The sequence below is a fragment of the Moorella sp. E308F genome (assembly GCF_006538365.1).
Taxonomy (GTDB): Bacteria; Bacillota; DSM-521; order Neomoorellales; family Neomoorellaceae; genus Neomoorella.
On the sequence record NZ_BJKN01000002.1, the window covers coordinates 993,130 to 1,049,601 of the forward strand.

Here is a 56,472-nt window from a genome sequence, read left to right on the forward strand (position 1 = left end):
ACCGGTACATAGATACGGTCGGGGAGATCGACATAGTTCTCCCACGCTTGCACATATTTGCCTTCTTTAGCAGCAGCTTCCGTTAAAGCCACCACTACGTCGCGGGCGTCTTTATTCATGACCACTCCGCGGGCCCAAACGGTAATCTGCTTTAGGTTGGGTTCGGCAAAGAGTTCTTGGGTGGACAATTGACGTTCCTCCTTTCTTGCGTTTAAATGTCAGCAAAAGGGGGGTCTCCCATGACCGGGAGCCTTCCTGGCAGCCGGTGGCCGGGCCTTCCAAAAGCTGCAGTGGGAGTCGGTCCGGCCGCTGCCTTTAAAAGTTTCTGTTTTGTCTTCCAGCCTCACCTCCCCATCCTGGTCACTGCTCCGGGAATAACATTATTCCAGACGGGGCGGACACTGCGGTTATCCACCCCGGTCCGCGCCTGGTGTTTTTCCTCCTGGATTTCAGCCAGGGCCTGCTCCAGGTGGCGAGTTTTAATAATACCCCGCCCCGGTTCGCCAACCGAATCACCCTTCACTATTTCGGCTACAGCCAGTAAAGCTGCCCGTTTGCACACGGCTTCAATTTCTGAGCCCACCAGCCCTTCAGCTGCCTGGGCCAGGTTGTCTAAATTTAAGCCCCGCTCCACCGGCCGGGAGCGTAAATAAATCTCAAATATTTCTCGCCGGGCCGCCTGGTCCGGATAAGGAAACTCCAGGATCTGGTCAAAGCGTCCGGGCCGGAGGACTGCCGGGTCGAGGATGTCAATCCGGTTAGTTGCCCCCAGGACAATAACTTCCCGCAGGTCCTCCAGGCCGTCAAGTTCCATTAAAAATTGGGATACCAGGCGGCTGCCAATGTTGCTCCCTTCGCCGCTTTTACGGGCGGGCAGCAGGGCATCGATTTCATCAAAAAATAGGAGGCAGGGAGAGGCCTGGCGCGCCTTGCGAAAAATCTCATGCAGTGTTTTTTCTGCCTCCCCCCACCAGTGGGAAAAGAGGAGGGAACTGTTTACAGGGATAAAGTTTATCCCGCTTTCTCGGGCCAGGGCCCTGGCTACCAGTGTCTTACCGGTGCCCGGCGGCCCGGAAAGCAAGATGCCTTTTGGTGCCGGCAAGTCAAATTGCTGGAAAAGCTCGGGATACAGCAGGGGCCACTGGACCATGGCCTGGAGGCGCTCTTTAATCTCGGCAAGGCCACCTACATCCCGCCACCCGGCCGAAGGAATCTCCATGGCGAACTCCCGTGTTGCTGAGGGTTCTACCTCTGCCAGGGCATCCAGGAAGTCACGCATAGTTACCTGGAGCTCCAGGTTATCCAGGGAATTTTTACCGAGCTGGAACCGGGCCAGGCCGCGGCGCAAGGCGTACATACCCGCTTCCCGGCAGAGGGCGGCCAGGTCAGCACCCACAAAGCCGTGGGTTATGGCTGCCAGTCGATCTAAGGAGACATCTCCTGCCAGAGACATACCCCGCGTGTGAATCTGCAAAATCTCCCGCCGGCCCCGCTGGTCGGGTACGTTAATGGCTATCTCCCGGTCAAAACGGCCCGGGCGCCGCAGGGCTGGGTCCACCAGGTCGGGTATATTTGTGGCTGCGATCACGATGACATTGCCGCGGGATTCCAGCCCGTCCATTAAAGCTAGCAACTGGGCGACCACGCGCTTTTCGACATCGCCGTGGACGTCGGCCCGGCGGGGCGCGATGGCATCAATCTCATCCAGGAAAATGATGCTCGGCGCCTTTTTCCTGGCCTCGTCAAAAACCTGGCGCAGGCGGGCTTCGCTTTCACCGTAGTATTTATGCATTATCTCCGGGCCGTTGACATGAATGAAGTGGGCATCAGTTTCGGAAGCCACGGCCCGGGCAATGAGGGTTTTGCCCGTACCGGGAGCGCCGTACATGAGAATACCCTTCGGCGCTTCCACACCCAGCCGGTGAAACAATTGCGGGTATTTCAGAGGTAGTTCGATAATTTCCCGGACCCGCTGGACTTCTTTAGCCAGGCCACCAATATCTTCATATGTCACCCGCTGGCCCCGGCCTTCCGTGTCCTCGCCGCCTTTAAAGCGTACCGCCGTATCCCGGGTAATAACTACCGCACCCCGGGGTGCCACCCCTTCGACAGTAAAGGCCTCATCGCCACCGGTAAACTGGGGGATGGTTACCTGGTCCCCGGGCATTACGGCGCGGCCAATTAAATGTTTTTTCAAATGAATAATCTCATGTTCACCGGCCAGGGTCCAGCCCGGGAGCACCGGTGCCAGGATGACAGTCCGGGCCGGCTGCCACTCCTGTCCTGTAAGGATAATGCCTTCACCAATACCTACCCCGGCATTTTGTCTTAAAATGCCGTCCATTTGGATGTTCCCAGGCGGGCACCCCTCTTGAAAGGCGGGCATTATCCTGGCCACCGTTGTCCGCTTGCCGGTTATGGCTACCACATCATTGGGCTTTAGGCCCAGTTCTTCCATCACGTCGGAAAGTACTCTGGCAATACCTTTTCGAGCGTCTTCAACCATACCTTCGCAGACACGGAGCTTAACCCCAGCTTCGGCCATAAATGCGTCCCCTCGCCGTTTATGTTAATTGGTATACGGTATACCTTTTTTATAGTATTTATAAAATCGACTGCACCTTTATGGTCCTAAATTTTATAGCTTGTCGAATTTATGCTTTTTCGTTAGTTATTTAAGACCACCAACAGAATGGGTATTAAATTTACTGGTATACCTTGTGTTTACGTTTATAATTATTCGACGCTTCGTCAGAGATTCCTGCTGGTTAATCAAAACTTTTTCGTTAATATCTGGTATTTTTTTGATCCCTTAAGGCCAGCTGAAGGAAGTAGGCTTGACGGGAATTTTCTATATGCTGCCGGGCAATTCTTTCCGCCCTTTCGCCGTCACCTTTCTTAAGGGCTTCCAGCAGCTCCCGGTGCTCCCTAGTTGCAGCCCTCGTCCGGCCTGGGACACTGTAACCGACCCTGGTAAAGCCTACTATATAGTCTACCAGGTTATCAATCATCTGGTGCAGGCGAGGACTCTGAGCAGCCGTACAGATGATTTTATTAAACTCCAGGTGCAGTTCCTGCAACCTTTCATGATCGTCTTCGTCACAGGCCTTTTCCATGGCATTAACAAGCTCGTTTAATCTTTTTAGCTGAACCGGATTAATATGTTCAGCAGCCAGTCGGGCGGCCAATCCTTCCAGGACGGCCCGGATGCTGTAGACTTCCCAAGCTTCCCGGGTGGACATACGGGCGACCACCACTCCACGCCGGGGCAGGTGCTCGACCAGGCCTTCCAGCTCCAGCTTACGGATGGCCTCCCGTACCGGCGTGCGGCTGACGCCCAGCTGTTTGGCTATTTTCCTTTCCACCAGGCGGGTGCCTGGTTCCAGGCGGCCGGTGAGGATGGCTTCCCGTAAAGCATTGTAGGCTTCCTGGCGCACAGGCTGGTAGTTCTGCAGGTCGATTGGTTCAAGGATGCTTTCCATCATATCCCCTCCTTGCGTAAATTTGGTGTAAGAGGTGAGAAGTGTGGGTGGGCTTTTTCCACCCTGCGCCGTTAGTGGGAACTTACCGTCACGAGGCGCTCCCGCCTCTGTTGTTAAAATAAAAATCCTTCTGCTCTATATGGTATATGGGATACCTTAACATAAAATTAGCACATATCATGTTAAATGACAAGGGGGGGAATAAAAATAAAACGCGCTCTTCCCGGTTTTTAACGGGGAGATTGCGCGTTAACCCCCTCTAACCCTTTTCTACCGGCAGGCCGGCCATTTTCATTTTTTCCCTGAACTCTTCTTCGTACTCTTCATAGGTGTGAACCTTGACCGGGTAATTCCAGGGGTTGATATGCCTCCTGGCGCGGCTATCGTTGGGCAGGTTGCGGGTAGGGCTGAGGAAAATTCCACCCATGTGTACCAGCTTGCTGAAGGGGAAATAGGCACCCAGGATGCACACGAGAAATAAGTGGATGTAGAAAAGAACGCCAATTCCTTCCGGGACCCTGGGTCTGAAGGTCACCAGCCCGATAGTCAATTCCTTAACTGCCGTAATGTCTACCCTGAAAAAATAGCGCATGAGAATGCCTGTGCTAGCTATTCCCAGGATCAAAAAGAGGGGGAGGTAGTCGGCAGGGAGGGAGATATAGCGCACTTGGGGAATAACCACCCGCCTGAGAAAGAGATAAGTCACAGCAACTAAAATAACTATATCAGTTATATAAAGCCCCTGCAGGCCGAAGCGGAAAAAGCCGTCGATGGCTTCCAGCCAGGAAACAAAGGCCGGCACCGGCTCGGTAAAAAAGCGCAGGTGGCGGAGGAAAATAATCAGGAAGGACCAGTGAAACAGCAGCCCCCCCAACCAGAGCCACTTTTCCCAATGATAGGCCAGCCGGGGACCCCGGTGTAATTCCATCCTGGTATTTCGCAACAGAGAGCGGAAGAACAATACTTCCAGGGCAATTCTGCCTATCACACCGGCAGTGCTGGAAGGGTTGTCAAATGTGCTCGCCTTAATCCAGGGCAGGGATTTCTGTTGCCCGGCAGTGGTGGGTATCCGGAAAGGTACCGGCACCCGCGCCCACTTTATGACCCGGTAGGCCATGCCTGCTAAAAATATGGCGATGGCGGCATAGGGTATGATAACCCCAAACAGGTAGTGCCACCCTGCCAATCCCGCACCGAGATAAACTACCAGCATGAGAACGATGACACCAAAAAAGGAAAATGCCATTCCCATTGCTTTACCCCTCATTTCCGCTAGACTGTCTCTTCTTTGACGCTAATTGCTATTTTATACAGAAAGGTAAGTACCAGGAAGCCGGTTGCCCAGACGCCCAGAGCAATTAAGATTTCCGGCAGAGTGGGCACGTACTCGGTAACCCTTTCAAAGGGATTGGGGACAAAGCCGCCAATGACCAGACCTATTCCCTTTTCAATCCACATGGAAACAAAAACCGCCGCGCAGGCTAACTGGAGGTAACTATCCCTGGTACGCGTTCCTGGGTTAATCAAAAGCACCAGGGCGAAAACCACCAGGATGGCAAAGGCCCACATCCAGGAAACGAGCCTGCTATGACCATCCAGGCCGGCAAAGAGGTACTTGAGGGTATATATACCATGGGCCGGTACCTGGCTGTAAAAGGCGGTGAAAAATTCCAACCCGATAAAAAAGGTACTGACGATGGTGGCGTAGGTGACTATTGCCGCCAGCTTTTGGATAGCTTCCCTGCCGGGATCAAATTTACTGACCCGTTTAATGATATAGCACAGCAGGATCAGCAGGGCCGGACCGGAAGCAAATGCCGACGCCAGGAAGCGGGCCGCCATAATGGCCGTCAGCCAGTAGTGCCTGCCCGGCAGGCCGGCGTAGAGGAAGGCCGTAACCGTATGAATGCTAACAGCCCAGGGGATGGAGATATAAACCAATACCTTTGTCCAGGCCGGGGGCGGAACGGCTTTATATTCTGCCTCCAGGGCATGCCAGCCGGCAATGATGTTTAAAAGGAGGTACCCGTTCAGCGCGATCATATCCCAGAAAAACATCGAGTTGGGGGTGGGATAGAAGATCATATTAAGAATTCGCATGGGCTTACCGACATCGACTAGTACGAACAGCAGGCACATGATCAGGGCGGCAACAGCCAGGAACTCTCCCAGGATGGTAATCCTGCCGAAGGCTTTGACATTATGCAGGTAATAAGGCAGGACGACCATGACTGCCGAGGCCGCCACCCCCACCAGGAAGGTAAACTGGCTGATGTACAGCCCCCAGGAAACATCCCTGCTCATACCGGTAATGGTCAGCCCTTTATCCAACTGCCAGAGGTAGCAGGTAAAACCGGTCCCGATAAGGACGAGTAAAAGGGTTATCCAGCCCCAGTATCTTTTGCTCCCAGTTAAAGCCTTTACCAGCATATCTACCCTTCCTCCGCCTCATTTTCTCCCGTATATCAGCGACGGCCGGGGACCGTCGTCCAATGCCATCTTGAGAAATTCCCATCCAGGAAGCCGTTCTAGACGAGGTAATAAACGCTGGGGTGGGTCGCAAGTTCGGGTTTACGCTGAATGGTATAACGGCTGGCCAGTATCTTTCTCGCCTCAGAGTTGGGGTCGTCCAGGTCTCCAAAGATCAGTGCCCCCACCGGGCATGCTTCGACGCACGCCGGCGGTAAGCCGGTGTCAATCCTCTCGACGCAGAAATTGCATTTTTCCACGACACCCTTCTCCCGGGTGGGATATGCCGTGTTTATTTCTTTAATAAAAGGCCGCGGGTCGCTGAAGTTAAAGCTCCTGGCGCCGTAAGGGCAGGCAGCCATGCAGTAGCGGCAGCCTATGCAACGGTGATAATCCATCATAACGATACCGTCCCGGCGTTTAAAGGTTGCCTTTGTGGGGCAGACCCTCACACAGGGCGGGTTTTCACAGTGGTTGCAGAGCACAATAAAGGGTTTGCCTTTGATACTGGCGGTAAGGTACTCATGCTCCTGCTCCGGAAAAGCGTTTTCAAAGGGCTCCGTCCAGATCCACTTGATTTCCTCTTCTTTATTGGCAATATCAGGTATGTTGTGGGCCCTCTGGCAGGCCAGGAAACACTTCCGGCATCCTTCCTGATATTGCGGCCAGCACTTCTGCATATCGATGACCAGGCCCCACTTCTTGCCGGCCGGGGCTTCTGGAGGCGCTATATCATCCGTGTTGTTGCCAGCGAAGCTTTTAACTGCCGGCCAGATGGTGAGCCCCAAGAGACATGCACCACCGGCTTTTAAGAAATTTCTCCTGCTCGTTTCCATCACTTACTCTCCTTTGGCTCGATATGACAGGTCCAGCAGTCGGGTTGCACATCCAGGTAAGTATGGCACTGGTCGCAAAACTGGGCCTTATTGGCATGGCATTGCAGGCAGGTCTTCTCCAGGCTCATCTCGTACTCCTTGCCGTTGTCAGCCACGTAAATCCTTTTGCCGTCCCGCACAACCTGGGTGCGCCAGTCGTCCAGCAACTTCATGTGATTGGCCCGCATGTATTCCGTCCCTTCCACACACTGCTTCTCCGGTAACTCCTGGATGACCGTTGTGTCCAGGCTGGGGGCCGGTGCCGGGGCCTCTTTGCCTGCATTGGCCCAGAAGGGGAAGGTCATCAAAACTATAAACACAATCAGACCGGTAAAAATGTAACGGGAATCATTCACCGCCGTTCTCCTCCTTCCCCTTTACAGGTAAAGGTTCCCCGCGCAAGGTTGTTTCCCTTGCAGTTTCCCCTGTCATTACCAGGGCGTTGCCGACCAGCTCGTGGACGCCGGCAACTGCCACGCCGGGTACCCAGTAGTTCATGAGGGCCGGGAAGACGGCCCGATCAACGGCACAGATGCAGGCCAGCATATTGACGCCGTATTTATCCCGCACATACTTTACTGCGTTGGCCCGGGGGAAACCGCCGCGCATCCTCATTTCCATGTATTCATCGGAATTGAGTCCCGACCCGCTGCCGCAGCAGAAGGTCTGCTCCCGGATGGTATTCTCCGGCATCTCAAAGAAATTCCGGCAGACATTTTTAAGGATATAGCGCGGTTCTTCAAAGAGCCCCATGGCCCGGGCCGGGTTACAGGAGTCATGAAAGGTTACTTTCAGGTGGTCATTGCGGCTGGGATCCAGCTTAATTTTGTTGTGCCTGATAAGGTCAGCCGTAAATTCCACGATATGGACCATCTTGGTTGACCTGGCATTTTCAAACTTAGTTCCGGTTATGGGGGAAACCGGTTCCTCCAGGAAATCGGCCGGACCGTTCATGGTATCCATGTACTGGTTGATGACCCGCCACATGTGGCCGCATTCGCCGCCCAGGATCCATTTCACCCCCAGCCGTTTTGCCTCGGCATACATCTTGGCATTGAGCCTTTTCATCATTTCATGGGAAGTAAACATGCCGAAGTTGCCACCCTCAGATGCGTAGGTGCTGAAGGTGTAGTCAAGGCCGATTTCATGGAAAAGCATCAGGTAACCCATGAGGGTATAGGTACCAGGATCGGCGAAAACGTCGCCCGAAGGTGCAATGAAGAGGATTTCGGCACCTTTGCGGTTGAAAGTCGGTTCCACCCTGATACCGGTGATATTTTCAATTTCGTCGACACAGAACTCAACCATATCTTTAAAAGCGTGGGGTTCAATGCCGACGTGATTTCCCGTCCGGTAGCAGTTGGCTACCGGGGCGGCGATCCAGTCGATATTACATCCCACCAGGTTGAGGAGCTCCCTGGCGATCATGGTGATTTCCGCCGTATCGATGCCGAAAGGGCAAAAAACTGAACAACGGCGGCATTCAGTGCACTGGAAAAAGTAGTAGTACCATTCCTTCAGGACGTCCAGGGTCAGTTCCCTGGCTCCGAAGAGTTTCCCCAGGAGCTTGCCTGCCGTCGTAAAATCCTTGCGATACACCGAGCGGAGCAGTTCGGCCCTCAAGACCGGCATATTCTTGGGGTCCCCGGTGCCGATGAAGAAGTGGCATTTGTCGGCACAGGCGCCGCAGCGCACACAGGCATCCATAAAAATTTGTAAGGAACGGAACCGCCCCAGCCGTTCCCTCAGGCCTTCCAGGATAATTTCCCGCCAGTTTTCCGGGAGTTTCCAATCCTCGTCCTCCGGGGACCATTCCCGGGGGTTGGGGAGGCCGACGGCTTCCAGATTTTTGGGTTTGGCGCCATAAAGGTAGGTGCCGCGCCTGAATTTTACCGGGGTATCCATCCACCCCGTTCGCGGCGGTTTATAATTTATCGCCAGTAGTTCATCAGGTTTCGGTAGCGAGGCCATTTTACCACCTTCTCAATCACGGAAGATTTATATTCAGATTAGCCCTCTGCAGTAACCTGGTGGTTCTGTTTTTAATCTCCTCGACCTTGATTTCCCAGAGCTGCTCCCGGCACTGCATATATATATCGAAGGCAAGGAGTGCCAGCTCTTCAAGACGGGCTTCTAATCCTTCCAAAGAAAGGCCCTTTTCCTGGATTTCACCGGCCAGTTCCTCCTTGAGGACATGCTTTAACTGGAAAATAAAGGCGACGGCCTGAGAAGGAGAAAAGTCCTGGACCGCCCTGATCCTGATAATACTATCAAGATAGTCCCTGACCTTGCCGGCGTCCATCTTTGCAAGGATTTCCTCGTAAAGGCCCTCTAGTCCATGATAGATTGTCGTCCCCACCGGATTGGCGAAAGGATCCTGTTCTTCCCGCAAAAACCGGGCCGTTTCCGCGGGGTAAGAGTTCAGGATTCTTTGATACCACTTTTGTAAAATGGCGCTTTTCCTTTGGGTTAAAATTTCGTGGGTATCTGGCAAAATATTATTTCTGCCGTCTTTCACAAACTCCCCTCAATCCCTTCGTTCACCGGTGCACTACTTTTGGTATTTATAAATTTAGTTCGCTATTTCTCTTAAAATTCCTGCTGCTGGTAGAAATATTTTTTGTACTTATAAAAATGTCTGCTGATGCCGGCCTGTTCCCGTTGACCACTGTACGGTCGCTGGTGTATACTCATTCTAAAACCGGGGTGATGGTTTTGTCCGGTAACAACCGGGAACGCCCGCATTTTGCCTTTTTATCATCCATGAAACTGGGACTTTTGCTTTTATTGCTTCTGGGAGTCCTGGCTTCCCTGGGGAGCTTCCTTCCCCAGGGCCAGCCCGCGGGGTTCTACCGCGCTTATTACGGAGAAGTACCGGGAAGGTTGATTGTCCTCCTGTCCCTGGACCATTTATACCGCAGCTGGTGGTTTATGACCCTCGGGGCACTTCTAGCCGTCAATATCTTGGCCTGCTCTCTGCGGCGGATCAAGAAAGCTCCGGACCTGCGTAGCTGGGGGTCAGTCATGCTGCACTTAAGTATCCTGGTTATCCTGACCGGGGCGGTCATATCCGGCGTTATGGCCCAGCACGCCTATGTCGAAATCGGCACCGGCGACAGCCTCGACCTGACCGCCAGAGGTTTCCCGGGCTACGCCTTAAGAGTTAGGGAATTTAAAATTGAATATTACGAAAACCTCCAGCCCAGGCAATACATTAGCAGCGTCTCCCTTAAAACAGCTGACGGCCAGGAAATTGAGCGGGACATCCAGGTAAACCGTCCTTTAAAATTTAAGGGTTTGAAAATTTACCAGACCAGTTACGGCTGGCTGGCCCGGGGACAGGCCGTTATTAACGGTAAAGCACTACCTTTTGACCTGCCCAGTGGCCGGGGTCTCGACATCGACCCGGGCAAAAATGTAAGGCTGGTCTTTTTCTTTATTCCTGATTTTGATGAACAGGGGGGCAGGTTACATTCACGTTCACCCCTGCCAAATAACCCCAGGCTGGTGGCTATGCTTTTCCAGGATCAACAAGTAAAGGCGAAAGAAGTGCTGGCCGAGAAGGAGACAAAGGCAGTAGGTGGTTATCCCGTTACCTTTTCCGGCTACCGTTATTACACGGGACTTGAGATCAAAAAAGACCCCGGCGTTGGTGTACTTTACGCCGGCTTTTTCATCTTGCTGGTGGGTTTGATTATCAGGTACCTGGTACCGGAAAAGCATGAGAGGTGGCGCTAAGCTATGGAAGCTAATTTCAATCTTCTAACCTATATTTTTTTGCTGGCGGCCGTAATATTAAGCCTGATCACCTTGTGGCGTTCTAATAGATTTACCTCTCCCCTGGCCCAGGCGGCCCTCATCATGTCCTTTGCTTCCCTGACCCTGGCCCTGGTGCTGCGCAGTATTGCCGCCGGGAGGCTCCCCTTTGCTACTTTATATGAATTTGTCCTCCTATTTGCCTGGGGCATACTCCTGTTTTATCTTATCTCTCGCTGGATGATAAAATCAGACCTGCTAACGGTTCTAGTAGCGCTTCTGGAAGTAATTATCCTTTCCTATAGCAACACCTTATCTTCCGGCCCCAGGCCTCTGATGCCAGCCCTGCAGAGTGTCTGGCTGCAGTTTCATGTTCTTACGGCCATCATTGCTTACGGCGCCTTCGGCCTTTCCTTTTGCCTGGGTCTTATTTACCTGCTTAAAGAAAAGGGATACGATGGCATCGGTGAAAGTATCCTGCCTTCCCTGGCGAAGCTCGATAACCTCCTCCACTGGTCGGTAGCAGTAGGATTCCCCTTTATGACCATGGTTCTCATCACAGGGGCCGTCTGGGCCGAAGAGGTCTGGGGCAGGTGGTGGGGCTGGGACCCCAAGGAAACCTGGGCCTTGATTACCTGGCTGATTTATGCCGCTTATCTCCACGCCCGGAAAACATACGGCTGGCGGGGGAAAAGGGCCGCCATTATGGCCATCGTGGGCTTTCTGGCAGTACTCTTCACCTTGTTTGGCGTCTCACTGCTCCTTCCCGGCGCCCACAGCTATGTCTAGCTTCAGGCCAGGCCTTCAAACCTGCGGGCGGCGGCCAGAACCTTCTGGATATAGGCCTGCGTTTCCCGGTAAGGGGGAACGCCGCCGTAGCGTTTAACGGCGCCGGGGCCGGCGTTGTAGGCTGCCAGGGCAAGGGTAAGATCTCCCTGAAAACGGTCCAGCAGCTGCCTTAAGTACCTGGCGCCGCCGTCCAGGTTGGCTTCCGGATTGAATGGATCTGTCACCCCCAGGGCCCTGGCTGTCGCCGGCATGAGCTGCATGAGCCCCATGGCTCCGGCCGGTGATACCGCCTGGGGATTAAAGCCGGACTCCACCGCCACTACCCCCTGGAGCAAGGCTGCCGGCAGGTTGTACCTGGCCGCCACCCGGCTGATGAGGTCCTTAAAGCCAGACGCTGGCGAGCTGCGCTCCCCATGACGAGAGTTATGGGGGGGTACCCCTACTGCCGGTGATTGTCCCTCTTCCAGTTGCGCCAGGAGCATCAGATAAAAAAGTATGTTGAAGCTATCCTTAAGGCTCCCGGTATTACCTGCCGCAGTGGCCTGCATTTTCGCCCAGGCGCCAATCAGCGGCGCTATGGTACTGATATCCATACCTGTCTCCTTTCTACCCGGCACCTGCACACATTATATCATAATCGCCGGCAAGCAGGGATAGTTTATCCTGAAGATGCCGGTTGTTGACGTTAATCTCCGGCATTGTTACAATAAACAAAACGAACCTAAAAAAGACTCATTTTTGGAGGACAAAGAATGCCTATCTACGAATTTCGTTGCCTGGCGTGCGGGAAACTCTTTGAAAAGCATTTTGCCAGCATGCACGAAAAGGTCGAACTTCAGTGTCCAGAATGCCAATCCCAGTCCCTGGAGAGGGTAATCAGCCGCGTTAACTTTATCACCCGTTCGGGAAAGGGTGAGCAAAAACCAAAGCTCACGGCCAAATCCTGCAGCCCTGGCAGCAACTGTATGACCCTGGATATCCCGGGACCTGAAGATTAAGAGCAGGGAAAACGATGGGATGGTAACGTAAATGAAGCGCGAGCTTGCCTTCAAACCGACCTGCCCCTTTTGCGGGTTGCCCGTTGCCAGACCAAAAGAGCAGGTTACCCGCCGGCCGAACGAAATGCCAGTAGGGTCCTGTTCCTGCGGTGCGGTCTATGCCTGCGATGTAACCGGCCACAATCTGGGAGCGGCTTTCATAGAAGCCCTGGTCTTCAGCTGTAACATGGACTGGGATCTGGCCTGGGGCCTGCTTCCGGAAGAAGATTACCTGGAAAAAGTGGTTGAGAACTACGACTATGAAACGCATTTAATCGTTCCCGACGGGTTTTATGAGGGCAGAAGAATCTCCGGTGCCCTCTATTTCATTAAACTGCACCCGGATATCCTCGAGTTTACCCTTCAAGGTGTGCAAAAAAAATTGGCGCGGGCCGCCGCCATTTCCTCTAAAGCATCTATGGCACCCCCGGGCGAAAAGAGGTTCACTAAAAAAGACATCGAAGCCCTGGTAAAGGAATACCAGGTGGAGGCCCTGTTAAAAATAGCCACGTCTGACAGCCGCCTCATCAGGGATCTGCAGCGGCTTCTCTATAGCGGCGATGAGTTGCTGCGCTTGCGGGCCGCCGAAATTTTAGGTAAAGCAGCTGCCATTATTGCACAGAAGGATCCGCAAACCATTGCCAGGCTGCTGCAACGATTATTAACCTCTGTCACAGATCCCGGTGCTTCATGCTGGGGGGCCATCGACGCCGCCGGCGCCATTATCGCCAGCATCCCGGAAACCTTTGCCGGGTACATTCCAGCTCTGTACCAGTTGCTCACTGACACAACCCTTCGGCCCCGGGCCCTGCGGGCCATCAGCAATATTGCCCGGGTAAAACCCGATCTCATCCGCCCGGCCAGCTTGCGCTTTCTCCAGTTTCTCCAGGACCCGGATGCTGAAACCCGGGGCTATACGGCCTGGCTCCTCGGCAACTTAGGCGCGACAGCGGCCAGGGATATGCTGGAGGGCCTCCTTAAGGACGGGCAACCAGTAACCTTTTACGAGAACGGTACCTTGCAAAAAAAGACCGTGGGTCTACTGGCGTCTGAAGCCCTGGCCAGAATGTGATCCGCTTTCACCTTTACGATAGGGTTGCAGTTTTTTGAGAAATTCCGTGTGAACCTCAAACCCGAGTTCAAGGGCCCGGTCAACGTGTTCAATGGCCCTGGCAAAATCCCCGTTTAAATAATAGGCATAGGCAAGATTATTATGCCCCAGGGCAAAATCCGGAGCAATTTCCAGCAACTTGTGGCCGGTGGCGATGGCCTTGTCTATGTCACCCTGCTGGAGATAACAATTGGCCAGGTTATTCCATGCCTGGACGATCCTGGGGTTCAACTCTATGGCCTTTTCCAGGGCAGCAATGGCCTCCTCAGTCCTGCCCATCTGGGAATAAGCAAACCCCAGGTTGGCATAACCACGGGCATACCGCGGCTCGATGGCGATAGCCTTTTCGTTGGCTTCGACTACTTTTTCCAGCTCACCCTTTTGCCAGTAGATGTAGCCCAGGTTTACATAAGCCTCAAACATGCGGCCGCTGCTGGCAATAGCTTCTTCAAAGGCTGCAATTGCCTCATCCCATTTCCCTTGCTGCATATAGGAAACGCCCAGGTTGTAGAGAGCTGTGGCGCAGCCGGGGTTTTCCGCCAGTATTCGCTTTTGCCCGGCTATAAAGGCTTCAAAGTCTTGTGCTTCCGGCATACCTTTCGCCCTTTCTGTATATGGTTAATATTAAAGAGAGGCTGCTGTTTGATCGCTGGCAGCCTCTCCTCTTTGAGGGTCTCCGTTAAAACGTGATGTTTAAGGTTCCTTCTTACTGTTCTTCAGTTATGCCCCTTCCCTTTAAACCATACATGGTGGTGCTACCGGTCGAGAAGTAGATCAATTTTTCTTCGTTAACCAGTTCTGTAGCGGCCTTTTTAATGTCCCTCATTTTAGCGTCCGGGATCTTGGCCTGGACGGCCTTTTCCAGATCCTTGAAATAAAACTTGCTCTTTTTACTGGTCTCGGCATATTCGAGAATGGCCTTTTTGATCTCTTCCATCATTGCTCATAACCCCCTTATCATCAGGTAGGCCTACTCGTTAATACCTCCTGCCGCCTTGGATACTTCCCAGGCCGCCCGGGTATATTTAAACTGAGTGCTGGTCCGGTAAGTATCATAGGCCAGGCGATAATCATCAATCAGATGTTCGGTAAAGGGTAGATCACACTTTTCAAAGAACTTCTCCCAGCCGATCCTTTCCGCCCAGTCGCCAATGCGCTCATACTTTCTGGCTTCAGCGGCATAAACTTCAATGATCTTCTTGACGGTGGCCACCACTTCTGGGAAGCGGGGGAAATTGTTGGGCAGCCAGGGGACGATTACTTTGGAGAACTTGGGTTCGCTGATACGGTTGGATATCTTGCCGCCGGCCAGGACGGCCACGCCATCGCCCAGCTTATCGGCAATGGGCAAAGCGGGGCACATGGTATAGCAGTTGCCGCAGAACATGCAGCGTTCTTCTTTAATCTTAATCGTTTTCCTCCCGTCTTCCGTTTTTCCAGGCGACAGGGCTCCCACGGGACAGGCGGCTATGGCCAGGGGGATTTCGCAGATCGAGTCGATATTATCGTCCACAATGGGCGGTTTGCGATGGATGCCCAGCAGGGCGATATCCGAGCAGTGCACAGCCCCGCACATGTTCAAGCAGCAGGCCACAGATATCCTGACGTGGGCCGGTAAAGTCATCCCGGTAAAGTAGTCCATGAGTTCGTCCATGATAGCCTTGACCATGGAGGAAGCGTCGGTAGCCGGGGTATGGCAGTGAATATAACCCTGGGTATGGACAATATTTGTTACCCCTGCACCCGTACCGCCGATGGGGTATTTGTAACTCCCCGTGATATATTTTCGGCTTAAAAGGTCCTTTTTCAATGCCTCTACCTTTTCATAGCTGGTGACCATGAATTCGATGTTATTGCGGGTGGTGAAACGAACATAGCCGTCACAATATTTATCGGCAATATCGCAGATCTCACGAATATTTTCGGCCGTCATAAAACGGGAGCCACCGCATCTTACGGTAAAAACCTTGTCTCCGGTTTCGGAAACATGGACCATAATGCCCGGCTCTAAGATGTCATGGTAAAGCCATTTACCATAATTCTTTTGAATGACCGGCGGGAAAAACTCCCAGAAGTGCCGGGGGCCAATATCGGTAATCCTGTTTTCCGTCGGTTTCTCCGGATTGTATTTACCAAAACGCTCTTGAGATAACGCCATGTTGCCAACCTCCTTCTATCGTTTATGCCGCAGCCGGTAATCTTTGATATCGCGCTTCCATCCGCCGGGCACGTCTTCTTCCTTCCAGAATATATACGGGTTGGTACGCGGCATTTTAACCATCTGCGGAGCAGCCGGGACGCCGATAACCTCCAGGAACCTGGGCAGCCCTTTACGCTGGATCAGTTCACCCAGACGCTCGCGGTTCTTGCCTTCTTCAATCCACCAGTCCCAGACCTTCTCGAGCAGCTCTTTAATGTTGTCATAGGGTGGCTCGGCTTTCATAAAAGGAACGGTCAATACCGCCAACTGGGCGCCCTCCAGGATCGGCGCCTTGGCCCCAAAGAGGACGCTGACGCCCGTGTCGACGCCGGGCCTTAAAGCCCTGGGCATGACATTGATGCAGTGCATGCAGCGGTTGCATTCCTGGTTATTGATTACCAGCTTGCCGTCCTCCATGGCCATACAGCCGGTCGGACAGAGGTCAATAACTTCCTTCTGGATATCGAACTTTCCCCAGTCGCGACCGCTGTGGGCGCCGCCGTTGGGCTGAATTTCACCCCTGATATAAGCCTGGACTGCTTCCTGGTCGATGCGGATGTTGTCCCGCCAGGTACCAATCAAGGCCATGTCAGAACGGGCGATGGAAGCCACACAGCCGTTGGGACAGCCATCAATCTTGATCTTGAATTTATATGGGAAAGCCGGACGGTGCAGCTCATCCTGGTAATGGGTGGTCAGCTCATAGCACAAATTCTGGGTATCGATGCAGGCGAATTCGCAGCGGGCTTTGCCGATACAGCAGGAAGGCGTGCGCAGATTCGAGCCCGAGCCGCCGAGATCCTGGTCCAGTTCATGAGTCAGGTCGTAAAAGAGGGGTTCTAACTGTTCGGTGGTGGTACCCAGCAGGATGATGTCACCGGTGGACCCGTGCATATTAAAAATACCGCTGCCGCGGAATTCCCAGAGATCGCAAAGGGCTCGTAAAAAGTCAGTTTTATAAAATTTGCTGGCCGGTTGATTGACGCGTAAGGTATGGAAATGGGCGACGGAAGGATATTTTTCGGGAACATCGGAGTAGCGCCCGATAACGCCGCCACCATAACCAAAAACGCCTACAATGCCGCCGTGTTTCCAGTGGGTTTCCCCGTCTACAAAAGATAATTCCAATTGACCAAGCAAGTCGTCCACTACGTCCTGGTCAATCATCATACGATCTTTAGGGAGTTTCTTGCGGCGCAGGGCTTCCCGTTTAGCGTCGGTGACAAAGCTGGGCCACGGCCCCTTCTCCAGCTCTTCTAACATAGGAATGTCATGTTTGATTTTGAAATCCTTAAGCTCTTCTTCCGAGTAGTTATGCAGTTCTTCGTCCGTATAGATGCGTAACTCTTCATATTTCAGTTCTTTTTGTGGCTGCTTTGGTTTAAAATCCATTAGCAATACCCCCTTTATTGGTTTGTTTTAATCCGTGCCCGCTGCGGGAGCCAGGTTTTAAGTAGGGACAATACTAATTGGCAGGGATCTAACTTCGCCTCCTTCCTGGCAATGCATTTGATAGAACTCGAGGGGGCAAAGTGTTAATTATATCGTTAGCGTTCCCCGGCCGAGACTGCAAAGAATAGTTAACACAATCCCAAGTCTATTTTTAAAATGCCTTTTTGGGCGTTTTTACACCAGGAAAGGATACTCCTCCCGTCGCACCTTTGCCCCTTTCTTCGCAAGAATGCTAAACTCCTATCTGGCCGAAGGAACCATTTTTGCTATTTATAAATTTAGTTCGCTATTTCTCTTAAAATTCCTGCTGCCGGCCGAAATTTTTTCTTCATTCCTAACTAGAAGCAAAAAAGGCAGGCTAAAAGCCTGCCGCCAGGTATTAACCTGCTACAGCTGGTAAGTATAGAGGTTAGTTCGGTTTTAGTCATGACCACTTTCCTATTTATCACCCGGGCTGAGGAGGGTTACTGGTCCCGGCGATTAGGTTATTACCCATGACGATACAGGTCATGGCAAGACTGTTATCTGGCCCGGCCCGGCTTCCACTTCCCCGATAATCCCGGCCGCCGTGACGCCGCGCTCCATTAAAGCCGCCATCAGGTCCCCCGCCTTATCTGCAGCTACGGCAATTAACAACCCGCCTGATGTCTGGGGATCGTAGAGAATGTCCTGAAGTGCTTCCGGTACGCCGGGAGCTATCCTTACATCCTTTTCAACATAATGGCGGTTATTATAGGCACCGCCCGGCACCAGTCCCATCGCGGCAAATTCCCTGGCCTGCGGTAAGACCGGGATGGCATGAGCATGGAAAACCAGGTTAACACGGCTCCCCCGGGCCATTTCCATGCCATGTCCCAGGAGGCCAAAACCGGTAATATCGGTGCAGGCGTGGACCCCGACAGCCACCATGGCCGCCGCAGCTTCCCGGTTCAGGGTGGCCATCCAGCGGCTGACCTCTTGCGCCACTTCCGGTGTTGCCATTTCCGCTTTAATGGCGGTAGTAATAATTCCTGTACCCAGGGGCTTGGTGAGAATTAGTTTATCCCCCGGCCGGGCACCACAGTTGGTAACTATCCTGTCGGGGTGGACAACGCCGGTTACAGCCAGCCCGTACTTGGGTTCCTCATCGTCGATGCTGTGGCCGCCTACCAGGACGGCCCCGGCCTCCAACACCTTGTCGGCCCCGCCCCGCAGGATCTCCGCCAGGACGGCAATATCCACCTTCTTGCTGGGGAAGGCTACGATATTCATGGCCGTAAGGGGTGTACCGCCCATGGCATAGACGTCGCTCAGAGCATTGGCCGCAGCTATCTGGCCGTAGAGATAAGGGTCGTCGACAATGGGTGTAAAAAAGTCAATGGTCTGGATAATGGCAAGGTCGCCCGTTAAGCGGTAAACGCCGGCGTCGTCAACGCTATTCATTCCCACCAGGAGGTTGGGATCATCCATCACTGGCAGGTACTGCAGTACTTGATTCAGGGTCCCCGGACCCATTTTGGCCGCTCACCCGGAACTGCAGGAAAGCTGGGTCAACTTGGGATTTTCTATCCTGGGGCTCAACCCGCAAGCTTTATCAGCTTGTCCCATTATTTCGCCCTCCTTTCTTCTCTTATTTTATCAGCTTTCAGACGTGCCATGTATGACAAAAAGGCATAATAAAAAGGCCCTTATGGGCGCAGTAAGGTGAACGTAGTCAAGGTCAGGGGGAAAGCAAATACACCTATGCTCTAGAACCTTTTTTCCGAATCAGGTAGCTGTAATAATCGTCTCTTATTTCTTTCCTGACAATAGTATGCCCGGCCTGCTGGCACCAGGCTGGTAAATCGAATTCCGAGGCCAGATCATCTACCCATACTTCCAGCATGTCCCCGGGTTTAAGTTTTTGCATTTGTTTGGCCGTGGCCATCAACGGGCCGGTACAGTTCATACCCCGGCAATCAAGTACTTTCCGGGCCACTAAGACTCTTCCTCCCGTGAGTTGCCCTGCAGGAGCCTGATGAGGTTGAGCACAAGATTGCGCTCTTCTTCTGTACTACGGCTCAAAAAGCGACGTATTTCTTGATACTGGTCTTCGGCAGCCGTACTTAAAGGACGCCGGTTTTCGTTCAATGAATGTAGGAAATCAAGGAGACCCCGGATCTCCACTTCGCCCCAGTCGGCCAGGGCGCGGACAACTTCCTGGAGAACCGGGCGTCGCAGGGCCTCCCGGACGTCGGCCGGCAGGCGATAACCTAGGTATAAATCTTCCTCTTCTTCTTCCATGAGGAAATAGCAGGTTGATACTCCCAGGGCTTCGGCCAGGCTGCTTAAAGTTGCCAGGGAGGGCTGAATGCGGTCCGTCTCGATCTGGCCGATAAGGCTGTGGGAAATGCCTATCTGCTGGGCCAGTTCCTTCTGGGTCAGGCCCATCTTTTCCCGCAGGCGCTTTAATTTATTACCCAGGGTATCCTCCTGGCTGGAACGCAAAAGGGAACTGGGTGAAACCTCCAGGACGGCAGCCAGTTTCTCTAAAGTTTTTAAAGAGGCTGTCGAACGCGAGCGCTCGATCTCGCTGATATGGGCCAGGGAGACGCCGGACCGGCGGCTTAATTCGCTCAAGGTTATCCCTTTCTGCTCTCGCAGGCGCCTTAGCCTGGCCCCCACGGTATTTTTATCCTTATTCCCATTTTCCTCTGTAAAGTAACTAATATCAACATCGAAAATACCGGCTACTTCTGTCAGGGTGGCCATGGAGAGACGCCTGGTCCCCTTTTCTACCTCGGCCATACAGTCCGGGGCAATATCCAGCCGGTCGGCCAACTCTTCCAAGGATATGCCCCGCTCTTCCCTTAACTTCTTTAACCTTTCCCCTATCGTCATCCAAATGCTCCTCCTTATTTCCCTCGCAATGCTACCGTTTATTTTTCTTTTTACCTGCTACCTGCTGCCAGGCCTACCAGATTGGCGGCCCACTCGGGGTGGGTGGGAGCATAGAGATGGTTGTATCCGGCCAGGACCCTGTTATAAAGGATGCCGTCCACCCGGCCGTCAATACCAAAGCCGCGCTGGACCCGGTAAAGGAAACCCACGGCCTGGCGGTCCAAATTTATTACCCGGGAATGATGGAACTCATGACCTTTAATGATGCTGCCCCGGCTAAAGAAGGGATTTTCCCCTTCCACCAGCATTGTTGTGTAGCCATGTCCCTGAGGCCGGGAGGACATGGTAACATCAAAGGGTAATGCGCCGCTCATTTCATACCAGCGCCCCTGGTAATTAAGACGCCTGGCCAGGTACATCAGCCCGCCACACTCGGCATACACGGGCATTCCTTCGGCTATGGCCCTTTTTACTGCCTGGCGCAGAGATACGTTGGCCTCCAGCCGGGCGGCAAAAATTTCGGGAAACCCGCCCCCTATATACAGCCCTTCAATGCTCGGGAGCTTTTCATCCTCCAGGCTATTTACAGGCACCACTTCCGCGCCGGCCTGCTCCAGGGCCTCCAGGTTTTCCGGATAATAAAAGGTAAAGGCGCGGTCGCGAAAAATACCCAGGCGTACCCGCCGTAAAGGCGGCTGCTGCCGCTCCGGGCCGGGAGGTAGGTCCGGAACCTGGCTGGCAATGGCCAGTAGGGCGTCCAGGTCAACGTTTGCAGCTATGGCCGCCCCTGTAGCCGCCAAAGCGGCATGGATGCTCTCGTTTTCTGCGGCCGGTATCAGCCCCAGGTGGCGGTCAGGAATAACAAAATCCCTTTTTTTAGATAGGGCTCCCAACACGGGTAAGCCGGTATAGTGTTCAATGGAGCGCCGCAACATGTCTTCATGACGGGGGCGGGCTACCTGGTTTAAAATAACACCCGCTATTTTTACCCGGGGATCAAAATTTTGAAAACCTTGTACCATGGCTGCCGCACTCCTGGTCATGCGGGCGGCATCGATAACTAAAACAACCGGGCATCTAAGGGTACGGGCAATGGCCGCCGTGCTGTTGCTCCCTTCCAGGTCCAGGCCGTCAAAGAGCCCCATAGCCCCTTCTATTAACCCCAGGTCGGCCTCCCGGCAGCTGACGCTGAAATGTTGCTCCAGCTTTTCCGGCGGGAGAAAATATAAATCCAGGTTGCGGCAGGGACGGCCAGCGGCCAGGGTCAGCCAGCTCGGGTCGATGAAATCCGGCCCTTTTTTAAAGGGCTGCACCACCAGACCCCTTTGCCGCAAAGCAACAATTAACCCCAGGGTAATGGTTGTTTTTCCTGAGCGCCCGTGAGGCGCTGCTATTACCAGGCGCACGCCTCCCTTACCTCCCCCTAATAGCGAAAATGCAGGTCGCGGCGGAAATTTGTTTGGGGGAACCGTTTGTCTCCCAGTTCCTCGACTGCATCGGCGCCAATGGTTTCCAAAAATTTACTCCAACCTATACGTTCTATAAACCCGGCCAGCCTTTCGCCCGGTTTTCCTGCCCGGCGCCAGTAGTTGATGATGTCCTCAATACGATCAATAATGGCACTATATTCCAGGGGCCGGGCCGGTATCCGGGAAAAAACGACAGCCGCCATTTCGGGCCCCCTGTAGCCATTGCCGCCATGACCTCCTACAGCAATGGCCACGTAGCTTCTTTTCTTCAAAATAATGCCTTCTGGGGCCACCTGGACACAGGAAGTGCAACGCACGCAACGATCAGCATCAATGGTTACCAGAGTTCCCTTCTCAGCTTGCCAGGCCCGGATGGCTCCCGTAGGACACCAGGATATTAGGAGGCCAATGTCGATATTGGCGGCCAGGAAGCGTGCCTCATCAACTTCGGGTACGGATTCATACAGGCCTAAAATACCAATATCGGCTTCCACACCGCCGCCGCACTGGTTGGGACAACCACCAATAGAAATCTTTAAAGGAGCAGGCAGTTCTTGTTGGAAAAAGTCCCGGTAAAAGTGATCAGTTATAGCCTTGGCTATACTGGGGGCATCAACGGCGGCATTCTGGCAATGGACAAAGGAGGTACAGCATTTTACCTGGTGCAGGGACTTGCCCGTACCTCCTGCTGGGAAGCCGGCGGCTCGCAATTCGGCCAGGAATTTTTCCAGTTTTTCGGGCCTGACACCTACAAACTCAAATCCCTGGCGGCTCGTCCGGCGGCCGGTTAAAGCATACTCCCGGATCCAGCGCGCCAGCTGCCGCAAGGTGGTAGCGCTTAAGAGACCATTGGGGGGCAACAGGATGCGTACCGTTAACAGGGCGCTGCCATCTGCCGCCAGGTGACGGATAACGCCTGGTTGTAACATTTCATGCCACACCCAGCTGCCCTGGCGGGCCAGCAACCCGGCGGGTATTTCCCGGCGGTAGTCGGGCATGATGCCGGCCGGCAGATCAGGTGCGTTCACCCCGTCAGCCTCCTTTAGTTCGTAGTTTAAAATCCATTTCTTCTGGGACTTAAAAGGATCTGGGGCTCAGCCTTCAGTCCCAGTTCCTTGATAACCCAGAGGGGACCCACACGGGAGATAAAATCACCTACCCGTTCTTTCTTCCGGGCATTATCGGCCCAGAGTTCCAGGAAGGCACCAAAGAGATCGCCAATGGTTGTATAATCGTCATCCTTGATAGGGATAAAGGGCACTAGGACATAACCCACCATAGGACCTTGGGGACCCCGGTGACCATACTTACCCCCTGCCACCCAGGCCACACCTCGTTCCCGGCCGGGACGGATGGCCGGGCAGAGGTTGATGCAAACCATACAATGCCAGCATTTGTCCGGGTCTATCGCCAGGGTGGAGCCCGTCCATCTCAAGGCTCCCGCCGGGCAGGCCGAAAGTAGCCCGGTCAAGTCACCACCGGCCTCCTGCCAGGTAGCCAGGACTTCGCTGTTTATTTGCGGCAAATCACGGTACACGCCAATAAAGGAGTGGTCCTTTTGCATCATGGCCCGGATGCAGTCATTGGGGCAACCTGCCACTCCACTTTTCACCTTTTGAGGGTAACCAGGGTATTGCTGTTCATCAATAAAACGCTGTCCCAGGTAGGTTGCCAGGGCCGGAGCATCAACCAGGGCCATATCGCACCTGGCCGGGCCGCAGCAGGCTGTTAAGCAGCGCAGATCATTGCCAGTAGAACCGACATCCAGGCCGGCAGCGTTCAATTCCCCGACCATGGGAACCATTTGTTCTCTTGTGGTATAAATTTCAATGGTACCGCCGCTGGTAAAGTGGATAAGGCCTTTACCGTAGGTTTCCGCACAAGCAGCTAATTTTTCCAAAGTCTCCGCCGATAGCCACCCTCCTGCCGGCTGCAGGATGCGAAGATAGGCCGATTCCTCAATTATATCCGGCCGGCTACTGTTACGTACCCCTACACCGGAAGGTAATTCCGGTATGTTAATGTACCCGCCATGGCCGAAAGCAGATTCCCCTGTGGCAAGACCGTGTTCATACATGGCCAGTGGATAGTGACTAGTGCTTAATTCCCGGACATGGCTGGGGGAACACCCGTTTAAAAGCTGGCGGCAAAAGGGAAACTCCTGGCTGACCTCGGGCAAAATTTAACACTCCTTTGGCATGGGCAGGCCGGTAATCTGGCTGATTTCGCCAATGGGATTACCCGGGAAAAGTTTATAAATCTGCTTTTTATCCAGGCCGCTCAGTTTAATCAGGTTACGCAAGGTACAGATGGTTCGATGCTGATCATAATACTCATAGCTAATAGCGATCAATTTCCAATGGTCTTCATTTAAAATAATACCCCTCTCCCTGGCCCGGGCAGCAATTTCTCTTTTTTTATCGTCTGGCGGCAGCACCTTCTACCATCCTCCCCGGATTGATATAAAGGCCAGCACTGGCGCGCTGGCCTTCTCTGATTATGCTTGCTTTACACGCAACCGGTCGGCTTGGGCAAACCGGCAATCTTACAGGCCCCTTTGGCCGGGCCGCTGGGGAAGAGATCGTAGATCTCTTTCAGGCTGAAACCTGTTTCTTTGCAAAGCTTGCGGATCATGGGGGCAATGCCAAACTGCTGGTAATACTGGCGCAGGTAGTTAACTACCTTCCAGTGGTTCTCAGTCAGCTCGGTTACCCCTTCGGTTTCGGCCAGGGCTTTGGCTACGGCCTCATTCCACTTGCTGGGATCGGCAATGAAACCGTCCTCATCAACTTCAATTTCGATGCCACCAACATTAATTGCTGGCATGGCCAACACCTCCTGCTAGATTTTATTATACCTGTACCTTTGTATTTAGGCTACAGGCTAATAACCCCATGTTTGTAAGAAAAACGGCAGGTTTTAACGCACCAGGGCGTTGGCGACCAGTTCGCTAACGCCGGCGAAACGTACCGGCAGCTGATAGTAATTGATGATCTCGCGAAACTGGCCCTTGCAGTTGGAACAGGCCAGGGCGATGATACTGGCCCCTGAAGCCTTTAGCTGCTCGGCCTTGAGCTTGCCGTAGGTTTCCATACGGAATTTGCGGAAATCACCCTTTTCCATGATAGCAAAACCGCTGCCGCCACCGCAGCAAATACTCATTTCCCTGTTGGGCGTCAGTTCACGAAAATCCTTGCAGCACGCTTTAAGGATCCGCCGCGGCTCTTCATACATCCCCCCCAGGCGGCCCAGCTTGCAAGAATCATGGTAGGTAACTGGTTCCGGGTTTTTCTCCGGATCAACCTTAATCCGCCCTTCCCGGATCCATTCATCTTCCAGCTCCAGGATGCTCTTGACCTCAAAGGGCCTTTCCTCTGGAGGAATGAGCCTTAACATTAAATACTTCAGCGCTTCAAAGGCATGGCCGCACTCGCCCACCACCAGGGTCTTTATACCCAGTTTCTTTGCTGTTTCTACATGGGCTTTAACAATTGTAGTAAACTCCGCATCGCTATAGAATACTCCATAATTAACCGCATCGTTAACACCTTTCGCCGGTGAATTTAAGGTCCAGTCAACGCCGGCGGCATCCATAACCTCAGCCGCACCCATAACCGTCTCGGCAAAGGCCAGATAGTCACCGGCATTATGCATGAGCAGATATTCGGCGCCCTCTTTATCAACGGGTATTTTAACTTTATAACCCTTTGTATCCTCAATTTCTTCCTCAAGAAATTCAATCATATCCAAAAAGGCGTTGGCCGGTGTACCGGTGGCATTACCGAACTTTATCTGTTTCTGGGTCCCGTTTTTCTTGAGCTCGTCAGGAGCAATATCAATAGCGTCAAAGATCTTTCTGGCCTCCCGGACAATCACGCCGTTATCAATGGCTACCGGGCAGACGTAGGCACAGCGCCGGCAAATGGTGCAGCGGTAAACGTTTTCGGCCATGGCATTGAGCTTTTCTTCCGTCAAGTCCTCCGCTCCTACTAATCCGGGAAAAAGCCTGCCAGGCAGGGTAAAGTAACGCTTGTAGACCTTGCGCAACATATCGGAACGGTAAACCGGATGGTAGATATCTTTCTTCCCACTGGCCAGATAAACCGGGCAGACCTCGGCGCAGGTGCCACACTTCATGCAGGTATCCAGGGATAAAGTATAGGGCAACCAAAAGGTCCAGTTATCCCTTTGTTGGAGGGATTTCTTCATGGCCTGCAGGAATTTTTCTACCCGCGGCTCGTCAGGTCGCAGAGTTTCATCGGAAAGTACCCGGTAGTCGTCAAAAACTTTACGCATTATTCCACTTCACCCCACTTAACCTTATGATAGGTAAAATACTTGACGGCAAAGTGAGCCATACGGGTAAAGGGGAGGTAGATCATAAAAAGCCACAACAATAATAGAAAGACAAGATAGCTTCCCGGCAAGGGTAAGTGGGGTTTGAAGGTTAATAAGCTGATAAAATAATTCCTGAAAGCAAAATCACCTAGTGCACCACTGGCCAGAGCAGCAAGGGCTAGCAGGAAGATAAAAAGCAGGTTCAAGTATTCCACCGGCGTTGATATCTGACGCAGTCCGGGAACAAATAACCGGAATAAAAACAACAGGCAGGAACCGGTCAGGGTCAATATACCGCCTGCCACACCAAGATAAATGGCGACTGGCGCCCCCACCAGCAGGAAAAACAGCCAGAAAACTACTGCGTAAATACCCCAGTGCATCACCAGGGAAGGAAACCACAATTTAAGGTTATGGTGGAAAAGGCTGCGAAGGGTGAAAACCTCTGCCAAAAGCTCGCTTAGTTGACCCCCGAGGGTATGCGGGTAAGGAAAAAGTTCCCAGTGCAGGTTTACCGGAGCTTTAAGCCAGCAGGTTACTTTATAACCCAGGCCAAAAACCAGGGTGGCGACAGCTATATACGGTAAAAAACCTCCGATGAATGATTGCCAGAAATCCATAAACTGCCCTCCTTAAAAATCTTGCTACCCTGCATGTCTACGTTCACGCAAGTACGACTATGATATTTATAAAACTACGTTAGTTATTATGCTATTTATTTCGCTATTGAGGGCAGTTTTCCTGCTGCCGGCAAAAAAATTTTTGGTATTTATAAAAAGAGCTCAAGGCCCCGGCATTCCCGGACCTTGAGCTTAAATTTTTTTCCAATTACCAGATAGATCTAATCTACCCTTAGACAATGGTATGGCTTATCCACAAAAGAACTAGTAACAAGACAATCCCTAAACCAAGGCTGTAAGAGATTAGCCTTTTTTCAATCGGCATTAAATCGAACCATTCTTCTTCCTGTTGCATCAAGCGTTCCTGTTCGGCCATTTCTGTTACCTCCTTTTCAGGGCTATGCTTATGCTACGGTCGGGGGAGTTATACCGTGGAAGAAAAGCCAGGAAATCACGAGACCAATCCAGATAATAAAGCCAAACAGGCAAACAACATACACTACAGCCAGCTTGCCCATACCTTCTTCCCGCAGTTTCCTGAAATTAGACATTAAGCCGATGGTGAAGAACGTCAGGGCGAAGAAAATACCGCGGAAAGCGTCCGCCTGGCCGACCCCAGCCTTTAACAGTTTTAACGTATCGCCGCTAGCGCTGGCGCCGATAAGCAGGACGATGATAAAGAGCCCCGCGTAACCCAGGACGAATTTCGGGAACCGCAGCCAGATTTCGCCTGCGTTCACCTTTTCGCCTTCACGCCGGTCAATCTTGACAGACCATACAATTGCCAGGATAAAGGCCCAAATGGCAATAAAAATATCGATGAAGACCTTTACCGTAGTGGTGGTCATCAGCATCCAGCCTTCCTGCCACTTGGTCCCCAGCACGCTAATAGCTTTGCTCCTGATAAGTGCATCCACCATGGCACCGCTTGCCGCCGCTGCGCCGTCCGTCTTAACGGCCAGGCCCATCCAGGCGCCGGCTACCATGGGTTCCTTGTAGAGCCAGGCCTGGGCGGCAAAGGGCAGGATGATGAGCTCAACGACTGCAAAAATAATGACCAGGGAAGAAACAATAATGGGGACTACCGGGCGGGCCTTAATGGCGCCACCGGTGGCAATAGCAGCGGAAACACCGCAGATGGAAATACCTGATGCCAAGGGGGCGGCCCATTCGGGGGTAAACTTAAAGTATTTCCTGGCGATAAAGTAAACCAAGGGCCAATAAATCAGGTAGGCTTCGATGATGGCGCAGAGCCCCCGGAAAACCACCTGGGCTGCCAGCCCGGTTGATTGCAGGGCAGCAAGCCCAATTTTGGCGCCAAGAATAACGATCGCCGTTTTAATATACCATTCAGGTTTGGTAGCTTCTTGAAGAAATCTTGTAAATCCCGGGAAGAAGTTGCCAATGATTAACCCAACAATTAGTGCCACAATAAAACCTGCTTCACCGGTCAATCTTAATGCCCAGCCAATTTTATACTTCTCGAATTGGTCCGGTGTTGCGGCAATGTAAGCATAATGGCCAATTATCCAACAAACATACGTAATCCAAAAGATAATGGTGAACCCTGCAATGAAGCGCCTAACATTGCCCCCCATTGCTGAAATGCCGATGCTCAGGACAATAGTTAAAAATAGATAAGTAAGAATCAATGAGGCAAAACCGGAAAGACCTTTAGCTGCCACAGGCGTGAGGGCTTTGGAGAAATCTAGCCAGACATTTGTTTTGACGACCCAACCAAGCACATCGGAGCCAGTTAATTTTAGTAGTCCCAGTAAAAAGATAAACAACCCAAGCCATACTGCCCACCAGTCTTCGCTTTTTAAAAGTGGGGAGCGCGCCCCTTTAGCCTCTTGAGACATCTTATTCCCCCCTAAAAAATTGTTTTCTTTAATCTGTTTGCAATAATCCACCCCTTGCTTTCCTTAGCTCCTTATGTATCACCTCCTAGCGCTCATTCTCACCTTCACTTATTCTTGCTTTCACCCCCCTCCACGCGTTAACAAGACCATCTTTAAAAGAGAAAACAATACCTCTTGTGTTATAAATTATATTTATCTATTGCAAAGTAATATACTAAAACTTAACACCTACAATAGTCTTATTATGTAGATCATCCTTGTTCTAACATTCTCTTTATCATTAGCTATTATTAAATTATATTTCGCCAGCATTGAGCATTTTCCTGCTGGCAGAAAAGATTTTTTAAGTTAAAAATAAAAAAAGAGCACCCACTGAATTCGGGTGCCAGTAATAACGAACAGCCGCCGCTATTCTCCCCAGGAGATATTACCGTCGTTTTTGATATAATAAGCCAGGCGCTGGAGGTCCAGGTTATAGTCAGCGTTGTAGACCAGTACATCTTCCGGGACGCTCAAAGTAATGGGCGCGTAACTGAGAATGCCCTTAATACCGCATTTAACCAGTTCATGGGCCACTTTCTGGGCTTCTTCTGCCGGTACGGCCAGCATGGCGATTTTTATCCCATACTCTTTAATAACCCCCGGCATATCCTCCATGGGGCTCACTTGCCGTCCCCCGACCTTCTTGCCGATTTTCTCCGGGTCCCGGTCAAAGACGCCTACCAGGTTAAAATGCCGGCCATATTTCCGGTTGTGCTCAGCCAGGGCCATACCCAGTTTACCAGCCCCGACCAGGATAAAGGGCCACTCCTTGTCCAGACCGAGGATGCGAGCGATTGCTTCTTTCAGGTAGGTTACGTTATAACCCACGCCGCGTTTACCCAGCTCGCCAAACCAGGCCAGGTCTTTACGGATTACCGAAGGGTCGACTCCCACCCTGACTCCCAGTACCTGGGAAGAAATTTCTTCTATCCCGTGCTCTTCAATTAAATTGAGGCAACGGTAATAAAGGGGTAAACGGTCAATAGTTGACCGAGGTATTTTAATCCGAAAAGGCATTGTCTCCTCCCTCGCTTTTCTTCATCTGGGGTTGATTATAGCATTAATTACCTGGCCTGGTAGCGGGCTACTGCCTGGTTGTGTTCGGCCAGGGTACGACTAAAATAATGGGAACCGTCCGGTTTAGCGACAAAGTATAGATAATCTGTTTTAGCCGGTTTTAAGGCCGCAAGGAGCGAGGCCCGGCCCGGATTGGCAATGGGTCCTGGCGGCAGGCCATTAACCCGGTAGGTATTATAAGGGGAATCGATCTCCAGGTCCCGGTAAGTAAGTACGGGCTTGGGTTCAGGTAATAAATATTGTACCGTGGGATCTGCCTCCAGGCGCATACCCCGTTTGAGGCGGTTAACATATACACCAGCAATGATAGGCCGTTCAGCATCAACCCTGGCTTCCTTTTCTACGATGGAAGCCAAAGTAACGATCTGCCTGGTATTTAAGTCCAGGGCCGGGTCTTTCTCCTGGCTAATTTCCTGGTAAACCTCGTTAAAGCGTTTGAGCATCATCAGCACTATCTCCTCTGGCGGCGTCCCCATGGCTACCCGGTAGGTGTCAGGAAACAAAAAACCCTGGACGTGTTCCGGGCCAGAAGGCAAGCCATGCAAAAAATCAAAGGGATAATCCCGAGCTGCAGCCTGCAGGAAATCCTCCTTCCGGGCCAAACCTTTCTGCTGTAGCAAGGAGGCTATTTGCCGTACAGTATATCCTTCGGGAATGGTAAATTCAATCTCCTGGACCTTGCCCGCAGCCAGCAGCCGGATGATTTCCGGCAGGGAAAGGCCGGGGGATATTAAATAGTAACCTGGTTTTAGGTGCGTGTCCAGGCCGGTAGCCATGGTTACCAACCGGAAGGCCAGTGGGCTCTTGATTATCCCCAGGCTGGTAAGAGTGCTGGCGATGGTGGCCGAACTTGATCCTGGCGCAATGTATACCTCTATGGCCGGGGCGCCGGGCTGCACCGGGGCCAGCAGGGTCATGAAAAAATACCCGCTCCCGCCCAGGAACAAAATAATTAGCACCAGGGAAAAAATTAACCGGCGGCGCCAGGTCTGCCAGAAAGCTAGATTATAGCTTGTTTCCAGCTCTTCCCCCATAATAGCCCTTTTTTCTCTCCCTAATTATTTTTTTCATTATATCAAGATCCGGTGAAATGCACAACAGTTTCCTCTGGTTGCCCGCGGCGGACGACCCGTGGTAGCGGAGGGTATAAATCCTGGGAGACAACCTCTTGCCGCCCTTCTTTTCCCTGCTGGTGGAGAATCCTGATAACCCTGGTCCGGAAACCCGATTTTCCTTCCTGTTTAACTTCCACCTTTTCGGGGGGCCAGTTGGGGACTATTTCCACTTCTTCCGGTGGGGGGATTTTTTCAATTACCTGGCTCACCACCTCAGCGGCAGGGGCTTCCTCGGCGGCATAAAAGGTCATTGTCAGCTTATCATTATCCACCCGGGCCTTCAACCAGTACCAGAAGGGAGTATCATTGCGGATTTTAAGATCAATCAGGCCATAGGCGACGGTGGCATCCCGCCCCGGCGGCACATAACCTATGGCCAGACCATGGGGCTGGCGCTCGACGACGGTTAACCCGGCAGCCAGGGCGGCATTATAAAGGGTTGACGACACCTGGCAGACACCACCGCCAATGCCGGGTACAAAGTTACGATCTTCAATAACCAGGGCTTCCCGGTAGCCACGTTCTATGGTCCGCGGCCCCACTGCCTGGTTAAAGGAGAACTCGCCCCCCGGCGGTATCCAGGTACCATCCAGCGTGCTGGACGCCAGCCGGATGTTGTGGGTACGGCCGGTATCGGATGGATTAAAAACGGTAGTAAAAGACCCGGTTGCTTTTTCAATTTTCCGGGCTGCCAGTGCATCTGTAGTCAGTTGTGGTTCAACACGGTTCAAGGGAATGTCGATTACTTCTCCCCGTGATCGCTCTGCCAGGCGTCTCATGAAGGTCATGGTATCCACTTGCCAGCCGGCCTGCCCGGGTATTAAGTAGGGTTTACCGTTACTATCTATTTCCAGGCGCGCATCTACTGGCTCTTTCAAGATATCAGTGCCCAGGCGCTTTAATTCTGCCAGGAGTCGCTCCTGTTCCCACTGATATACCGGCTCCAGCCGGCGCCGGTTTGATGCGAAAACAGACAGGCGTTGCTTTAAATTTCCGGTCCGGCCCATGGCCCAGGCCCGGGACAGGGTAGCCTCAATATCAATTTTCATCCCCAGGGTCCGGGGAGTAGTTGTTACCAACCTTTCGCCCAGGCGCAATTTAATTTCCCGGTCCAGAATTTCCGTAGCCATCTCCATTATTTTTAAACGGGCAGCACCCGGCGTCATCCCTCCGATTGGCCAGCCGGCTACGGTTACGCCCGGGAAAATGCGGCCGGAAAAATACATTCCCCTTACGGTCAGGCCGGCCGCTCCCAGCAGAAAAATTAAAAATGCTGCCAGTTTCCACCTGACCATGGGCCCACTTCCCGTAAACACTTTTAAAACATAATATGCTTCCTGCCGACTGGAGATACAAAGTAAATTTAAGGCAAAGCCCGCCAGTCTTCCTGGCGGGCTTTTTAGCTTCCCTATTCCTCTCCTTCGTCCACGGCATCTGCCCAGGCCTCAGCCACGCGTTGCCATTCATCTTCATCCTCAATCTCATAGAGGACCTCGTTGCCATCTTCATCCAAACCGATTTTTAGCACAATAGCTTCTGCTGCCTCGGTATCACTGGTTCCCACTGGTAACAGGATGGCATACTCGTCATCTTCGACATTGAGGATATCTACGACAACAAACTCATGCTCCTGCCCTTCATCATCTGTCAGGACGATGGTGTTTTCCTGGTCGGCCATGTCCTCACTCCTTTTTCCAGGATAGGCCTATCATACCCTATTTTGCCCCCGCCGGTCAAGGTATCCCTGTAAAATTATACTGGCCGCTACCTGGTCGACAACGGCCCGCCGGCGGCGGCGGGACAGGTCGGCCTCCAGGAGGATTTTATCAGCCGCTACGGTGGAGAGGCGCTCGTCATAGAGATGCACCGGCACTCCCAGTTCCGCCTCTAGCCTGGCGGCAAAGGCGCGGGCTTCTCCAGCACGGGGCCCGAAGGTGCCGTTCATATTGCGGGGGAGCCCGACCACCACCTCTTCGACGCCGTACCTGGCAACTAATTGCTTAAGGGCGTCCACATCGGCAGCCTTGTTTTTCCGGCGAATGGTGGTCACGCCCTGGGCCGTCCAGCCTAAAGGGTCGCTAACAGCCACGCCAATGGTTTTGCTGCCGACATCCAGTCCCATAATGCGCACTTCAAATCACCTTAAGGCAAAAATCGCGGCAGGCGCCGGCACAATAACCGCAGAGAATGCACTTATCCGGATCAACTACCGCCCGCCCGCCTTTAAGTTCCAGGGCTCCCTGGGGACAACGTTTGACGCATGACCCGCAACCCCGGCACCAGTCTTCAACCAGTAGCCGGCGGCTCCTCGCCTGAAGCCGCGCCAGCAGTTCCGCCGCCGGTTCCCGACCGTTAAACCAGGCGACATTCACCTCTACTTCCTCCAGGGATTGCATGCCAACAGCTACGGCATCAATGACCGGGGTGGCCAGGACAAACTCCAGGGCCTGCCGCGCTTGTGTTACCAGGTGGCCGCCGCCCAGGGCCTTCATGGCATAGATCCCCTTGCCGTTATCGTGGGCCAGGGTAATGGCGGCCAGCATCTCTTCCCTGCTGCCGTCTAGTATTCCCAGCCCCGCCTGATTGTACAGGGGATGGATAATATCGATTTCCGGCATTACAGCTGCCGCCCGCACCGCTGCTACAGCATGGGAGGATATACCCACGGCCCGTACCAGGCCGCGCGCTTTGGCTTCCAGGAGGTATTCCAGGGCCGGCCGGTGGCCGGCCAGGGTCAGGGGCGTTTCCTGCTCGTGGAGCAAAAAGATATCAATAACATCCCGGTCCAGCTCCCGCCGGGCCTCCTCCAGGCTCCGGGCCATACCTTCTGCCGTGTAGTCATAGGATTTGGTAGCCACCACCACCGGTTCCTGCCACCCCTGCAGGGCGGCCCGGATATGGGAGTAAGTGGCATAACACTGGGCCGTATCAATAAAGTTGACACCCAGTTCCAGGGCACGGCGGAGGAGGCTGGCCCCGGCAGCAATACTCAGGCTCGCCTGGAGCGGGCCTATGGTCAAGGAACCAAAACACAGGCGGGAGACCCTGATCCCGCTGGCTCCAAGGGTGGTGTATAACACGGTGCTAACTTCCTGAATATCTATTTCCGTATTTCATCCAGCTTTTTCTCCCAGTAAGCCAGCTTTTCTTCGGTACGGTTCAAAATCCGCCGATCCTGTTCAGTAAAGAAACCTCCTTCGGCCTTCGCCCTGGCTTCCTCCAGGTGGGCGCGCATAGTTTGGAGGCAGCGCTGGTAAAGCTCCAGGGCATAGGCCGCTCGTTCCCGCTCATGCCCCCAGCCCCCCTGCCAGTCACGCACCGCAGCCTTCAGGAGGTCAAATAACTTATCACCTTCGGTATAGAGGTTGACCGTCAGCTCCACATCCGACAGGGCCATGGGTATCATCCTCCCCTTATTAGGTTAAATAGTTCTTCAGCAACTCAGCGATGATCTCATCGCGCTCCACACGGCGAATCAAGTTGCGGGCCCCTTTATGGCTGGTAATGTAAGCCGGGTCCCCTGAGAGGAGGTAGCCTATCAACTGGTTTATGGGATCGTACCCCTTTTCCTTTAAAGCTGCCTGTACTTCCACCAGCACATCCCGGACCTTAACTTTCTCCTCTTTCTCTACTTTAAACATCATTGTTTCCTGCATGTCCCCGGACATTGCCTTCACCCTCCTTGCGGTTTCCCGCTTCTCTTAGCGAACCTGCTGGGCCACTACCTTAAGGCTATAAGCCAGGGCCTGGTCCAGCTTGCTCGGATCCTTGCCGCCGGCCTGGGCCATATCCGCCCGGCCCCCGCCGCCGCCGGCAGCAATTCGGGCCACCTCGCGTAATAAATTCCCGGCATGGACGCCCCGCTTCACCAGGTCTTTACTTACCATAGCAACAAAATTAACACGACCGTCATGCTGGGAACCCAGGACCACTACGCCTGAACCCATTTTGTCCCGCACTTTATCGGCCAGCTCTCGTAAAGCTTCGGAATCGGTTATATCTACCCGGGCCTGCAATACCGGTACCCCGGCTACTTCTCGCACCTGGTTCAGCAAATCTTTGACGGTGTAGGTGGCCAGCTGGTTACGCAAGCGGGCGATTTCCCGCTCCATTTCCTTGCCTTTCTCCAGGAGCTGCTGCACCCGCCCGGCTACCTGGAAGGGTGGTACTTTGAGCAAACCAGCGACAGAGGCCAGTTCCTGGTACTCCCGGCTTATCAGGTCCAGGGCGGCCGCACCCGTTACTGCTTCTACCCGGCGCACGCCGGCACCAATGCTGCTCTCACTCGTAAGCCGGAAAAGACCTACTTCGCTGGTGGAACGCAGGTGGGTACCGCCGCACAGTTCCAGGCTATAATCACCCATCTTTACTACCCGCACCCGTTCGCCGTATTTCTCGCCAAAGAGGGCCATTGCCCCCATAGCCTTTGCTTCCCGGAGGGAAGTCTCCAGGGTCGTTACCGGTAAACCGGCTAAAACCCTGGCATTGACCTCCTTCTCTATAGCCTTGAGTTCTTCTTCGGTTAAGGGAGCAAAATGGGTAAAGTCAAAACGCAGCCTTTCCGGTGTTACCAGGGAGCCGGCCTGGTTGGCGTGTTCACCCAGGACATTCTTTAAGGCCCGGTGCAACAGGTGGGTCGCGGTGTGATTCCTGGCCGTGGCCAGACGACGCTCCCTGTCCACCATGAGCTTTACTTCCTGTCCGGCAGCTAGCTTCCCGGCAGTTACAGCCACCTGGTGGACAATCTTCCCGCCGGGCAGGCGCCGGGTATCCTGCACACGCGCCTCACCGCCGGGCCAGGCCAAACTACCCTGGTCCCCCACCTGGCCGCCACCCTCCGGGTAGCAGGGTGTCCGGTCCAGGACGACATAGCCGCTTTCCCCCTCGTCCAGATAAGGAACTCGCTCGCTTTGTCGGATCAGGGCCAGGACTTTACCGGTGTCTTCCAGCCGCTCGTAACCGGTAAATTCTGTGCCGCCGATGTCGTCCAGGTTGCCGGCAAAGGCCATGGCAAATTCAAAAGCCTTTATATCTTCGCGTGCCGCCCGAGCTCGTTCCCGCTGGGCCGCCATGGCCTCTTCAAAGCCGGCCCGGTCTACTTTGAAACCCTTTTCGCCGGCAATTTCCTCCGTCAAGTCGACGGGAAAACCATAGGTATCATAGAGGGTAAAAGCTTCGTGGCCGCTGATGGTATCCCGGCCTTCCCGCCCGGCCTGCTCCATGATGCCGTTTAAGACCCGCATGCCATCATTTAAAGTTTCATGGAAACGCTCTTCTTCCTGGCGTATTACCCGTGCGATGTACTCCTGCTGCTCCGCTACTTCCGGGTAGGCCTGCCCCATAATATTGACCACCGTATCCACCAGGCGGTACAGGAAGGGCTCCTCCACCCCCAGGGCCTTGCCAAATCGGGCCGCCCGGCGTAAAATCCGGCGCAGGACATAGCTGCGGCCCTCATTCCCCGGTAAAACGCCGTCGGCAATGAGGAAGGTACAGGCCCGGGCATGATCGGCAATAACTCGGAAGGGGAAGCCGGCCTCCCCGCGATCGTAGGCCCGGCCGCTTAAGCCTTCCATGGCCTTGATTAAAGGCTGCAGGAGGTCGGTATCAAAATTGCTGTCCACGCCCTGTAAAATTGATGCCATCCGTTCCAGTCCCATACCGGTATCAATGCTGGGGCGAGGTAAAGGCGTTAAATTACCGCCGGCATCCCGTTCATACTGCATAAAAACCAGATTCCAGATCTCCAGCCAGCGGTCACAGTCGCAGGCCCCCAGGGCGCAGGGGTTGGAGCTGCAGGCATGCTCCGGCCCGCGGTCGTAGATAATCTCGCTGCAGGGACCGCAGGGGCCGGTATCGCCCATGGCCCAGAAGTTATCTTTTTCCCCCATGCGCACTATCCGTTCTGCCGGCACGCCGGCTACTTCCTGCCACAGCCGGTAGGCTTCATCGTCTTCCTTGTAGACTGTAATCCAGAGGCGTTCCGGCGGCAATTCCAGGATCCGCGTTAAAAATTCCCAGGCATAAGAAATGGCCTCGCGCTTGAAGTAATCACCAAAGGAGAAATTACCCAGCATTTCAAAAAAAGTATGGTGACGGGCGGTACGCCCGACGGTATCCAGATCGTTATGTTTGCCCCCGGCACGAACACACTTCTGGGCCGTCGTCGCCCGTTTAAAAGGGCGCCGGTCCAGGCCCAGGAAAACGTCTTTAAACTGTACCATACCGGCATTGGTAAAAAGCAGCGTCGGATCGTTTACCGGTACCAGGGAAGAACTGTGGACAATGGTATGACCCTTACCGGCGAAAAAGCTTAAAAATTTCTCCCGGAGCTCATTCCCCGTCAAAAAACGTCAACTCCTCGTCAAAACTAAACCTCGCCCCCGCCCCGGGGCGGTGAACGAGGTTCTCCCTGCTAAATTTTTCTACATTATACCTGAAGCGGCGAAGGTTGTCAATGAAGGTTCACGCTCCAGAAAAGGTATCCGGCCGTCATTTCCCGGCGGGAAAGGTAGCGGCCGTTCACCAGGTGGCCCTGGACATAATCGACAATGGCCCGGCGGACTGCCGGCGTCAGTTCCAGGTGGGGATAAAAGAAAATCTCCATTTCCTCAATGGCCTGGTCAGGCTCCAGTTCCCTGGTGCTTACCCATTGCTCCAGCTCCAGGGATGGGTTATATCCCCAGGCATAGAGGAGATGGAAAATATAGAGGACATCCGCCGGTATCCCTGGCATTTCTCCGCCAATGAGCTGCTGCCACAACTCCTTACGGCCGCTGATTTCCTGGCGCAAGTGGCCGGCCAGGAAACAGGCCCCCCGGGAAGCGGCGATCATTTTTCTTAAAGTGGCCGCATCCTTAATCCCCGGGCTCATGAAGGCCAGGACCAGGTCAAAGCTTCCCCGCCAGCCCTGTTTATCCAGGTCCACCTCCTCCCAGGTCATCTGGACCGGCTCAATATTGGTTATGCCCTCTTCTCCGGCCCGCTCCTTTAAAATGGCCAGCATTTCCTCTGCCGGGTCCAGAGCCACCACCCGCCGCGCCCGGCGGGCCAGGGGCAAAGCATAGTTGCCCGTACCGCAACCGATATCCAGGATCTCCAGGTCCCGGTCCAAACCGCCGTGGTGGCCCAGCCAGTGGAGGATCCGGGCTACCCTCTGCTTCCCCTCTTCCCCACCGGTCTGGCGGGCAAAATGGCCGGCGCGCCGGTTCCAGTAGCCGGTACCATCGCGATCCGGCCGGCGCCGGCCGTAGAGGGACTGCCGGCGCTCCTCCTGCCAGGACTCTTCCCAGAAATCGGCCCGCTGAAATAGGGGTAACTCCGTAGTAACCATCAATAATCACCTCTGCCCCTATTTTATCCCTCTGTCGTTATTTTTCCAGATGGAAAATTAAAGCCCCTCTGCCTTGTCCGGAGTAACCGGGGACGGGGGCTTTTAAAACCACCATGTAAAGCTTATTTCGCCAGCATCTCGCTCAAGACTGTTGGGAAGAAGGCGTAAAACTCGGTAGAGCGGACGACATCCTCAATAGGTACCTGGTCTAGGACGGAGTGGGCATATACCTCATCGCCCGGTCCGAAGCCGATGGCAGGGATACCGGCTTTGCCCATCCAGTAGGTACCATTGGTGCTGAAGACCCACTTGCCTACGCCTGTCGGTTGACCAAAAAGCTGCTCATAGGTTTTGAGGCCGGCCTTCACCAGGAGGTGATCCTCGGGTAAGGCCCAGGCCGGGAAGTATTTATCTACTTTAAAGACAAAGCCGGTGTAGCTGGGTTCATCAAATTCCAGCACTTCCACCACACCGCCGTGGGGTTCCGCCACTTTGCGCACCTGCTCCACGGCCATTTCCTGGGTTTCCCCGAAGGTAAGACGGCGGTCGATGTAAATAAAGCACTCATCGGGTAGGGCATTGATGGAAGGCGTCTTGCAATGAATATCAGTAACGGCAATGGAGCCCTTTCCCAGGAAGGGGTCCTCAATAAACTCGTCCCCCATCTGGCTGATACCCTTGATAATTTCCGCCATCTTATAAACAGCATTGATCCCGCGCTCGGGGGCGCTGGCGTGGCAGGTACGGCCCTTGGTGGTGACCTTCATCTCCACCCGGCCGCGATGGCCACGGTAGATATTCATTTTCGTCGGCTCGCCGATGACAACAAAGTCGGGCTTGATCTTGTCCGTGACCACCAGGGAGTTGGGGGCCACCCCATCGCAGATCTCTTCGATATTGCCGAAGTAATAAAGGGTGAAGTCGTGGGTCAGGCCCAGGTCCTTCATAATCTTGAGGCCGTACACCATCCCCGGGGTGGAATTCTTCTCATCACCGGCACCCAGGCCGTAGAAGATGCCGTTCTCTATTTTGCCCTTATAAGGGTCCCACTGCCACTGGTCAGAATCGGCTATATCAACCGTGTCGATATGGCTGTCGTAAAGCAGGACCTTCGGGCCGTTACCAATACGACCGACGATGTTGCCCATACTGTCCAGGAAGACCTCGTCAAAATCCAGCTTTTTCATTTCCCGGCCAATGCGCTCGGCCACTGCTTTGATGTCCCCGTTGGGGCTAGGAATGGCTACTATGTCCCGTAAAAACTGGATTATGTCCTCGCGGTGCCTCTCTACTTCCGCCTTAATCTTTTTAATAATTTCCTCGTGCATCTGATTTTCCTCCTTTTAGCACGGCTTAACTTGACTTTAATCGAGCTAGCATTTTTAACTTATAGTTAATTTATTTCCACGTTGAGAGCAGAATTCCTGCCGGTTAGTAAAATTTTAACTCCAAATTAACTGCCAACCAGGCGCGCCCAGATAAATTTTACCACAATGCAACCAATAGCCGTCAGGGGTACGGCCAGGAGCAGGCCGGTCACACCCCAGAGTTCGCCGCCGGCCAGGAGAGCAAAGATAATTACCAGGGGATGGAGGCCGACACTTTCACTTAAAATACGCGGAGCCAGTAAACTGCTTTCTACCTGCTGGACAATACCCATGACTACCAGGGCGTAAAGGGCCGTTTTTTTCGATTCCAGCAAGGTCAGGGCCAGGACGGGAACAGCACCGATTACCGGTCCAAAATAGGGAATTAAATCGGCCAGGCCCACTACTATGCCCAGGAGGACTGCGTACCGGGAACCGACCAGGGCCAGGCCCAGGCCGGTTAGGAGACCCACAATCAGGGACACCAGCAGGTGGCCGCGGATGAAACTGGTCAATACCCGGTCGATCTCCAGCCACAGGCCCAAAGCATCCTCTTTCATCTGGATGGGTAGCAGGTGGCTGGCTGCCCGGCCGATTTGTTCACTGTCGCGTAAAAGGTAGTAGGCTAAAATTGGCGCCAGGAGGAAGCTGGTAGCCCCAGTCAGGAGATCGAGGAGGGCCTGGAGGGCCTGGCGAGCGCCCTGCTGGAAGGTGGTGCTTATACTGGTGAGGGATTCATCCAAGAGCCGGCGCAGGCCGGCAGGTATGGCTACTTGATTGTACCGCTGGTAGAAATCCTGAAGCAGGCCTTCAACCTCGGCCGTGAAGGCAGGTAGCCGGATAAGAAATTCATTTAATTCCCGGATTAGCCTGGGTAGAATAAAGAAAAATACCGGCAGGGAAAGGGCCAGGATAAGCAGGTAGAGAAGTAAAATGGCCAGGGGTCGCTTTACACCCTTTTTCTCTAGCTTCATCATGGCTGGCTTCAAAAGGTAGGCCAGGAAGGCCGCCAGAAAGAAGGGTGTCAAAACCCCACGCACGCGGTACAGGAAAAATAAGGCCCCAGCCAGGAAAAGCCCGGCCCCGGCCAGGCGCCAGATTTTTAAAGCCCGCTTTACCGTCATGCTTTTCCCAACCTAAGGCCTAACCTGAGGGCGACGGTGGACAACTCCCCTGCATCGCGCCGGGAACTGCTCCTCTGGCGGCGCAGGGGGTACTATTTCCTGTTGGAATGGGGGTGTTTCCCGGGGCCATTTTAAGGTACTGCTGATTATGGCCCCCATGATACTGCCAGCGATAAAACCACGCCAGAAGCTCAAGCCCACCTTGCCCCCTACCCTTCCAGGGATATTAAGGTTCCGTCCTCAGCAACGTTAAAAATTTCCCGGCGGTTGTTAAATTCTACGAAACAATCCCAGCAGTAGTATTGATCGGTCCCGATTTTCCCGATGGATTTACTCCCGCAATGGGGGCAATTTAACATTTAGCTCACTCCCTAAAAAATTAACCCATAATTACTGCCTGCGTATCCCACTTAATCTCCCCGCTGAGGGGAACTTCCTGGCGCCCTTCCAGGAGGTCGTTAACCAGGCCCGTAGATATCTCTAAGGCTTTCACCTGGCCGGAAGGAAGGTCAACAACCAGATCTTCCACCAGGCCTAATTCCTGGCCATCCCGGCTTAAAAGGCGCAGGCCTTTAATCTCCTGCCAGCGCCTTAACCCTGCTGGCAGTTCATGGCCGATGGCCTCTGCACCGGCAACGGTAAAGGTTTTGGGTCCCCGGGCCTGCAATTCCTCAAAGGATACCACCTGGGGCTGCTGCAACCAGCTGCCGTCGGCCAGGACCAAGGCCTTTAAAAGGCCGGTTTTCTCGTCATAGAGGAGGTCCTGGACCCGGCCCAATTCTTCCCCCCGGTCCTGGCTGATGACCGGTAAACCAACCAGTTCCCTCCCCTTGGGCATAGTCAAACCTCCACTAAAAAAGATAACCTTCCTCTAGTATAACCAGGGAAGGTTAACAGCATGCGCCCTCAATCATGAGCAAAGGTAGCCTCGATAGTACCGCCGCCTACCACCAGGTCGCCCTGGTAGTAGACGACGGCCTGGCCCGGGGTAATGGCCCGCTGGGGCTCGTCAAACTCCAGCCTGGCGCGGCCGTCCTCCATGGGGTACACGGTAGCTGCCGCCTCAGGGGCCCGGTAACGGATTTTCGCCGTTACCCGGGCGTGGGATGGCAGTTCCCCCCACAGAATGTAATTGTTGTCCCGGGCATAGAGAACGCGTCGCTCCAGGTCTTCTTTGCCGCCGACAATAACAGCATTGCGTTCTGGATCCAGGGCTACCACAAAGCAGGGCTTGCCCAGGGCCAGGCCCAGGCCTTTGCGCTGGCCGATGGTGTAATAAGGGAGTCCCTGATGCTGGCCAACCACCCGACCTTTGACATCCAGGATGGGACCAGGTTTTATAGCCTGCGCCACCCTGCTCCGGAGGTAATCACGATAATCACCCTCGGTGATAAAACAAATATCCTGGGATTCGGCCTTTTCAGCTACCGGCAGGCCATAACTTTTGGCAATCTGGCGCACTTCTTTTTTAGTATAATCCCCCAGGGGTAGCAGGGTATGGGCCAGCTGTTCCTGGGTAAAGGAATAAAGGACATAGCTCTGGTCTTTATCGGTATCCCGCCCTTTGGCCAGGAGATACCGGCCGCGCCTGGCATCGTAAAGGCGCCGGGCATAATGGCCGGTGGCAAGATAATCCATACCCAGGGCCCTGGCCTTTTTTAAAAGGGCATCAAACCGCACCTTTCGGTTGCAGGCTATACAGGGATTGGGAGTTTCCCCTTTCAAGTAAGATGTAATGAAGTAATCAATAACTTCACGCTCAAAAAGCTCGCGAAAGTTTAAGACATAATAAGGTATATCCAGGATACCGGCCACCCGGCGGGCATCGTCGACGGCAGCAAGACTGCAACAGCCGGTTTCCCCTGCCGGAGGAGGCGTACCCTCGGGCCACTGGTCCAGGGTAACGCCGATTACTTCATAGCCGGCTTCCTTCAATAAAGCGGCGGCCGTAGAACTGTCCACGCCGCCGCTCATGGCCACCATAACTTTTTCCTTGCGGGCCGCTTTGGCCACCCCCTGAATTTAGTTTTATCCACTCAAGAGGCTTTCTTATTCCTATTCCGGTAATCTTCGATGGCTTTATGCAGGGCATCAGCAGCCAGGTTGGAACAGTGCATCTTCTGGGCTGGCAGGCCGTCAAGGGCCTCGGCTACCGCCTTATTAGTTATTTGCAGTGCTTCTTCTATTGTTTTTCCTTTGACCATTTCCGTTACCATGCTGCTCGTGGCAATGGCGGCACCGCAGCCAAAGGTTTTGAACTTACAATCCTTGATTATACCATCTTCCACCTGGATGTACAGGCGCATGATATCGCCGCAAACGGGGTTACCCACTTCACCGACACCGCTGGGATTTTCAATCTCGCCCACATTGCGGGGATTGGTAAAATGGTCCATAACCTTTTCCGAATACACCCTGCTCACTCCTTTGTTTCTCCTTTTTTTACCTGTTGTACAGGGGCGACATGGCACGCAACCGGGCCACTATCTCCGGCATAACTTCCAGGACGTAGTCAATATCTGCTTCCGTATTATCACGGCCCAGGGTCATACGTACCGAGCCGTGGGCCACTTCATGGGGAATTCCCATGGCCAGCAGGACATGGGACGGGTCCAGGGAACCGGAAGTACAGGCCGAACCGCTGGAAGCACAGATGCCCTTCATGTCCAGGCTCAGAAGCAGGGATTCGCCTTCTACATAGCGGAAGCTGAAGTTGGCATTGGTGGCTACCCGTTTTTCTCTGTCGCCGTTTAACTGTACATCCTCAATCCGGTTCAGAATACCGTCAATCAGCTTGTCCCTCAAGGCCTGCAGGCGTTTCATTTCCTGAGGCAGTTCCTGGCCGGCCAGTTCCGCCGCCCGGCCAAAGCCGACAATACCCGGCATGTTTTCCGTGCCCGGCCGGCGCTTACGTTCCTGGGCCCCGCCGTGGAGGAGGGGGTTAATCCTGGTGCCTTTACGGATATAAAGACATCCAACGCCCTTGGGCCCGTATATCTTATGGCCGGAAGCCGAGAGCAGGTCGACATTCAGCTCATCGACATTAACGGGGATTTTGCCCACGCTCTGGACGGCGTCAGTATGAAAGATAATCCCCCGCTCCCGGGCAAGCTGCCCTATCTCTTTAATAGGCTGGATGGTACCCACTTCATTGTTGACGTGCATGACGCTGATGAGGATGGTTTCAGGGGTAATGGCTTCTTCCACATCCTCTACCCGCACCAGGCCTTCCGGGGTTACCGGCAGGAATGTTACTTTAAAGCCCAGGCGCATTAAATACTGCGCCGTGTGCAGGACGGCATGGTGCTCGATACTGGAGGTTATAATATGGCGGCCTTTTTTTTCGTTGGCCGTCGCCGTGCCGATGAGGGCCAGGTTATCGGCCTCAGTACCACCGCTGGTAAAGAAAATCTCCTCCGGCCGGGCGCCAATCAGGCCGGCTACCTTTTCCCGGGCCTCGTCCAGGGCCTTTTTCGCCTCCCGGCCGTAGCTGTAAATGGTGGAAGGATTGCCAAAGGCATCCTCCTTAAGAAAGGGCAACATAGCATCCAGTACTTCAGGACGGACCGGTGTGGTGGCACTGTGATCAAGGTAAACCCTGCGCATAATTACACCCTTTTCTTTCGCTAGATATAGTACATATAGTATTTGTCGTCTTGCTGCATTTTACTGGCTCTGGCTACCATGTCGGCCAGGGTAAAGCTGTCCAGGACGTCGCTGATGCTGTCGCGCACCTTTTCCCAGATGTCCCTGGTGACACAGGTTTCTGCCCGCTCGCAGCCCTCGCCTTCGCCGGCATTCAGGCAATCTACCGGGGCAATGGGGCCTTCCAGCACACGGATGATATCCCCCACGGTAATTTCTTCCGGGTCACGGCTCAAGATATATCCGCCCTGGGCGCCCCGGACACTTTTCACCAGGCCGGCCTTACGCAAAACGGCAATAAGCTGTTCCAGGTAGTGCTCGGATATATCCTGCCTTTCGGCCACACTTTTAATAGGGATGGGGCCTTCGCCGTAATGCTGGGCCAGGTCAAACATGGCCCGCAGGCCATATTCGCCCCGCGTTGAGAGTTTCACCCCACCACCTCCAATCCCTAGTGGTTTGCTCGGTAATAATATCTTAGCAACTAACTCGGGTATTGTCAACGCTAAAGTTGACTTTTTTACTCTGCTTTTTAAATTATCCCGGATAGAAAGAAAATATACTGATATTAGTTTCCTTCCTCATTTTACCATAGCAGGCCGCATAAAAAATAGCCCCGGAGGTTACTTCCGGGGCCAGGGCGGTATTAATCGCCAAAGGTATTTAATGTTTAACTGCTTAACTTCTTTTGTAATTTTTCATACCATAAAGAATGCCTCTTACGGACATACTCCTCATCCACGTAGCCGGTAAACATACCGGGCAAAAGGGGCCGGTTGGCTTTAAAGATAAAGGCCGCCAGGTGGGCAATAATGCCGACTATAATCATTACCATTCCCAGGTTATGCAGGTTGGTAGCCCAGTCAAGAAGAGTATCAGAAAAAGTGATGCCCGGGAAATTTTTAATCACTTTAATGAATCCGGTAACAATAAGCAAGAGCAGGTTAAAGGCAATAAAAGCATAGGCCACACGTTGCTCAGCCAGGTACTTATCGGCAGGAGGTTCTTCACCTAGCCCCAGCATGGCTTTGATAACGATTATAGACTCTCTGACATCGCCGCGACGGGGCAGGATAGTAAACTCGCGGCGCAAGCTGTGATAAACGATATGAAAAGCAGCCGCAAATACCAGCCAGACAGCCGCCACATAATGCAGGGTAAGGGTAATGTGGAAATTAGAGGACCAGGTTAAGCCCGGAATCTTATCAACCATATAGCGCTGGTAAAGGGGTAATTGCCCCAGGCCGCTGAAGATCAGGAGAAAGGTAGAAATGGCTACCGACCAGTGCACGAACCGTACCGCGAGGCTATGCCTTTTAATGCGCCCGCTTTTATTCATTATTCCCATCACCTTTCATGCCTTTATATACTGCCAGGCCAGCTGCCAGGACACCGGCTACCGGCGCCAGCAGCAACCCCTGGGCCAGCCCATTGGCAGTTTCGAGATAGTTTTCTACTTCCACAGGTAAACCGGGGCTCTGTTTTTGCTCCATTAAAGCCCGGTGCAGGACTGTAAAGGGTACTGCCGAAACATAAAAGGTAGAAGTACCGCCATTTTCTTTTTCCCCATATATATGGCCGTTAATGGCGGCTGCCCTGGCGCGGGCTTTTTTACGCATTTCTTCCTTGGGCCCAAAGGCTATGGCTTCCCGGGGACAAGCCTCTACGCAGGCCGGCAGGGCTCCCCTGGTAATCCTGCTGTAACAGAGATCGCATTTATACATCACTCCCCCGCCCGCAAACTTGGGGGCTACTTTTAAGTATAAACCTACCCCCGCCTGCCGCTGGGGAATATGCCAGGGGCAGACTTCACGGCACTTGGCCCCACCAAAGCAGATATTGGGATCTATCAGCACTGGCCCTTCGGGCGTTTTTTCCTGGGCGCTGAAAGGGCACAGGTTGGCACAGGGGGGATTATCGCAATGCATACACCGCCTGGGGATAAACACAGTTGCCTTTTTACCCTGGTATTCTACTTCAACTTTTTGGACAAAAGTCCAGTTATAAGGAGTCAGGCGGTTGGTTACATCCTGCTTTTTGGACCAGTCTTCAAATTTTTTCTGGGGCCAGTAGGGCCGGATGTCTTCGGGTCGCGGTTGAGGAAAACGGTCGCGGTTAGTTTCCCGGCAGGCTGCCACACAGGCAGGCAATTTTTTATCAGCGCAGCCATCACATTTGGTCAAATCAATCAGCGTACCTACCGGTGTTGTAGCTGCCCAGGCGGTTTCAAGCTTGTTCAATCCGGTGAGGGCTATCCCGCCGGCAATACCGGCCACGGCGGTGCGTTTTAGAAATTCACGCCTGTTCATGTATGGTTCTCACTCTCCCCTTTATAATTCCAATTACTATAATACGGTCTTTGTTATTCGCCGTCAATATTATTTAGCGAAATACAAGGTAATCTTTATTCAGGCCCATTTTATCAGCTGGTCTGTTGCAGTAATAATACCCCGAAAAGCTTTTAGAGCAGGAACTGCATCTTTCCTGCCCAAGACTTGCACTTCCTGGCAAGGTATGCTACTTTTATTCTTGCTGGAAATACAGCCCAGAGGAGGTTAGTAGCAGCTACCAACAGATTAATAAATATTGACAAAACATAACAAAAAGCGCACCATAAAGTCATGGAACTATTAACCATCAGCAAAGCGGCAAAGAAACTGGGCGTCCATCCTAACAGCCTGCGCAACTGGGAAAAGCGGGGCTTAATCAAGCCCGTGCGTTTGCCTGGAGGCCAGCGCCGGTACTCTATGGATGAACTCAATAAGCTTCTACAGTCCGGCCAATTGACTGGCGGACGTGAGGCAGTCGTGCTGTACGCCCGGGTGTCCACCAAAAAGCAGGCCGACGCCGGCAACCTGGAACGGCAGATGGAACGGCTGCGCCAGTATGCCAAAGAAAACGGCTTTATTGTGAGGGCGGAATTTGCGGACGTGGCCAGCGGCTTGAACCAGAAGCGCCGTGGCCTGGCCAACGCACTCAAGTTAGCCGAGCAGGGTGAGTATAAGAAACTTATTATCGAGTACCCCGACCGGCTGGCCCGTTTCGGATATTCGTACATTGAGCGTCATTTAAAATACTGTGGCGTAGAAATAATCGCCATAGCGGAAAAAGAGCCGGAAGACGCTCAAAGCGAACTGGTGAAAGATTTGCTGGCCATAGTCACGTCATTTACTGCCAGGTTATACGGGGCCAGGGGCGGCAAAAAAGTGAGGCAGGGGTTTCAGGAACTAATCGCGGATGTGGAGTCAGATGAAGAAACGACGAAAGAACAAAAAGAGGATGATTGAACTTAATGGCGACATCAAGTATACCATCTGCGGCGAGTGGTTTCCGGAAGCTTACCCTGCTTTTCGGTCTAAGAAATGGAGCCGGGGAGATGAAGACCCGCTGGATACTGAGATGCGGCTTTTCTGCGCCTGCGAGCGTTGGGCCTTCAACCGGCTTATGGAAGGCCGTTCCCGGGAAGAACTCAAACAAGAAGGCCAGCGGTTATTCGGCTTAAATTCCCGCTACTGTGACGATGCCATACTGAAAGCGAGGGCTGTCATAGAAACGCAAAAGGAACTCCTGGCGCTGGAAATCGAGGAAACAGAAACCAAACTGAGCCGGGCTAAAAAGAAACTCCGCTGGGCTGAAAAAGATCTGGACAAAGCGATTAAGGTTAATGATCCTGCAAAAATAGAAAAAGCCAAACGGGCATTCCACGGCCGTAAGGCCCGGGTCCAAAAGCTTGCCGCTAAACTGGCCGAACTCCAGAAGCATGAAGCCGACGGCACTATTCCCAAGGTAGTATTCGGGGGCCGTTCTTTATGGCGGCAGGTCTGCCGGGGCAAGGCCGGCCGGGAAGAATGGCGCCACACCCGGCAGAACCGGTTATACGCCCGGGGCGACGAAACTAAAGGCGGCAACCCCAACATGAAGGTAGCTTACCAGGAGGGGAGATTTACCCTGGCAGTCACTATTTCCCATCTATCCGAGCAGAAAGGTACTGACAGCAAAGGAAGGCCCATAATGACCAGGGCACCGCGGGTGGAAGGAGAGCTCTGGCTGCCGGAAAAACACCGGCTCAAGGTATGGGGGTTGCTTCTTTCCGGCGCACCCTATAACGTTGAATTAATTAGAGGCCGGGATGGCCGGTACAGGGTCCATATCGCCTTCACCATGACGGCGCCTGAATTGGCGACCGACCCCAACCGCGGCTACCTTGGGATAGACACCAACCCAGATGGGGTAGCTCTGGCTAACGTTAATTATTTTGGCCAGCCCGAGCCCTGGCCGGAAGGCTTCACTGTTCCTTATCCCAAAGCCTTGCACAAATTTGCCGGAGAGTTTCAGACGATAGTACACCCGAACGGTTTCCTTTACCTCAAGATACCGGAACTGGCTTACAGCCGCAGTTTTAGACGTACTTACCTCATCGGCGTTCTGGCCCAGGTAGTGGTGAACATCGCCAAAGTTTTAGGCAAATCTATCGCTATAGAAGACCTGGGCTTCGGCAAAGACCGGCTGGACACCGATAAAAAGTTCAATCGCATGGCGGCCAATTTTCCTTACCGGAAGATAACCGAAGCTATTATCCGTAAAGCCTACAAAGAAGGCGTCGGCGTAAAGCCGGTCCGGCCGGCCCACACTTCCACCATCGGCTATTGGAAATACATGGAGCGGTACGGGGTAACTATCCACCATGCCGCCGCATTGGCAATCGCCCGCCGGGCAATAGGTTTTAAAGAACGCATAACAAAAGAGTTAAAACAAAAGATCCAAGCTGTCATTGAGTCGCTGAACCAAAAGGAGAATTCCTTGCCTGGGGAAGGAAAAGGGATGACCCGAAAGGTGAAGCGGCAAATCATGCGGCTGGACGAAAAGGTTCCCGTTCACAACGGTTTAGACCGCTATAAACAGGAAGCCTTTTATTCAGTCTGGCACGACTTGAAGCAGCTCGCTTTATCGAGTAGGTGACCCCGTTAGCCGGTATCGGAGAAACCGGTAGGCCGCATCTAACAGATCGCGCGGAGGCGTCCGGCGCTTGAAAGAATAAAGTGCTGGACCGCTTGACGGTCGACGCAAGGCGGGAACTTTTACGGTTCTCCTTAAGGCCGCGCCTTGCGCCCGTGAAGTGCCGTTCTCCCGTCCGGGTGAGACTCCCGGGGCCGAGGTCTCCCTGTCGCGCAGCCTGCTCCCAGGGGCAGGCAAATCAAATCCGAAAGGAGCGAAAAGCCTGGTCATGGGGAGGCCGCCTAATAATGATTGACATAATGTGTCAAGAATTGTTAGGTTTTTTGAACCAGGCCTGGACCTTGACTAAAGACGTAATCGATTGCATTAAAGAACGGCGGAGCATCCGCCGTTTCAAGCCCGACCCCGTTCCCGAAGCTACCATTGGCCGCCTGCTGGAAGCAGCCTGCGCCGCGCCTTCGGCCGGTAACGTACAGCCCTGGTTTTTCTATTGCATCTATAAGGACGATCTAAAACAAGCCCTAGCCAGGGCAGCCCTGGGCCAGAAGTTCGTTGCCCAGGCGCCGGTCGTCATTGTAGTATGCGCCGACCCGGAAAGGGCCGCCACCGCTTATGGCGAACGGGGCCGCAATCTATATTGCCTGCAAGACACGGCTGCAGCTGTCACCAACCTCATGCTGGCCGCCACCGGCTACGGCCTGGGGACCTGCTGGGTAGGGGCTTTCAGTGAAGCTGAGGTAAGCCGCGTCCTTTCTTTACCACCCAACCTGCGGCCGGTAGCCATCATACCGGTGGGTTACCCCGACCAGACGCCGGCACCGCGGCCGCGCCGTTCCCTGGAAGAGGTGGTAAGGGTTATGCGTTAAATAAAAATATGACTGGCCCCGGATTTTTCCGGGGCCAGAAAACCATAAGAAGTCCTCCAGGGGGTCGCTAAAGGCGGCCCTGGCTTTTAAAACCATTTACCTTGGCAGGAAAGTCAATCCTACCCGGCGATCTTCCTGATAAACTCCCTGGCCCGTTCCAGCAAGGGCCCGCGGTAATCTTCCACCCGGCCGTGGTCGCACAGGGCCGTCAGGTCCGGATCCAGGGGCAGGGTGCCCAGTAGAGTGATACCGGCTTCTGCTGCCGCTTCTCCGGCGCGGCTGGGACCAAAGAGATAAATCTCCTTACCGCAGTCCGGGCAGACGGCATAGCTCATATTTTCCACCAGACCCAGGATCTTAACGTTCATCAGGGCCGCCATCTTTACAGCTTTGCGGACCACCATCTGGGCCAGTTCCTGGGGTGAGCTGACAATGACCAGGCCGTCCAGGGGTAAAGACTGGAGCACTGTCAGGGGGGCATCCCCGGTTCCCGGCGGCAAGTCAACCAGGAGGTAATCCAGGTCGCCCCAGATGACATCGGTCCAGAATTGCTTGACAGCCCCGCCGATCAGGGGGCCGCGCCAGATGACCGGGTCATCTTCATGGGGCAGCAAAAGGTTAAGGGACATGATCCGGGTACCTCCGTGACTTTGGGGCGGGATCATGCCGTGGCCGGTGCCTTCCGGCGGCCGGCGGACGCCGAACATCCTGGGGATGCTGGGGCCGGTAATGTCGGCATCCAGGATGCCCACCTGGTAACCGGCCTGTTGCAAGGCCACCGCCAGCAAAGCCGTTACTGAAGACTTGCCGACGCCGCCCTTGCCGCTCATGATGCCGATAACGTGTTTGATGTTGCTCAGCTCATGAGGCGGGATGCGGCTCGGCCCTTTGGCCTCACAGGTCGTAGAACTGCAGGTTGCCGGGTTGCAGGTTTCGCAAGCTCCTGTAGCCAATGTTTTTCACCTCGTAATAATTATACTCTTTTGCGGTCATATGTCAATTAAAAAATAACGGCTATTTTACATCCAGTTGCAAAATGCTAAAATGGAGGTAAAAAGCCCATTCCCTATTGAGGTGTAATGAATGGACCTTTTCGAGCAGGCCAGCGAGGAAAGCCGTGAGGCACGAGCGCCCCTGGCCGTAAGGATGCGGCCGCGTACTTTAGATGAATTTGTCGGCCAGGAAAAGATCGTCGGGCCCGGTACCCTGCTGCGCCGGGCCATTGAGAACGACAGCCTGACTTCCATTATCCTCTGGGGACCTCCGGGAAGCGGTAAAACAACCCTGGCCCGGATTATCGCCCGCATGACCAGGGCCCACTTTGAATCTTTAAATGCCGTTTTGGACGGCGTTAACGATATTCGCCGGGTCATAGCCGCCGCCCGGGAGCGGGAAAAATATTACCAGCAAAAGACGGTAATCTTTGTCGACGAGATTCACCGCTGGGCCAGGAACATTCAGGATGCCCTTCTCCCCTGCGTTGAGGAAGGGTTACTCACCCTTATCGGCGCCACCGTTGAGAATCCCATGTTTACCGTTAATGCCGCCATCCGTTCTCGTTCCAGAATCTTCCGCCTGGAGGCTTTGTCCGACCAAGCCATCCTAACCCTCCTCCGGCGGGCCTTACAAGATCCCGAGCGGGGCCTGGGTAAATTTAGCGTCGTAGTCGAGCCGGAGGCTCTGGAACACCTGGCCAGGGTAGCCAACGGCGATGCCCGGGTGGCTTTGAACGCCCTGGAGTTTGCCGTCCTCACCACCCCACCGGACGAAAAGGGCCGGCGCCTCCTTACCCTCAAGGTTGCTGAAGAAGCCATCCAGCAGCGGGCCGTCCTCTATGACCGGGATGGTGACCAGCACTACGACTGCGTCTCGGCCTGGATTAAAAGTATGCGCGGTTCAGACCCCGACGCCGCCCTTTACTGGCTGGCCCGGATGATTTACGCCGGGGAAGACCCGGCCTTCCTGGCCCGCCGGCTCCTCATCCATGCCGCCGAAGACGTGGGCCTGGCCGATCCCCAGGCCCTGGTGGTGGCCAGTGCCGCCGCTCAGGCTGTGGAACGGGTAGGCCTGCCGGAAGGCCGCATAATCCTAGCCGAAGCCACCATCTATATTGCCCTGGCCCCCAAGAGCAACTCGGTCATCAAGGCCATTGACGCTGCGCTGGCAGCAGTGGAAAAAGAAACGGCCGGGCCGGTACCCATCCACCTGCGGGATGCCAATTACCGGGGTGCAGCCGCCTTTGGCCATGGGAAGGGCTATAAGTACCCCCATGATTACCCCGGCGGCTGGGTGGAACAACAGTACCTGCCGGACAACCTCCTGGAGAAGGTTTTTTACCACCCCAGCGACTACGGCCGGGAAGGGCAATTAAAAACAGCGTGGCAGCAGCGCAGGCGTAACAGGGATAATAGCAAGGGTTAAATTGTGAATAACCATGCCTAATAACATCATAGCCCACCGGGTGCGACGTGATTCTTTACCCGGTGGGCTATCCCCGTGGTTTATAAATGCTTCTCCAACACCTGGACCAGTTTGTCTTTAGCCTGGTACCCTACGAGCCGGGAGACAACTTCGCCGTTTTTAAATAGCAAGAGGGTAGGAATACTCATAATGCCATATTCCGCTGCCAGTCCTTGATACTCATCTACATTCAGCTTGGCCACCTTGATTCGACCCTTGTATTCCTCCGCCAGTTCATCCACAAGGGGAGCAATCATCCGGCAGGGACCACACCACACAGCCCAGAAGTCTACCAAAACCGGGAGCTGCGCGGCGAGCACTTCTTCTTTAAAATTGGCATCCGTGAGGGTAACGATATTTGGCGCTGCCAAACCCATTCTCTCCCTTCGCTTTTCCCATTAACTAATAAAACGGTTTAAAACATCGATTAATTCATTAATTATTTCTCCATCTTCTTGATTGACAATGGCCGTCCGGACGCAACCCCGGACATGGGCTTCAAAAATCATGGTCCCGACCTTTTTCAAGGCTGCCCGCGCAGCGGCAATCTGAATGAGAATATCAACACAGTACTTGTCCTCTTCAATCATGCGGTGGATACCTTTAACCTGGCCCTCGATCTTTCGCAGGCGGAGCAGTAAATCATCCCGCTGGGGGGCATAGGAACTCTCTTCGCCCGGCCTCCTGCTCATTTCACTGAACCTCCTTCCCCGGGGATACCCTTATCCAGTATACAGCATAATTGCAGCCACGGCAACTAACAATTGGTTTGGGAAAGGAGGTATCGTACCACCAGGCTGGCCAGTATCATGCCGGCCACGGCCGGGACAAAAACCATACTGCCGGGAGGATGTCGCTCACCTGCCGCCAGTTCCGGGTTGGGCCGGGCCGGCAGCGGCGGCTCTTCCGAATAGACCACCGTCAGGCCCGTGGTGATACCCAGAGATTTTAGACCCCGCCGCACGGCCCGGGCCAGGGGGCACCCCCGGGTGGCACTGATGTCGGCCACCTTTAAACTGGTGGGGTCCAGGCGATTGCCGGCTCCCATACTGCTGACCACAGGTACCCCCGCCTGCAGGGCCGTAGCCAGGAGGTCAATTTTGGCTCCCACGCTGTCAATGGCATCAACTATGTAATCCAGGTCGGGCCGGACAAATTTAGAACCCGTTGCCGGGCTGTACGCTTCGTGCCGGGCAACAATTACTGCCTCCGGGTTAACCTCCCGGCAGCGCCGGGCCAGGACTTCAACCTTGGGCTGTCCTAAAGTTGAATGGAGGGCCGGCACCTGGCGGTTGATATTGCTGGGTCGTACTACATCCGGATCCACCAGTTCCAGGTAGCCTATACCTGCCCGTACCAGGCCCTCCACAGCAAAGGAACCGACTCCGCCGGTACCAATTACTGCTACTCGGGATGCCGCCAGGCGGGCCCGCCCTTCAGGCCCAATGAGCATTTCCGTTCGGGACCAGAAACTCTCCACCTTGCCCACCCAAAAAATAAAACCCCACAAATGCCGTGCTCACCGTGTGTTTAATGAACCCGCTCTCAGCAGGTGGGTGCCTCCCTGGACGCTTTTTGCTTCCCCTCCAAGGGGGCCTGCAAGCCACGCCCAGAGGTGGGGCTCCCTTTGTATAGGTGTTGGCTCAAAACTCCACGGTGCGACACGAACATCGCAGGGTAAAATTTTTTATTCCTCCTGTTGCAAGCATAATCTTAACATAAACTTAAAGGGTTTGCAAGTGCTATGCTTTACCAGCTCTGCTTTGTTTCCCTTCCGGACGGGCGGTAGTTTTGAGATGCAGCTCCAGGAGCTGTTCCGGCGCGACTGTCGAAGGTGCCGCCGTCATCAGGCAGGTACCGCTCTGGGTCTTGGGGAAGGCGATGCAGTCCCGGATAGTATCCCGCCGGGCCATGAGCATGATCATCCGGTCCAGGCCAAAGGCAATGCCGCCATGGGGCGGAGTGCCGTATTCAAAGGCCTCCAGCAGGAAACCAAATTTCTCCCGGGCCTCTTCCGGGGAAAAGCCCAGGAGGCTGAACATTTTTTCCTGGATATCGCGGCGGTGAATACGGATGCTGCCCCCGCCCAGCTCGACGCCGTTTAAAACCAGGTCGTAGGCCAGGGCGCGCACCTTCAGGGGCTCGGTATCCAGCAAGGGCCAATCCTCCTCCATGGGCATGGTAAATGGGTGGTGGACGGCCACATAACGCTTTTCTTCCGGGCTGTATTCCAGTAAGGGGAAATCCGTTACCCAGGTAAAAGCCAGTTGCTCCGGATCATAGAGGTGTAACCGCCGGCCCAGCTCCAGGCGTAAAGCTCCCAGGACGCTGGCCGCAACCATCTCGTTATCGGCAACAAACAGGAGCAGATCCCCTTCCCGGCCGCCCATCCTGGCCACCAGTTCCTGGAGCTCCTCGCCGGTAAAGAACTTGGCAATGGGAGAGCGGACACCTCCGGCCGTAACGGCCATCCAGGCCAGGCCTTTGGCCCCATAGGCGGCTGCAGCTTGCGTCAATTCATCCAGTTCCCGGCGGGAGAAACTGGCGCCGCCAGGGACGCACAGACCCCGTACGACTCCGCCCCGGGCTACTGCGTCGGCAAAAACCTTAAAGCCGCAATCTCTAACCAGGTCAGACACATCGGTAATCTCCAGGCCGAAGCGAAGATCAGGTTTGTCAGTACCAAAGCGGGCCATGGCTTCTTGATAGGTCAGCCGGGGCAAGGGAAGGGTAAGTTCTACCCCCAGGGTTTCCCGGAAAACATGGGCCATTAATTCTTCCACCAGGTTTAAAACATCTTCCCGCTGGACAAATGACATCTCCATATCCAGCTGGGTAAACTCCGGCTGGCGGTCGGCCCTTAAGTCTTCATCCCGGAAACAGCGGACAATCTGGAAATAACGTTCTATACCGGCCACCATGAGAATTTGTTTAAAGAGTTGGGGTGACTGGGGCAGGGCAAAGAATTCCCCCGGCCGCAGGCGGCTGGGTACCAGGAAATCCCGCGCCCCTTCCGGGGTGCTGCGGGTGAGCATAGGTGTTTCAATTTCCCAGAAACCCCGGCTGTCCAGGAAATCGCGGATAGCCCTGGTCGTCCGGTAACGCAGGTGCATAATGTCCTGCATTTCCGGGCGGCGCAGGTCCAGGTAGCGGTAACGCAGGCGCAAGGCTTCGTCGACAGCAATGTTGTCCTCAATGTAAAAGGGCGGTGTTTTGGCCCGGTTGAGGATGCGCAGTTCCCGCGCCTCGACTTCAATGGTGCCGGTGGCGAGCCTGGGATTGGCCGTCCCTTCCGGTCGCGGCCGTACATTACCCGTCACCGCCACCACATATTCATTGCGTACCTCTTCGGCTTTCTTAAAGGCCGGTCCTGCCTCCGGGTCGCAGACAACCTGTACCAGGCCGGAACGGTCGCGCAAGTCGATAAAGATGAGGCCGCCGTGGTCGCGGCGGCGGTGCACCCAGCCCATAAGGGTTACTTCTTTACCTGTATCTGTTGCTCTGAGCTCACCGCAACCATGAGTGCGGTGCAGCCCGGCTATAGACTCAAGCACTAAAATCCACGCTCCTTTTCCTGCCGGCAGTAAGCAACTGCTGCGTCTAAAGGTATTTCTTCCTGGACACCACTATCCAGGCGGCGGACCAGGACCTGCCCCCGGGAGAGTTCCTCCTCCCCGAGGATTACTACCAGTTTAGCCGGGTAGCGATTGGCATACTTCATCTGGGCCTTGAGGCTGCGGCCCAGGTAGTCTTTATCGGCCTTCAACCCAGCCGCCCTTAAACTGGCCAGCAGGCGGACAGCCATCCTCTCTACCCCGGCACCAGCCGTCACTACCAGAACATCTATCCCTTCATCGGGCGTCAATTCCCCGTCCTGGGCTTTCAGGGCGAGTAAGACCCGTTCCAGGCCCAGGCCAAAGCCAATGCCCGGCATCGGTTTACCACCCAGGGCCTCCACCAGGCCATCATAGCGACCGCCGCCGCCAATGGAACTCTGGGCCCCGATACCTTTGACCATTATTTCAAAGGCTGTATTGGTGTAGTAATCCAGGCCGCGCACCAGGTGCTCGTCCAGGATAAAGTCAATCCCCAGTTCTTGCAGGTACTCCTGAACGCGCTCGAAATGCTCACCGCAGTCCGGACACAGGGAGGCGGCAATCGTCGGCGC

The 56,472-nt window shown here is 53.9% G+C and carries 59 protein-coding genes and 1 other RNA gene (2 of these 60 cut by a window edge); 8 read left to right on the plus strand and 52 right to left on the minus strand.

Going from position 1 to position 56,472, the window contains the following annotated elements; all coding sequences use genetic code 11:
- The 9 genes from E308F_RS11475 to E308F_RS11515 form a co-directional block, all read right to left on the minus strand.
- Positions 1-188, minus strand: the beginning of a protein-coding gene (locus tag E308F_RS11475; RefSeq protein WP_141265026.1) for an oxalate oxidoreductase subunit delta. The gene continues 760 nt to the left of window position 1, outside the view; the window shows 188 of its 948 coding nt (coding positions 1-188); the start codon lies at positions 186-188; the stop codon falls past the left edge of the window.
- Positions 189-343: 155 nt separating this feature from the next.
- Positions 344-2,545 carry a CDC48 family AAA ATPase gene (locus E308F_RS11480; RefSeq protein WP_141265027.1) on the minus strand — a complete coding sequence of 734 codons (2,202 nt, stop codon included), beginning with the start codon at positions 2,543-2,545 and terminating at the stop codon, positions 344-346.
- A gap of 241 nt (positions 2,546-2,786) precedes the next feature.
- Positions 2,787-3,482 (minus strand): GntR family transcriptional regulator, encoded by a 696-nt coding sequence (locus tag E308F_RS11485; protein ID WP_141265028.1) that lies wholly within the window; start codon positions 3,480-3,482, stop codon positions 2,787-2,789.
- 259 nt (positions 3,483-3,741) lie between these two features.
- Positions 3,742-4,734 (minus strand): sulfate reduction electron transfer complex DsrMKJOP subunit DsrM, encoded by a 993-nt coding sequence (dsrM, locus tag E308F_RS11490; RefSeq protein ID WP_141265029.1) that lies wholly within the window; start codon positions 4,732-4,734, stop codon positions 3,742-3,744.
- A 20-nt stretch (positions 4,735-4,754) separates the two neighbouring features.
- Positions 4,755-5,912 (minus strand): sulfate reduction electron transfer complex DsrMKJOP subunit DsrP, encoded by a 1,158-nt coding sequence (dsrP, locus tag E308F_RS11495; RefSeq protein ID WP_141265030.1) that lies wholly within the window; start codon positions 5,910-5,912, stop codon positions 4,755-4,757.
- 98 nt (positions 5,913-6,010) lie between these two features.
- On the minus strand, positions 6,011-6,787 hold the full coding sequence (dsrO, locus tag E308F_RS16740) for a sulfate reduction electron transfer complex DsrMKJOP subunit DsrO (protein ID WP_141265031.1): 777 nt from the start codon (positions 6,785-6,787) through the stop codon (positions 6,011-6,013).
- On the minus strand, positions 6,787-7,182 hold the full coding sequence (gene dsrJ, locus E308F_RS11505; protein WP_172613579.1) for a sulfate reduction electron transfer complex DsrMKJOP subunit DsrJ: 396 nt from the start codon (positions 7,180-7,182) through the stop codon (positions 6,787-6,789). The genes dsrO and dsrJ overlap by 1 nt, the downstream gene beginning before the upstream one ends.
- Complete coding sequence (gene dsrK / locus E308F_RS11510; protein WP_141265032.1) at positions 7,175-8,797, minus strand: sulfate reduction electron transfer complex DsrMKJOP subunit DsrK; 1,623 nt, start codon at positions 8,795-8,797, stop codon at positions 7,175-7,177. Before dsrK ends, dsrJ begins: the two co-directional genes overlap by 8 nt.
- Positions 8,798-8,813: 16 nt before the next feature.
- The gene (locus E308F_RS11515) at positions 8,814-9,344 is read right to left on the minus strand and encodes an RsbRD N-terminal domain-containing protein (protein WP_216364523.1); all 531 of its coding nucleotides are present in this window, start codon (positions 9,342-9,344) and stop codon (positions 8,814-8,816) included.
- 116 nt (positions 9,345-9,460) lie between these two features.
- Between E308F_RS11515 and E308F_RS11520 the strand changes: the two genes are divergently transcribed.
- Both E308F_RS11520 and ccsB read left to right on the plus strand, forming a co-directional pair.
- The gene (locus tag E308F_RS11520) at positions 9,461-10,564 is read left to right on the plus strand and encodes a cytochrome c biogenesis protein ResB (RefSeq protein WP_141265033.1); all 1,104 of its coding nucleotides are present in this window, start codon (positions 9,461-9,463) and stop codon (positions 10,562-10,564) included.
- 3 nt (positions 10,565-10,567) lie between these two features.
- Positions 10,568-11,371, plus strand: a complete 804-nt coding sequence (ccsB, locus tag E308F_RS11525) for a c-type cytochrome biogenesis protein CcsB (protein WP_141265034.1) — start codon at positions 10,568-10,570, stop codon at positions 11,369-11,371.
- 2 nt (positions 11,372-11,373) lie between these two features.
- Here the strand turns inward: ccsB and E308F_RS11530 are convergent, their stop codons facing one another.
- Positions 11,374-11,988 carry a lytic transglycosylase domain-containing protein gene (locus E308F_RS11530; RefSeq protein WP_253256470.1) on the minus strand — a complete coding sequence of 205 codons (615 nt, stop codon included), beginning with the start codon at positions 11,986-11,988 and terminating at the stop codon, positions 11,374-11,376.
- Positions 11,989-12,123: 135 nt separating this feature from the next.
- Between E308F_RS11530 and E308F_RS11535 the strand changes: the two genes are divergently transcribed.
- Both E308F_RS11535 and E308F_RS11540 read left to right on the plus strand, forming a co-directional pair.
- Positions 12,124-12,369 carry an FmdB family zinc ribbon protein gene (locus E308F_RS11535; protein WP_141265036.1) on the plus strand — a complete coding sequence of 82 codons (246 nt, stop codon included), beginning with the start codon at positions 12,124-12,126 and terminating at the stop codon, positions 12,367-12,369.
- A gap of 31 nt (positions 12,370-12,400) precedes the next feature.
- Positions 12,401-13,480, plus strand: coding sequence for a DVU0298 family protein (locus tag E308F_RS11540; protein ID WP_141265037.1), 1,080 nt, complete (start codon positions 12,401-12,403; stop codon positions 13,478-13,480).
- On the opposite strand, the gene E308F_RS11545 is transcribed toward E308F_RS11540, so the two are convergent.
- From E308F_RS11545 to E308F_RS11715, 35 genes are all read right to left on the minus strand, one after another.
- A complete protein-coding gene (locus E308F_RS11545; RefSeq protein WP_141265038.1) occupies positions 13,448-14,113 on the minus strand; it encodes a tetratricopeptide repeat protein in 666 nt (221 codons plus the stop codon). The two genes, E308F_RS11540 and E308F_RS11545, sit on opposite strands and share 33 nt — an antisense overlap.
- Positions 14,114-14,225: 112 nt before the next feature.
- On the minus strand, positions 14,226-14,456 hold the full coding sequence (locus E308F_RS11550) for a dissimilatory sulfite reductase D family protein (RefSeq protein ID WP_172613721.1): 231 nt from the start codon (positions 14,454-14,456) through the stop codon (positions 14,226-14,228).
- Positions 14,457-14,489: 33 nt separating this feature from the next.
- Entirely contained in the window at positions 14,490-15,677 is a 1,188-nt protein-coding gene (dsrB, locus tag E308F_RS11555) for a dissimilatory-type sulfite reductase subunit beta (RefSeq protein ID WP_141265040.1), read from the minus strand.
- Between the two features lie 15 nt (positions 15,678-15,692).
- Entirely contained in the window at positions 15,693-17,111 is a 1,419-nt protein-coding gene (dsrA, locus tag E308F_RS11560) for a dissimilatory-type sulfite reductase subunit alpha (RefSeq protein ID WP_141265041.1), read from the minus strand.
- 567 nt (positions 17,112-17,678) lie between these two features.
- The gene (selD, locus tag E308F_RS11565; RefSeq protein ID WP_216363945.1) at positions 17,679-18,719 is read right to left on the minus strand and encodes a selenide, water dikinase SelD; all 1,041 of its coding nucleotides are present in this window, start codon (positions 18,717-18,719) and stop codon (positions 17,679-17,681) included.
- A 172-nt stretch (positions 18,720-18,891) separates the two neighbouring features.
- Positions 18,892-19,128: a sulfurtransferase TusA family protein gene (locus tag E308F_RS11570; RefSeq protein WP_141265043.1), complete on the minus strand. Its 237-nt coding sequence runs from the start codon at positions 19,126-19,128 to the stop codon at positions 18,892-18,894.
- Positions 19,128-20,030 (minus strand): helix-turn-helix domain-containing protein, encoded by a 903-nt coding sequence (locus tag E308F_RS11575; protein ID WP_141265044.1) that lies wholly within the window; start codon positions 20,028-20,030, stop codon positions 19,128-19,130. Before E308F_RS11575 ends, E308F_RS11570 begins: the two co-directional genes overlap by 1 nt.
- A 50-nt stretch (positions 20,031-20,080) precedes the next feature.
- Entirely contained in the window at positions 20,081-21,436 is a 1,356-nt protein-coding gene (locus E308F_RS11580; RefSeq protein WP_141265045.1) for a cobyrinate a,c-diamide synthase, read from the minus strand.
- Between the two features lie 17 nt (positions 21,437-21,453).
- Entirely contained in the window at positions 21,454-22,527 is a 1,074-nt protein-coding gene (locus E308F_RS11585; RefSeq protein ID WP_172613578.1) for a hypothetical protein, read from the minus strand.
- A gap of 26 nt (positions 22,528-22,553) precedes the next feature.
- Positions 22,554-23,678 carry a 4Fe-4S dicluster domain-containing protein gene (locus E308F_RS11590; protein ID WP_172613577.1) on the minus strand — a complete coding sequence of 375 codons (1,125 nt, stop codon included), beginning with the start codon at positions 23,676-23,678 and terminating at the stop codon, positions 22,554-22,556.
- 3 nt (positions 23,679-23,681) lie between these two features.
- Entirely contained in the window at positions 23,682-23,936 is a 255-nt protein-coding gene (locus E308F_RS11595; RefSeq protein WP_141265046.1) for a TusE/DsrC/DsvC family sulfur relay protein, read from the minus strand.
- Positions 23,937-24,007: 71 nt separating this feature from the next.
- The gene (locus E308F_RS11600) at positions 24,008-24,325 is read right to left on the minus strand and encodes a TusE/DsrC/DsvC family sulfur relay protein (RefSeq protein ID WP_141265047.1); all 318 of its coding nucleotides are present in this window, start codon (positions 24,323-24,325) and stop codon (positions 24,008-24,010) included.
- A gap of 93 nt (positions 24,326-24,418) precedes the next feature.
- On the minus strand, positions 24,419-25,795 hold the full coding sequence (locus tag E308F_RS11605) for a (Fe-S)-binding protein (RefSeq protein ID WP_141265048.1): 1,377 nt from the start codon (positions 25,793-25,795) through the stop codon (positions 24,419-24,421).
- The gene (locus tag E308F_RS11610; protein WP_141265049.1) at positions 25,795-26,457 is read right to left on the minus strand and encodes a respiratory nitrate reductase subunit gamma; all 663 of its coding nucleotides are present in this window, start codon (positions 26,455-26,457) and stop codon (positions 25,795-25,797) included. Before E308F_RS11610 ends, E308F_RS11605 begins: the two co-directional genes overlap by 1 nt.
- A 232-nt stretch (positions 26,458-26,689) precedes the next feature.
- The gene (locus E308F_RS15920; RefSeq protein WP_172613917.1) at positions 26,690-26,833 is read right to left on the minus strand and encodes a hypothetical protein; all 144 of its coding nucleotides are present in this window, start codon (positions 26,831-26,833) and stop codon (positions 26,690-26,692) included.
- Positions 26,834-26,861: 28 nt separating this feature from the next.
- Positions 26,862-28,319, minus strand: a complete 1,458-nt coding sequence (locus E308F_RS11615; protein WP_141265050.1) for a YeiH family protein — start codon at positions 28,317-28,319, stop codon at positions 26,862-26,864.
- Positions 28,320-28,727: 408 nt separating this feature from the next.
- A complete protein-coding gene (locus E308F_RS11620) occupies positions 28,728-29,378 on the minus strand; it encodes a redox-sensing transcriptional repressor Rex (protein WP_141265051.1) in 651 nt (216 codons plus the stop codon).
- A 47-nt stretch (positions 29,379-29,425) separates the two neighbouring features.
- Positions 29,426-30,472, minus strand: coding sequence for an endolytic transglycosylase MltG (gene mltG, locus E308F_RS11625; protein ID WP_141265052.1), 1,047 nt, complete (start codon positions 30,470-30,472; stop codon positions 29,426-29,428).
- Between the two features lie 41 nt (positions 30,473-30,513).
- Positions 30,514-31,848 carry a VanW family protein gene (locus E308F_RS11630; RefSeq protein ID WP_141265053.1) on the minus strand — a complete coding sequence of 445 codons (1,335 nt, stop codon included), beginning with the start codon at positions 31,846-31,848 and terminating at the stop codon, positions 30,514-30,516.
- 113 nt (positions 31,849-31,961) lie between these two features.
- Entirely contained in the window at positions 31,962-32,231 is a 270-nt protein-coding gene (locus E308F_RS11635) for a DUF1292 domain-containing protein (RefSeq protein WP_141265054.1), read from the minus strand.
- 30 nt (positions 32,232-32,261) lie between these two features.
- Complete coding sequence (gene ruvX, locus E308F_RS11640) at positions 32,262-32,684, minus strand: Holliday junction resolvase RuvX (protein WP_141265055.1); 423 nt, start codon at positions 32,682-32,684, stop codon at positions 32,262-32,264.
- A gap of 1 nt (position 32,685) precedes the next feature.
- Positions 32,686-33,633, minus strand: coding sequence for an aldo/keto reductase (locus tag E308F_RS11645; protein ID WP_141265056.1), 948 nt, complete (start codon positions 33,631-33,633; stop codon positions 32,686-32,688).
- Between the two features lie 20 nt (positions 33,634-33,653).
- Positions 33,654-33,950 (minus strand): hypothetical protein, encoded by a 297-nt coding sequence (locus E308F_RS11650; RefSeq protein ID WP_141265057.1) that lies wholly within the window; start codon positions 33,948-33,950, stop codon positions 33,654-33,656.
- A 19-nt stretch (positions 33,951-33,969) separates the two neighbouring features.
- The gene (locus E308F_RS11655; RefSeq protein ID WP_141265058.1) at positions 33,970-34,221 is read right to left on the minus strand and encodes an IreB family regulatory phosphoprotein; all 252 of its coding nucleotides are present in this window, start codon (positions 34,219-34,221) and stop codon (positions 33,970-33,972) included.
- Between the two features lie 33 nt (positions 34,222-34,254).
- Positions 34,255-36,900, minus strand: a complete 2,646-nt coding sequence (gene alaS, locus E308F_RS11660) for an alanine--tRNA ligase (protein WP_141265059.1) — start codon at positions 36,898-36,900, stop codon at positions 34,255-34,257.
- 107 nt (positions 36,901-37,007) lie between these two features.
- Complete coding sequence (locus E308F_RS11665) at positions 37,008-37,886, minus strand: class I SAM-dependent methyltransferase (protein WP_141265060.1); 879 nt, start codon at positions 37,884-37,886, stop codon at positions 37,008-37,010.
- Positions 37,887-38,008: 122 nt separating this feature from the next.
- A complete protein-coding gene (locus tag E308F_RS11670) occupies positions 38,009-39,214 on the minus strand; it encodes a YgeY family selenium metabolism-linked hydrolase (RefSeq protein ID WP_141265061.1) in 1,206 nt (401 codons plus the stop codon).
- Positions 39,215-39,339: 125 nt separating this feature from the next.
- On the minus strand, positions 39,340-40,377 hold the full coding sequence (locus E308F_RS11675) for an AI-2E family transporter (RefSeq protein ID WP_141265062.1): 1,038 nt from the start codon (positions 40,375-40,377) through the stop codon (positions 39,340-39,342).
- Positions 40,378-40,756: 379 nt separating this feature from the next.
- A complete protein-coding gene (locus E308F_RS11685) occupies positions 40,757-41,215 on the minus strand; it encodes a PRC-barrel domain-containing protein (RefSeq protein WP_141265064.1) in 459 nt (152 codons plus the stop codon).
- Between the two features lie 68 nt (positions 41,216-41,283).
- On the minus strand, positions 41,284-42,360 hold the full coding sequence (gene mnmA, locus E308F_RS11690) for a tRNA 2-thiouridine(34) synthase MnmA (protein ID WP_141265270.1): 1,077 nt from the start codon (positions 42,358-42,360) through the stop codon (positions 41,284-41,286).
- A 53-nt stretch (positions 42,361-42,413) separates the two neighbouring features.
- On the minus strand, positions 42,414-42,791 hold the full coding sequence (gene nifU / locus E308F_RS11695) for a Fe-S cluster assembly scaffold protein NifU (RefSeq protein ID WP_141265272.1): 378 nt from the start codon (positions 42,789-42,791) through the stop codon (positions 42,414-42,416).
- 28 nt (positions 42,792-42,819) lie between these two features.
- Positions 42,820-43,983 carry a cysteine desulfurase NifS gene (gene nifS / locus E308F_RS11700; RefSeq protein ID WP_141265065.1) on the minus strand — a complete coding sequence of 388 codons (1,164 nt, stop codon included), beginning with the start codon at positions 43,981-43,983 and terminating at the stop codon, positions 42,820-42,822.
- 20 nt (positions 43,984-44,003) lie between these two features.
- Positions 44,004-44,456: an RrF2 family transcriptional regulator gene (locus E308F_RS11705; RefSeq protein ID WP_141265066.1), complete on the minus strand. Its 453-nt coding sequence runs from the start codon at positions 44,454-44,456 to the stop codon at positions 44,004-44,006.
- Positions 44,457-44,692: 236 nt separating this feature from the next.
- Positions 44,693-45,361, minus strand: coding sequence for a formate dehydrogenase subunit gamma (locus E308F_RS11710; RefSeq protein WP_216364525.1), 669 nt, complete (start codon positions 45,359-45,361; stop codon positions 44,693-44,695).
- Positions 45,354-46,331: a 4Fe-4S dicluster domain-containing protein gene (locus E308F_RS11715; RefSeq protein WP_141265067.1), complete on the minus strand. Its 978-nt coding sequence runs from the start codon at positions 46,329-46,331 to the stop codon at positions 45,354-45,356. Before E308F_RS11715 ends, E308F_RS11710 begins: the two co-directional genes overlap by 8 nt.
- 312 nt (positions 46,332-46,643) lie before the next feature.
- On the opposite strand from E308F_RS11715, the gene E308F_RS11720 reads away from it, so the two are divergent.
- From E308F_RS11720 to E308F_RS11730, 3 genes are all read left to right on the plus strand, one after another.
- Positions 46,644-47,309 carry an IS607 family transposase gene (locus E308F_RS11720; protein WP_141265068.1) on the plus strand — a complete coding sequence of 222 codons (666 nt, stop codon included), beginning with the start codon at positions 46,644-46,646 and terminating at the stop codon, positions 47,307-47,309.
- On the plus strand, positions 47,272-48,981 hold the full coding sequence (locus E308F_RS11725; RefSeq protein WP_141265069.1) for an IS200/IS605 family accessory protein TnpB-related protein: 1,710 nt from the start codon (positions 47,272-47,274) through the stop codon (positions 48,979-48,981). Before E308F_RS11720 ends, E308F_RS11725 begins: the two co-directional genes overlap by 38 nt.
- A 284-nt stretch (positions 48,982-49,265) precedes the next feature.
- Entirely contained in the window at positions 49,266-49,844 is a 579-nt protein-coding gene (locus E308F_RS11730; protein ID WP_253260454.1) for a nitroreductase family protein, read from the plus strand.
- Positions 49,845-49,963: 119 nt separating this feature from the next.
- Here E308F_RS11730 and E308F_RS11735 read toward each other — a convergent pair whose 3' ends face one another.
- Positions 49,964-50,797, minus strand: coding sequence for an Mrp/NBP35 family ATP-binding protein (locus E308F_RS11735; RefSeq protein ID WP_141265070.1), 834 nt, complete (start codon positions 50,795-50,797; stop codon positions 49,964-49,966).
- 130 nt (positions 50,798-50,927) lie between these two features.
- Here E308F_RS11735 and E308F_RS11740 point away from each other — a divergent pair, with 130 nt between their 5' ends.
- Positions 50,928-52,265 (plus strand): AAA family ATPase, encoded by a 1,338-nt coding sequence (locus tag E308F_RS11740; RefSeq protein ID WP_141265071.1) that lies wholly within the window; start codon positions 50,928-50,930, stop codon positions 52,263-52,265.
- A gap of 80 nt (positions 52,266-52,345) precedes the next feature.
- On the opposite strand, the gene trxA is transcribed toward E308F_RS11740, so the two are convergent.
- The 6 genes from trxA to hisS all read right to left on the minus strand — a co-directional run.
- Positions 52,346-52,681, minus strand: coding sequence for a thioredoxin (gene trxA, locus E308F_RS11745; RefSeq protein ID WP_172613574.1), 336 nt, complete (start codon positions 52,679-52,681; stop codon positions 52,346-52,348).
- A 21-nt stretch (positions 52,682-52,702) separates the two neighbouring features.
- Positions 52,703-52,996: a metal-sensitive transcriptional regulator gene (locus E308F_RS11750; protein WP_141265073.1), complete on the minus strand. Its 294-nt coding sequence runs from the start codon at positions 52,994-52,996 to the stop codon at positions 52,703-52,705.
- A 65-nt stretch (positions 52,997-53,061) separates the two neighbouring features.
- Positions 53,062-53,757 (minus strand): tRNA threonylcarbamoyladenosine dehydratase, encoded by a 696-nt coding sequence (locus E308F_RS11755; RefSeq protein WP_172613938.1) that lies wholly within the window; start codon positions 53,755-53,757, stop codon positions 53,062-53,064.
- A gap of 44 nt (positions 53,758-53,801) precedes the next feature.
- A non-coding RNA gene (gene ssrS, locus E308F_RS11760) (6S RNA) lies at positions 53,802-53,986 on the minus strand.
- 60 nt (positions 53,987-54,046) lie between these two features.
- A complete protein-coding gene (aspS, locus tag E308F_RS11765) occupies positions 54,047-55,858 on the minus strand; it encodes an aspartate--tRNA ligase (RefSeq protein WP_172613918.1) in 1,812 nt (603 codons plus the stop codon).
- Positions 55,858-56,472, minus strand: partial view of a histidine--tRNA ligase gene (hisS, locus tag E308F_RS11770; protein WP_141265075.1) — the final stretch only. Its footprint extends 657 nt past the window's final position; the window shows 615 of its 1,272 coding nt (coding positions 658-1,272); its start codon lies off the right edge, out of view — the gene reads right to left on this strand; its stop codon occupies positions 55,858-55,860. The genes aspS and hisS overlap by 1 nt, the downstream gene beginning before the upstream one ends.

Excerpts from the sequence above, each read along its gene's own strand:
- E308F_RS11685 (WP_141265064.1), bottom strand. The coding sequence starts at position 41,215 with ATGCCCAAGGGGAGGGAACTGGTTGGTTTACCGGTCATCAGCCAGGAC.
- E308F_RS15920 (WP_172613917.1), bottom strand. The coding sequence starts at position 26,833 with ATGGCCGAACAGGAACGCTTGATGCAACAGGAAGAAGAATGGTTCGAT.
- E308F_RS11675 (WP_141265062.1), bottom strand. The coding sequence starts at position 40,377 with ATGACGGTAAAGCGGGCTTTAAAAATCTGGCGCCTGGCCGGGGCCGGG.
- nifS (WP_141265065.1), bottom strand. The coding sequence starts at position 43,983 with ATGCGCAGGGTTTACCTTGATCACAGTGCCACCACACCGGTCCGTCCT.
- E308F_RS11750 (WP_141265073.1), bottom strand. The coding sequence starts at position 52,996 with ATGAGCAGGAGGCCGGGCGAAGAGAGTTCCTATGCCCCCCAGCGGGAT.
- trxA (WP_172613574.1), bottom strand. The coding sequence starts at position 52,681 with ATGGGTTTGGCAGCGCCAAATATCGTTACCCTCACGGATGCCAATTTT.
- E308F_RS11670 (WP_141265061.1), bottom strand. The coding sequence starts at position 39,214 with ATGCACGAGGAAATTATTAAAAAGATTAAGGCGGAAGTAGAGAGGCAC.
- E308F_RS11575 (WP_141265044.1), bottom strand. The coding sequence starts at position 20,030 with ATGACGATAGGGGAAAGGTTAAAGAAGTTAAGGGAAGAGCGGGGCATA.
- E308F_RS11730 (WP_253260454.1), top strand. The coding sequence starts at position 49,266 with ATGATTGACATAATGTGTCAAGAATTGTTAGGTTTTTTGAACCAGGCC.
- E308F_RS11720 (WP_141265068.1), top strand. The coding sequence starts at position 46,644 with ATGGAACTATTAACCATCAGCAAAGCGGCAAAGAAACTGGGCGTCCAT.
- E308F_RS11710 (WP_216364525.1), bottom strand. The coding sequence starts at position 45,361 with ATGAATAAAAGCGGGCGCATTAAAAGGCATAGCCTCGCGGTACGGTTC.
- E308F_RS11480 (WP_141265027.1), bottom strand. The coding sequence starts at position 2,545 with ATGGCCGAAGCTGGGGTTAAGCTCCGTGTCTGCGAAGGTATGGTTGAA.
- dsrP (WP_141265030.1), bottom strand. The coding sequence starts at position 5,912 with ATGCTGGTAAAGGCTTTAACTGGGAGCAAAAGATACTGGGGCTGGATA.
- E308F_RS11620 (WP_141265051.1), bottom strand. The coding sequence starts at position 29,378 with ATGCCTTTTCGGATTAAAATACCTCGGTCAACTATTGACCGTTTACCC.
- E308F_RS11715 (WP_141265067.1), bottom strand. The coding sequence starts at position 46,331 with ATGAACAGGCGTGAATTTCTAAAACGCACCGCCGTGGCCGGTATTGCC.
- dsrM (WP_141265029.1), bottom strand. The coding sequence starts at position 4,734 with ATGGGAATGGCATTTTCCTTTTTTGGTGTCATCGTTCTCATGCTGGTA.
- E308F_RS11740 (WP_141265071.1), top strand. The coding sequence starts at position 50,928 with ATGGACCTTTTCGAGCAGGCCAGCGAGGAAAGCCGTGAGGCACGAGCG.
- dsrB (WP_141265040.1), bottom strand. The coding sequence starts at position 15,677 with ATGGCGTTATCTCAAGAGCGTTTTGGTAAATACAATCCGGAGAAACCG.
- E308F_RS11520 (WP_141265033.1), top strand. The coding sequence starts at position 9,461 with ATGTCTGCTGATGCCGGCCTGTTCCCGTTGACCACTGTACGGTCGCTG.
- E308F_RS11755 (WP_172613938.1), bottom strand. The coding sequence starts at position 53,757 with ATGCTCATTGGGCCTGAAGGGCGGGCCCGCCTGGCGGCATCCCGAGTA.
- E308F_RS11600 (WP_141265047.1), bottom strand. The coding sequence starts at position 24,325 with ATGCCAGCAATTAATGTTGGTGGCATCGAAATTGAAGTTGATGAGGAC.
- E308F_RS11635 (WP_141265054.1), bottom strand. The coding sequence starts at position 32,231 with ATGGCCGACCAGGAAAACACCATCGTCCTGACAGATGATGAAGGGCAG.
- E308F_RS11665 (WP_141265060.1), bottom strand. The coding sequence starts at position 37,886 with ATGGTTACTACGGAGTTACCCCTATTTCAGCGGGCCGATTTCTGGGAA.
- E308F_RS11550 (WP_172613721.1), bottom strand. The coding sequence starts at position 14,456 with ATGGAAGAGATCAAAAAGGCCATTCTCGAATATGCCGAGACCAGTAAA.
- E308F_RS11605 (WP_141265048.1), bottom strand. The coding sequence starts at position 25,795 with ATGCGTAAAGTTTTTGACGACTACCGGGTACTTTCCGATGAAACTCTG.
- E308F_RS11545 (WP_141265038.1), bottom strand. The coding sequence starts at position 14,113 with ATGCCGGAAGCACAAGACTTTGAAGCCTTTATAGCCGGGCAAAAGCGA.
- E308F_RS11610 (WP_141265049.1), bottom strand. The coding sequence starts at position 26,457 with ATGGATTTCTGGCAATCATTCATCGGAGGTTTTTTACCGTATATAGCT.
- E308F_RS11485 (WP_141265028.1), bottom strand. The coding sequence starts at position 3,482 with ATGGAAAGCATCCTTGAACCAATCGACCTGCAGAACTACCAGCCTGTG.
- mnmA (WP_141265270.1), bottom strand. The coding sequence starts at position 42,360 with ATGGTGGCCATGAGCGGCGGCGTGGACAGTTCTACGGCCGCCGCTTTA.
- E308F_RS11725 (WP_141265069.1), top strand. The coding sequence starts at position 47,272 with ATGAAGAAACGACGAAAGAACAAAAAGAGGATGATTGAACTTAATGGC.
- dsrA (WP_141265041.1), bottom strand. The coding sequence starts at position 17,111 with ATGGATTTTAAACCAAAGCAGCCACAAAAAGAACTGAAATATGAAGAG.
- E308F_RS11655 (WP_141265058.1), bottom strand. The coding sequence starts at position 34,221 with ATGTCCGGGGACATGCAGGAAACAATGATGTTTAAAGTAGAGAAAGAG.
- E308F_RS11540 (WP_141265037.1), top strand. The coding sequence starts at position 12,401 with ATGAAGCGCGAGCTTGCCTTCAAACCGACCTGCCCCTTTTGCGGGTTG.
- E308F_RS11535 (WP_141265036.1), top strand. The coding sequence starts at position 12,124 with ATGCCTATCTACGAATTTCGTTGCCTGGCGTGCGGGAAACTCTTTGAA.
- dsrO (WP_141265031.1), bottom strand. The coding sequence starts at position 6,787 with ATGGAAACGAGCAGGAGAAATTTCTTAAAAGCCGGTGGTGCATGTCTC.
- E308F_RS11650 (WP_141265057.1), bottom strand. The coding sequence starts at position 33,950 with ATGGCCCTGTCGGATGTGGAGCTGACGGTCAACCTCTATACCGAAGGT.
- mltG (WP_141265052.1), bottom strand. The coding sequence starts at position 30,472 with ATGGGGGAAGAGCTGGAAACAAGCTATAATCTAGCTTTCTGGCAGACC.
- E308F_RS11615 (WP_141265050.1), bottom strand. The coding sequence starts at position 28,319 with ATGTCTCAAGAGGCTAAAGGGGCGCGCTCCCCACTTTTAAAAAGCGAA.
- E308F_RS11630 (WP_141265053.1), bottom strand. The coding sequence starts at position 31,848 with ATGGTCAGGTGGAAACTGGCAGCATTTTTAATTTTTCTGCTGGGAGCG.
- dsrK (WP_141265032.1), bottom strand. The coding sequence starts at position 8,797 with ATGGCCTCGCTACCGAAACCTGATGAACTACTGGCGATAAATTATAAA.
- ccsB (WP_141265034.1), top strand. The coding sequence starts at position 10,568 with ATGGAAGCTAATTTCAATCTTCTAACCTATATTTTTTTGCTGGCGGCC.